At 59.2% G+C, this 57,671-nt stretch carries 51 protein-coding genes, 1 tRNA gene and 1 pseudogene; 29 read left to right on the top strand and 24 right to left on the bottom strand.

Going from position 1 to position 57,671, the window contains the following annotated elements; all coding sequences use genetic code 11:
- Window positions 1-279: 279 nt before the first annotated feature.
- Window positions 280-1,479, bottom strand: coding sequence for a tyrosine--tRNA ligase (gene tyrS, locus F2S13_RS24995; RefSeq protein ID WP_166365931.1), 1,200 nt, complete (start codon window positions 1,477-1,479; stop codon window positions 280-282).
- A 211-nt stretch (window positions 1,480-1,690) separates the two neighbouring features.
- Between tyrS and F2S13_RS25000 the strand changes: the two genes are divergently transcribed.
- Window positions 1,691-3,142 carry a peptidoglycan DD-metalloendopeptidase family protein gene (locus F2S13_RS25000; RefSeq protein ID WP_166365933.1) on the top strand — a complete coding sequence of 484 codons (1,452 nt, stop codon included), beginning with the start codon at window positions 1,691-1,693 and terminating at the stop codon, window positions 3,140-3,142.
- Window positions 3,143-3,145: 3 nt separating this feature from the next.
- On the top strand, window positions 3,146-4,237 hold the full coding sequence (locus F2S13_RS25005) for an anhydro-N-acetylmuramic acid kinase (protein ID WP_166365935.1): 1,092 nt from the start codon (window positions 3,146-3,148) through the stop codon (window positions 4,235-4,237).
- 57 nt (window positions 4,238-4,294) lie between these two features.
- On the opposite strand, the gene erpA is transcribed toward F2S13_RS25005, so the two are convergent.
- Together erpA and argC are read right to left on the bottom strand one after the other, a co-directional pair.
- Window positions 4,295-4,645, bottom strand: a complete 351-nt coding sequence (gene erpA / locus F2S13_RS25010) for an iron-sulfur cluster insertion protein ErpA (protein ID WP_166365937.1) — start codon at window positions 4,643-4,645, stop codon at window positions 4,295-4,297.
- A gap of 150 nt (window positions 4,646-4,795) precedes the next feature.
- Window positions 4,796-5,830, bottom strand: a complete 1,035-nt coding sequence (gene argC, locus F2S13_RS25015) for an N-acetyl-gamma-glutamyl-phosphate reductase (protein WP_166365939.1) — start codon at window positions 5,828-5,830, stop codon at window positions 4,796-4,798.
- Between the two features lie 139 nt (window positions 5,831-5,969).
- Between argC and hemJ the strand changes: the two genes are divergently transcribed.
- From hemJ to coq7, 6 genes are all read left to right on the top strand, one after another.
- Window positions 5,970-6,398 (top strand): protoporphyrinogen oxidase HemJ, encoded by a 429-nt coding sequence (gene hemJ, locus F2S13_RS25020; protein ID WP_166365941.1) that lies wholly within the window; start codon window positions 5,970-5,972, stop codon window positions 6,396-6,398.
- Window positions 6,399-6,432: 34 nt separating this feature from the next.
- Entirely contained in the window at window positions 6,433-7,401 is a 969-nt protein-coding gene (locus F2S13_RS25025; protein WP_166365943.1) for an NAD(P)H-dependent flavin oxidoreductase, read from the top strand.
- Between the two features lie 28 nt (window positions 7,402-7,429).
- The gene (locus F2S13_RS25030; RefSeq protein ID WP_166365945.1) at window positions 7,430-8,248 is read left to right on the top strand and encodes a DUF805 domain-containing protein; all 819 of its coding nucleotides are present in this window, start codon (window positions 7,430-7,432) and stop codon (window positions 8,246-8,248) included.
- Between the two features lie 110 nt (window positions 8,249-8,358).
- Window positions 8,359-9,132, top strand: coding sequence for an SDR family NAD(P)-dependent oxidoreductase (locus tag F2S13_RS25035; protein ID WP_166365947.1), 774 nt, complete (start codon window positions 8,359-8,361; stop codon window positions 9,130-9,132).
- A gap of 64 nt (window positions 9,133-9,196) precedes the next feature.
- On the top strand, window positions 9,197-9,535 hold the full coding sequence (locus F2S13_RS25040; protein WP_166365949.1) for an HIT domain-containing protein: 339 nt from the start codon (window positions 9,197-9,199) through the stop codon (window positions 9,533-9,535).
- 127 nt (window positions 9,536-9,662) lie between these two features.
- The gene (gene coq7, locus F2S13_RS25045; RefSeq protein WP_166365952.1) at window positions 9,663-10,310 is read left to right on the top strand and encodes a 2-polyprenyl-3-methyl-6-methoxy-1,4-benzoquinone monooxygenase; all 648 of its coding nucleotides are present in this window, start codon (window positions 9,663-9,665) and stop codon (window positions 10,308-10,310) included.
- Window positions 10,311-10,361: 51 nt separating this feature from the next.
- Here coq7 and speD read toward each other — a convergent pair whose 3' ends face one another.
- Window positions 10,362-11,156, bottom strand: a complete 795-nt coding sequence (gene speD / locus F2S13_RS25050; protein WP_166365954.1) for an adenosylmethionine decarboxylase — start codon at window positions 11,154-11,156, stop codon at window positions 10,362-10,364.
- A 232-nt stretch (window positions 11,157-11,388) separates the two neighbouring features.
- Entirely contained in the window at window positions 11,389-11,811 is a 423-nt protein-coding gene (locus F2S13_RS25055) for an OsmC family protein (protein ID WP_166365956.1), read from the bottom strand.
- A gap of 214 nt (window positions 11,812-12,025) precedes the next feature.
- Here F2S13_RS25055 and crp point away from each other — a divergent pair, with 214 nt between their 5' ends.
- A complete protein-coding gene (gene crp, locus F2S13_RS25060) occupies window positions 12,026-12,670 on the top strand; it encodes a cAMP-activated global transcriptional regulator CRP (RefSeq protein ID WP_166365958.1) in 645 nt (214 codons plus the stop codon).
- Here the strand turns inward: crp and F2S13_RS25065 are convergent.
- From F2S13_RS25065 to F2S13_RS25125, 13 genes are all read right to left on the bottom strand, one after another.
- Window positions 12,667-13,371 carry a lipoate--protein ligase family protein gene (locus F2S13_RS25065; protein ID WP_166365960.1) on the bottom strand — a complete coding sequence of 235 codons (705 nt, stop codon included), beginning with the start codon at window positions 13,369-13,371 and terminating at the stop codon, window positions 12,667-12,669. The two genes, crp and F2S13_RS25065, sit on opposite strands and share 4 nt — an antisense overlap.
- A 70-nt stretch (window positions 13,372-13,441) precedes the next feature.
- A complete protein-coding gene (gene trpC, locus F2S13_RS25070; RefSeq protein WP_166365962.1) occupies window positions 13,442-14,245 on the bottom strand; it encodes an indole-3-glycerol phosphate synthase TrpC in 804 nt (267 codons plus the stop codon).
- Entirely contained in the window at window positions 14,242-15,291 is a 1,050-nt protein-coding gene (gene trpD / locus F2S13_RS25075) for an anthranilate phosphoribosyltransferase (RefSeq protein WP_166365964.1), read from the bottom strand. The genes trpC and trpD overlap by 4 nt, the downstream gene beginning before the upstream one ends.
- Window positions 15,292-15,300: 9 nt before the next feature.
- Entirely contained in the window at window positions 15,301-15,894 is a 594-nt protein-coding gene (locus F2S13_RS25080) for an aminodeoxychorismate/anthranilate synthase component II (RefSeq protein ID WP_166365966.1), read from the bottom strand.
- An 11-nt stretch (window positions 15,895-15,905) separates the two neighbouring features.
- The gene (gene trpE, locus F2S13_RS25085; RefSeq protein ID WP_166365968.1) at window positions 15,906-17,393 is read right to left on the bottom strand and encodes an anthranilate synthase component I; all 1,488 of its coding nucleotides are present in this window, start codon (window positions 17,391-17,393) and stop codon (window positions 15,906-15,908) included.
- A 71-nt stretch (window positions 17,394-17,464) separates the two neighbouring features.
- Window positions 17,465-18,283, bottom strand: a complete 819-nt coding sequence (locus tag F2S13_RS25090) for a phosphoglycolate phosphatase (protein WP_166365970.1) — start codon at window positions 18,281-18,283, stop codon at window positions 17,465-17,467.
- A complete protein-coding gene (gene rpe, locus F2S13_RS25095) occupies window positions 18,280-18,954 on the bottom strand; it encodes a ribulose-phosphate 3-epimerase (protein ID WP_166365972.1) in 675 nt (224 codons plus the stop codon). Before rpe ends, F2S13_RS25090 begins: the two co-directional genes overlap by 4 nt.
- Before the next feature lie 146 nt (window positions 18,955-19,100).
- Window positions 19,101-19,925, bottom strand: a complete 825-nt coding sequence (locus F2S13_RS25100; RefSeq protein ID WP_166365974.1) for an ABC transporter permease — start codon at window positions 19,923-19,925, stop codon at window positions 19,101-19,103.
- Between the two features lie 11 nt (window positions 19,926-19,936).
- Window positions 19,937-21,184 carry an ABC transporter permease gene (locus F2S13_RS25105; protein ID WP_166365976.1) on the bottom strand — a complete coding sequence of 416 codons (1,248 nt, stop codon included), beginning with the start codon at window positions 21,182-21,184 and terminating at the stop codon, window positions 19,937-19,939.
- 67 nt (window positions 21,185-21,251) lie between these two features.
- Window positions 21,252-22,283: an ABC transporter substrate-binding protein gene (locus F2S13_RS25110; protein WP_166365978.1), complete on the bottom strand. Its 1,032-nt coding sequence runs from the start codon at window positions 22,281-22,283 to the stop codon at window positions 21,252-21,254.
- A 41-nt stretch (window positions 22,284-22,324) separates the two neighbouring features.
- Complete coding sequence (locus F2S13_RS25115) at window positions 22,325-23,446, bottom strand: ABC transporter ATP-binding protein (protein ID WP_166365980.1); 1,122 nt, start codon at window positions 23,444-23,446, stop codon at window positions 22,325-22,327.
- Window positions 23,447-23,725: 279 nt separating this feature from the next.
- Window positions 23,726-24,355, bottom strand: a complete 630-nt coding sequence (locus tag F2S13_RS25120) for a response regulator (RefSeq protein WP_166365982.1) — start codon at window positions 24,353-24,355, stop codon at window positions 23,726-23,728.
- Between the two features lie 10 nt (window positions 24,356-24,365).
- Complete coding sequence (locus F2S13_RS25125) at window positions 24,366-26,756, bottom strand: PAS domain-containing sensor histidine kinase (protein ID WP_166365984.1); 2,391 nt, start codon at window positions 26,754-26,756, stop codon at window positions 24,366-24,368.
- 97 nt (window positions 26,757-26,853) lie between these two features.
- On the opposite strand from F2S13_RS25125, the gene F2S13_RS25130 reads away from it, so the two are divergent.
- Window positions 26,854-27,852: an alpha/beta hydrolase family protein gene (locus tag F2S13_RS25130; protein ID WP_166365986.1), complete on the top strand. Its 999-nt coding sequence runs from the start codon at window positions 26,854-26,856 to the stop codon at window positions 27,850-27,852.
- On the opposite strand, the gene F2S13_RS25135 is transcribed toward F2S13_RS25130, so the two are convergent.
- From F2S13_RS25135 to F2S13_RS25145, 3 genes are read right to left on the bottom strand one after another with little or no spacing between them, the layout of a single operon-like run.
- The gene (locus F2S13_RS25135; protein ID WP_166365988.1) at window positions 27,849-28,613 is read right to left on the bottom strand and encodes a DnaJ domain-containing protein; all 765 of its coding nucleotides are present in this window, start codon (window positions 28,611-28,613) and stop codon (window positions 27,849-27,851) included. The two genes, F2S13_RS25130 and F2S13_RS25135, sit on opposite strands and share 4 nt — an antisense overlap.
- A 1-nt stretch (window position 28,614) precedes the next feature.
- On the bottom strand, window positions 28,615-29,286 hold the full coding sequence (gene murU, locus F2S13_RS25140) for an N-acetylmuramate alpha-1-phosphate uridylyltransferase MurU (protein WP_166365990.1): 672 nt from the start codon (window positions 29,284-29,286) through the stop codon (window positions 28,615-28,617).
- The gene (locus tag F2S13_RS25145) at window positions 29,283-30,308 is read right to left on the bottom strand and encodes an aminoglycoside phosphotransferase family protein (RefSeq protein ID WP_166365992.1); all 1,026 of its coding nucleotides are present in this window, start codon (window positions 30,306-30,308) and stop codon (window positions 29,283-29,285) included. Before F2S13_RS25145 ends, murU begins: the two co-directional genes overlap by 4 nt.
- Window positions 30,309-30,436: 128 nt before the next feature.
- On the opposite strand from F2S13_RS25145, the gene F2S13_RS25150 reads away from it, so the two are divergent.
- From F2S13_RS25150 to F2S13_RS25200, 11 genes are all read left to right on the top strand, one after another.
- On the top strand, window positions 30,437-33,253 hold the full coding sequence (locus F2S13_RS25150) for an LPS-assembly protein LptD (protein ID WP_166365994.1): 2,817 nt from the start codon (window positions 30,437-30,439) through the stop codon (window positions 33,251-33,253).
- Complete coding sequence (gene surA / locus F2S13_RS25155; RefSeq protein ID WP_166365996.1) at window positions 33,234-34,550, top strand: peptidylprolyl isomerase SurA; 1,317 nt, start codon at window positions 33,234-33,236, stop codon at window positions 34,548-34,550. Before F2S13_RS25150 ends, surA begins: the two co-directional genes overlap by 20 nt.
- Entirely contained in the window at window positions 34,547-35,536 is a 990-nt protein-coding gene (gene pdxA, locus F2S13_RS25160) for a 4-hydroxythreonine-4-phosphate dehydrogenase PdxA (RefSeq protein ID WP_166365998.1), read from the top strand. The genes surA and pdxA overlap by 4 nt, the downstream gene beginning before the upstream one ends.
- Window positions 35,533-36,339, top strand: coding sequence for a 16S rRNA (adenine(1518)-N(6)/adenine(1519)-N(6))-dimethyltransferase RsmA (gene rsmA / locus F2S13_RS25165; RefSeq protein ID WP_166366000.1), 807 nt, complete (start codon window positions 35,533-35,535; stop codon window positions 36,337-36,339). The genes pdxA and rsmA overlap by 4 nt, the downstream gene beginning before the upstream one ends.
- Before the next feature lie 113 nt (window positions 36,340-36,452).
- The gene (apaG, locus tag F2S13_RS25170; RefSeq protein WP_166366002.1) at window positions 36,453-36,833 is read left to right on the top strand and encodes a Co2+/Mg2+ efflux protein ApaG; all 381 of its coding nucleotides are present in this window, start codon (window positions 36,453-36,455) and stop codon (window positions 36,831-36,833) included.
- Window positions 36,833-37,702 carry a symmetrical bis(5'-nucleosyl)-tetraphosphatase gene (locus tag F2S13_RS25175; RefSeq protein WP_166366004.1) on the top strand — a complete coding sequence of 290 codons (870 nt, stop codon included), beginning with the start codon at window positions 36,833-36,835 and terminating at the stop codon, window positions 37,700-37,702. The genes apaG and F2S13_RS25175 overlap by 1 nt, the downstream gene beginning before the upstream one ends.
- Before the next feature lie 32 nt (window positions 37,703-37,734).
- A complete protein-coding gene (glpE, locus tag F2S13_RS25180) occupies window positions 37,735-38,064 on the top strand; it encodes a thiosulfate sulfurtransferase GlpE (RefSeq protein WP_166366006.1) in 330 nt (109 codons plus the stop codon).
- A 281-nt stretch (window positions 38,065-38,345) separates the two neighbouring features.
- A complete protein-coding gene (locus F2S13_RS25185; protein ID WP_166366008.1) occupies window positions 38,346-40,268 on the top strand; it encodes a PrkA family serine protein kinase in 1,923 nt (640 codons plus the stop codon).
- 199 nt (window positions 40,269-40,467) lie between these two features.
- Window positions 40,468-41,739, top strand: coding sequence for a YeaH/YhbH family protein (locus F2S13_RS25190; RefSeq protein ID WP_166366010.1), 1,272 nt, complete (start codon window positions 40,468-40,470; stop codon window positions 41,737-41,739).
- Window positions 41,736-43,298: a SpoVR family protein gene (locus F2S13_RS25195; RefSeq protein WP_166366012.1), complete on the top strand. Its 1,563-nt coding sequence runs from the start codon at window positions 41,736-41,738 to the stop codon at window positions 43,296-43,298. The genes F2S13_RS25190 and F2S13_RS25195 overlap by 4 nt, the downstream gene beginning before the upstream one ends.
- 63 nt (window positions 43,299-43,361) lie before the next feature.
- Window positions 43,362-44,522, top strand: coding sequence for a multifunctional CCA addition/repair protein (locus F2S13_RS25200; protein ID WP_166366014.1), 1,161 nt, complete (start codon window positions 43,362-43,364; stop codon window positions 44,520-44,522).
- Between the two features lie 57 nt (window positions 44,523-44,579).
- Here F2S13_RS25200 and folK read toward each other — a convergent pair whose 3' ends face one another.
- Both folK and folB read right to left on the bottom strand, forming a co-directional pair.
- Window positions 44,580-45,095, bottom strand: coding sequence for a 2-amino-4-hydroxy-6-hydroxymethyldihydropteridine diphosphokinase (folK, locus tag F2S13_RS25205; protein ID WP_166366016.1), 516 nt, complete (start codon window positions 45,093-45,095; stop codon window positions 44,580-44,582).
- The gene (gene folB / locus F2S13_RS25210; protein WP_166366018.1) at window positions 45,086-45,439 is read right to left on the bottom strand and encodes a dihydroneopterin aldolase; all 354 of its coding nucleotides are present in this window, start codon (window positions 45,437-45,439) and stop codon (window positions 45,086-45,088) included. The genes folK and folB overlap by 10 nt, the downstream gene beginning before the upstream one ends.
- 75 nt (window positions 45,440-45,514) lie before the next feature.
- On the opposite strand from folB, the gene plsY reads away from it, so the two are divergent.
- Window positions 45,515-46,084, top strand: a complete 570-nt coding sequence (plsY, locus tag F2S13_RS25215) for a glycerol-3-phosphate 1-O-acyltransferase PlsY (protein ID WP_166366020.1) — start codon at window positions 45,515-45,517, stop codon at window positions 46,082-46,084.
- Between the two features lie 25 nt (window positions 46,085-46,109).
- Here plsY and tsaD read toward each other — a convergent pair whose 3' ends face one another.
- Window positions 46,110-47,135 (bottom strand): tRNA (adenosine(37)-N6)-threonylcarbamoyltransferase complex transferase subunit TsaD, encoded by a 1,026-nt coding sequence (gene tsaD / locus F2S13_RS25220; RefSeq protein WP_166366022.1) that lies wholly within the window; start codon window positions 47,133-47,135, stop codon window positions 46,110-46,112.
- A 202-nt stretch (window positions 47,136-47,337) separates the two neighbouring features.
- On the opposite strand from tsaD, the gene rpsU reads away from it, so the two are divergent.
- The 7 genes and pseudogenes from rpsU (at window position 47,338) to F2S13_RS25255 (ending at window position 57,547) form a co-directional block, all read left to right on the top strand.
- On the top strand, window positions 47,338-47,553 hold the full coding sequence (gene rpsU, locus F2S13_RS25225) for a 30S ribosomal protein S21 (RefSeq protein ID WP_002551877.1): 216 nt from the start codon (window positions 47,338-47,340) through the stop codon (window positions 47,551-47,553).
- 397 nt (window positions 47,554-47,950) lie between these two features.
- Window positions 47,951-49,945, top strand: coding sequence for a DNA primase (dnaG, locus tag F2S13_RS25230; protein ID WP_166366024.1), 1,995 nt, complete (start codon window positions 47,951-47,953; stop codon window positions 49,943-49,945).
- Between the two features lie 67 nt (window positions 49,946-50,012).
- On the top strand, window positions 50,013-51,860 hold the full coding sequence (gene rpoD, locus F2S13_RS25235; RefSeq protein WP_166366026.1) for an RNA polymerase sigma factor RpoD: 1,848 nt from the start codon (window positions 50,013-50,015) through the stop codon (window positions 51,858-51,860).
- Between the two features lie 119 nt (window positions 51,861-51,979).
- A complete protein-coding gene (locus tag F2S13_RS25240; protein ID WP_166366028.1) occupies window positions 51,980-55,723 on the top strand; it encodes a bifunctional diguanylate cyclase/phosphodiesterase in 3,744 nt (1,247 codons plus the stop codon).
- A gap of 14 nt (window positions 55,724-55,737) precedes the next feature.
- Window positions 55,738-55,814: transfer RNA gene (locus F2S13_RS25245), tRNA-Ile, on the top strand.
- 106 nt (window positions 55,815-55,920) lie between these two features.
- Window positions 55,921-56,977: pseudogene (locus F2S13_RS25250) on the top strand (site-specific integrase).
- Window positions 56,978-57,340: 363 nt separating this feature from the next.
- Window positions 57,341-57,547: a DNA-binding protein gene (locus F2S13_RS25255; protein ID WP_166366030.1), complete on the top strand. Its 207-nt coding sequence runs from the start codon at window positions 57,341-57,343 to the stop codon at window positions 57,545-57,547.
- Window positions 57,548-57,671 lie beyond the last annotated feature (124 nt).

Below are 57,671 nucleotides of genomic sequence, written 5' to 3' on the forward strand. Positions count from 1 at the left end.
TCTCTGTCAAGCGTTTATTTTGAAGTTTTTCAGAGAATCTCTAACAACTTCAAACACTTGACTCGCTTCGATCACTCGTCAGCGGGAGGCGAATTCTACAGCGTTTGGAACCGCTGTCAACCACCTTTTCCACCGCTTTCGATCAGCAGATCGAAGCTGCTTCTTCGCTACCTACTTCGGTTAACTCTTTGATTCTCAAGGAGTTTTCCGTTTCGTCTGCGCCGGAAGTGGGGCGAATTATAGAGAGATATAATTCGCCGTCAAGCACTGATTACAAGCTTATTCAGATATCAGCGTAATACGTGCAAATGCCTTCTTCCCGGCCTGGACGACATGGGTTGCGCCCATAGCGAAGACAAAGCCGCGATCAACCACTTCACCATCCACACGCACGCCGCCGGCATTGAGCAGATCACGCGCGCCGGCCGAGTTCTTCACCAGGCCCGCCTTATTAAGGACAGCAGCAATCGGCATGTCTTCAGCGACAGCCACCTCAACTTCCGGCAGGTCTTCCGGCAGCTCCCCATCCTTCATGCGGTTACCCGCAGCACGATGAGCGTTCGCCGCAGCCTCTTCACCATGGAAGCGCGCAACGATCTCTTCGGCCAGCTTGATCTTGATGTCACGCGGGTTGGCACCCGCTTCGCAATCAGCCTTGAAGCCGTCGATTTCCTCCATGGAACGGAAGCTCAACAACTCGAAGTAGCGCCACATCAGCTCATCAGGGATCGATACCAGCTTGCTGTACATCACACCCGGCGCTTCCTGGATACCGACGTAGTTACCCAGGGACTTGGACATCTTCTTGACGCCATCCAGACCCTCGAGCAGTGGCATGGTCAGAATGCATTGAGCCTCCTGGCCATAGGCACGCTGAAGCTCGCGCCCCATCAGCAGGTTGAACTTCTGGTCGGTACCACCGAGCTCGACATCGGCACGCAGCGCCACCGAGTCGTAACCCTGAACCAGGGGATAGAGGAACTCATGGATCGCGATCGGCTGATTGCTGGTGTAGCGCTTGTCGAAGTCATCACGCTCAAGCATGCGCGCCACGGTGTACTGCGATGCCAGGCGAATGAAGTCGGCAGGGCTCAGCGCGTCCATCCAGGTGGAGTTGAACGCCACCTCGGTTTTAGCCGGATCGAGGATCTTGAACACCTGAGCCTTGTACGTCTCGGCATTTTCCAGGACCTGCTCGCGGGTCAGCGGCGGGCGCGTCGCGCTCTTGCCGCTCGGATCACCGATCAAACCGGTGAAATCACCAATAAGGAAGATGACGTGATGCCCCAGCTCCTGGAACTGACGCAACTTGTTAATAAGCACCGTGTGACCCAGATGCAGATCAGGGGCCGTAGGGTCGAAGCCGGCCTTAATACGCAGCGGTTGGCCACGCTTCAGCTTCTCGACCAATTCGGATTCGACCAATACCTCTTCCGCACCACGTTTGATCAGCGCTAGCTGCTCTTCAACCGACTTCATAACAGACCCGCAAGGCTCAGATTCAAAGGGCCCCAACCATACAAGATCAGCCACCAATTACAAGTTTTTGCCCTGCATGTGACCTCAATCCCGACTGATGACGTCTGCGGACTTGCTTCGAAGGGGATTTGGTTATATTTTATACAGTTATTTCATCTTCATCATGTCAATTCATCTATTCCATTTCATTTTTTTCAAAGTCAAAGCATCTATGACCAACGAACCGCCTAAAGCGCCCCCGCTTTATCCGAAGAGCCATCTGTTGGCCGCGAGCGGCATTGCCGCCCTCCTGAGCCTTGCATTGCTGGTATTTCCGTCCAGCGAAGTAGAGGCCAAGAAAACTACCCTGAACCTTGAGCTCGAGACACCTGCCGAGCTGCTGAAGCAGGAACAAGAGAGTGCGCCTGCCGTCGCGGCCACCGAGGAAGCCGAGCCCTCCCCCTTCGCGCAAATCGACAATGGCGCCGAGGACACTCAGGACACTGCCAAGGCCGAGCCCCTACCGGCCCCAGTAGCCGCCGAGCCTGCGAAAGTTGCCGCCGAGCCGGCCAAAAAAGAACCAGCCCACCGGGAAGTTACCGTTGCCCGGGGCGATACCCTGTCGACCCTGCTTCAGAAAGCCGGCCTGCCCGCGGCAACCGTCCAGGAAGTATTGTCCAGCAGCAAGCAGGCCAAACAGTTCAGCCAACTCAAGCACGGCCAGGTACTGGAGATCGAAGTTGCTGAAAACGGCCAGCTGGCCAGCCTTCACAGCAAGGTCAGCGACCTGGAAACCATTCGCCTGACCCGCAACGCCAAAGGCTTTGCCTTCAACCGCGAAGTCAGCAAGCCCGTGATGCGCTCGGCCTATGTTCACGGCGTGATCAAAAGCTCGCTGTCGCTCTCGGCCCAGCGCGCCGGCCTGTCGCATGCCCAAACCATGGACATGACCAAAATCTTCGGTTACGACATCGACTTTGCCCAGGACATCCGCCAGGGCGACGAATTCGATGTGATCTACGAACAGAAAGTGCTCAACGGCAAGGTCGTCGGGACAGGCAGTATCCTTTCCGCTCGCTTCACCAACCGCGGCAAGAGCTATACCGCGGTGCGCTACACCAACAAGCAAGGCAACAGCAGCTACTACACCGCCGACGGCAACAGTATGCGCAAGGCGTTCATCCGTACTCCGGTGGACTTCGCCCGCATCAGCTCGCGCTTTTCCATGGGCCGCAAGCACCCGATCCTGAACAAGATCCGCGCGCACAAGGGCGTGGACTACGCCGCGCCACGGGGCACACCGATCAAGGCTGCCGGTGATGGCAAGGTATTGCTCGCCGGGCGTCGCGGTGGTTACGGCAACACCGTGATCATCCAGCACGGCAACACCTACCAGACCCTTTACGGCCACATGCAAGGCTTCGCCAAAGGTGTCAAGACAGGCGGCACCGTCAAGCAGGGTCAGGTCATCGGCTATATCGGCACCACTGGCTTGTCGACCGGCCCGCACCTGCACTATGAATTCCAGGTCAATGGCGTGCACGTCGATCCACTGGGCCAGAAACTGCCCATGGCCGACCCTATCGCCAAGAATGAGCGGCAGCGCTTCCTGCAGCAGAGTCAACCGCTGATGGCCCGCATGGAGCAAGAAAAGGCCACCATGCTCGCATCGAGCAAGCGTTAAGCCATGTCGCTCTATATCGGCGTAATGTCCGGGACCAGCCTCGACGGCCTGGACATTGCCCTGATCGAACAAGGGCAGCCGCTTGAACTGCTCGCCACGCTCTACATCCCGATGCCGGATGACCTGCGCAACGAGTTGCTTGGCCTGTGCGCCAGTGGTCCGGATGAAATTGCCCGGGCCGCCCTGGCCGAGCAGCGTTGGGCCCGATTGGCAGCACACGGCATCAACCAGCTGCTCGAGCAGGAGCAGATCAGCTCATCGGCGATCCGCGCCATTGGCAGCCACGGCCAGACCATCCGCCACGAACCTGCACGCGGCTTTACGGTACAGATCGGCAACCCGGCACTGCTCGCCGAGTTGACCGGCATTACGGTCGTCAGTGACTTCCGCCGCCGCGATGTGGCCGCTGGAGGCCAGGGTGCACCGCTGGTCCCGGCCTTTCACGAGGCACTCTTCGAAACCCAGGGCGAACGCCTGGCGGTGTTGAACGTCGGCGGCTTCAGCAACCTGAGCCTGATCGAGACTGGAAAACCCGTCAGCGGCTTCGACTGCGGCCCCGGCAATGTCCTGCTGGACGCCTGGATCAACGCCAACCAGGGTCAAAGCTTCGACCGTGACGGCGCCTGGGCAGCCAGCGGTACAATTGTCCCTGCACTGTTGCAGGACCTGCTCAGCGATCCATTCTTTGCCGGCACCGGCCCCAAGAGTACGGGACGCGAAGTCTTCAATCTGCCCTGGCTGCAGCAGCATCTGGCGCGTTTACCTGCCTGCGCCGCACAAGACGTTCAGGCAACGCTACTCGAACTGACCGCCCTCACCATCGTCGACTCTTTGCGTGCAGCCCAGCACGAGACGCAAGCGCTATTGGTCTGCGGTGGTGGCGCCCATAACTCGGCGCTGATGCAACGCCTGGCCGGCCTGCTGCCCAATACTCGCGTCAGCAGCACTGCCGCATGCGGCATCGACCCTGACTGGGTCGAAGCCATGGCCTTTGCCTGGCTTGCGCATTGCTGCCTTGAAGGTATCGCAGCCAACCGCCCCAGCGTTACTGGCGCACGCGGCCTGAGAGTTCTGGGCGCGATCTACCCGGCCTGAACCCCAGAATGCAAAACGCCGCGCATGGGCGCGGCGTTGGCATGAAGCAGCGAGTCATCAGATCGAGAATGACGATCCGCAACCGCAAGTCGTGGTGGCATTCGGATTGTTGATCACGAAGCGCGAGCCTTCCAACCCTTCCTGATAGTCCACCTCAGCCCCTGCCAGATACTGGAAGCTCATGGGATCGACCACCAAGGACACGCCCTCGCGCTCGACGATGGTATCGTCATCGGCCACGTCCTCATCGAACGTGAAGCCATACTGAAAACCCGAACATCCGCCGCCTGTCACGAATACTCGCAACTTCAGACGATCATTCCCCTCTTCATCGACCAGGCTCTTCACCTTGTGCGCTGCACCCTGCGTGAATTGCAAAGCCGTGGGGGTGAAGGATTCGACGCTCATGCTGACTATCTCCCGGCGCTATGCCGCCATAATGCGTGATGACGCGCATTATCCGCTTGTCCTAGAAAATTGGTCAACAATTGAAGCCACTGAAGGCTGCAAGTGACGAGCGGCAAGCCTCAAACTCCAGACTTGCCGCTCAAGACAGCTTTAAGGCATCAAGCCCGCATGAGAAAGCCCCATGCGCTCATCCAGCCCGAAGAGGATGTTGAGGTTCTGCACGGCCTGCCCTGAGGCGCCCTTGACCAGGTTGTCGATCACCGACAGGACCACCACCAGATCACCACCCTGAGGGCGGTGAACCGCAATGCGGCAGACGTTGGCACCCCGTACGCTGCGAGTTTCCGGATGGCTACCGGCAGGCATGACATCCACGAACGGCTCATCGGCATAACGCTTCTCGAACAACGCCTGCAGGTCCACCGACTTGTCCACGACCGTCGCGTACAGGGTCGAATGGATACCGCGGATCATCGGCGTCAGGTGTGGCACGAATGTCAGACCGACATCGCCACCGGCAGCGCGACGCAGGCCCTGGGTAATTTCCGGCAGGTGCCGATGCCCATTGACCGCGTAAGCCTTCATGCTTTCGCCGGCCTCACAGAACAGCGAACCTACGCTGGCACCGCGGCCTGCGCCGCTGACGCCCGACTTGCAGTCGGCAATCAGACGGGAATTGTCGGCCAGGCCAGCTTCGAGCAGCGGCAGGAAACCCAGCTGAGTGGCAGTAGGATAGCAACCGGGCACAGCGATCAGGCGAGCCTGGCGGATCTGTTCGCGATTGACTTCCGGCAAGCCGTAGACCGCATCTTTGAGCAGTTCCGGTGCGCCATGAGGCTGGCCGTACCATTTGGCCCACAGATCGGCATCCTGCAGACGGAAGTCCGCCGACAGATCGATGACCTTGGTGCCAGCAGCCAGCAGCTCGCCGGCCAGAGAATGGGCAACACCGTGGGGCGTGGCGAAAAACACCACGTCACAGGCGGCCAGGGTCTTGGTGTCCGGCACACTGAACGCCAGGCCGTCGTAGTGCCCTCGCAGGTTCGGATACATGTCTGCGACCGGCAACCCCGCTTCGGAACGCGAAGTGATTGCCACCACTTGCGCCTGCGGATGTTGTGCCAACAGACGCAGCAGCTCGACTCCGGTGTAACCCGTGCCGCCGACGATACCGACCTTGACCATAACCTGCCCCTTTCAACGAACCGACTGGAAAACCAACGATAATATGGGCCTGAAGCACTCTGAACAACCGTTGAGATGACGTGCGGGCATCGAAGCCTCTACTATCTGGCCACCGTGAACCTTGGGGAATAACCAAAATATGCTTTTTCTGTGGCTCAAAGCCTTCCATATCATCAGCATCGTCTGCTGGTTTGCCGGGCTGTTTTACCTTCCGCGCCTGTTCGTCTACCACGCCATGAGCGAAGACACGATCAGCCGTGAACGCTTCGTGACCATGGAGCGCAAGCTGTACCGCGGGATCATGGGGCCAGCGATGATCGCCACCTTCGTTTTCGGCATCTGGCTGCTCAGCCTCAATCCGAGCGGTTACTTCAGCCAGGGCTGGATGCATGCCAAGCTGACGCTGATTGTCCTGCTGACCGGCTACCATCACATGTGCGGCGCACAGCTCAAACGCTTCGCCCGTGGCGAAAACACCCGCAGTCATGTTTTCTATCGCTGGTTCAACGAAGTGCCGGTAGTGTTTTTGATAGCTATCGTAATTCTGGTCGTAGTGAAGCCGTTCTGATGTAGACCAATCACCCACGAGCGAGACCGAGCCCATGTCCCTGCCCGCCCAGCTTGAAAAGCATTTGCGTTTGCCTATCGTGGCAGCACCGATGTTTTTGATTTCCAACCCGCAACTGGTCCTGGCCTGTTGCCGAAATGGCGTGGTGGGCAGCTTCCCGGCACTCAACCAACGCGAAAGCAGTGGTTTCAAGGCCTGGCTGGAAGAAATAGAAACGGGGCTGGCAAAGCTCGAAAAACCGGCCCCCTATGCGGTGAACCTGATCGTGCACCACAGCAACCCGCGCCTGCAGGCCGATCTGGCGATCTGCATCGAGCACAAGGTGCCGATCGTCATCACCAGCCTCGGAGCAGTCAAGGAACTGGTCGATGCGGTGCATGGCTACGGCGGCCTGGTGTTTCATGATGTCACCACACGTCGACACGCCGAAAAAGCTGCAGAAGCCGGCGTCGATGGGCTGATCGCCGTAGCCGCCGGCGCCGGGGGGCATGCCGGGACCTGGAGCCCCTTTGCCCTGATTGCCGAGATCCGGCAATTCTTCGACAAGACCCTGTTGCTGGCCGGCTGCCTGAACAAGGGCCATGAAATTCTCGCCGCACAATTGCTTGGGGCGGACCTTGCTTATCTGGGCACACGCTTTATCGCCAGTCGCGAGAGCCTGGCTCCAGACGCTTACAAACAAATGTTGCTCGAAGCCAAGGCCGTCGACATCGTGCATACCGCCGCCGTTTCCGGCGTTCCGGCCAGCTTCATGCGCCAGAGCCTGGAAGCTGCCGGCTTCGATCTCGCGGCCTTGCAGGGGAAAGGCGAGATGAACTTCGGCGCCAAGCTCAAGCCCATCAGCGACGAAGCCAAGGCCTGGAAAACTGTCTGGTCCGCGGGCCAGGGCGTTGGCGCCATCGACGACTTGCCGTCGGTTGACGAGCTGATCGCTCGTCTGGATAACGAATATCGCCAGGCACAGAAGGCAAGTTTGGCCCTGACCGGGCAATGGTCACGCTGAAGTCGTTCAAGCGACAAGGATGCTCGACATGACAGAAGCCCGCTTCAACATCGTTTTTGATGGCAGCCTTTTGCCGGGCACCGACCTGATGATGGCCAAGAATAATCTGGCCGCCCTGTTCAACCGCGATCTGGCCAGCATCGAAAAGCTTTTCAGCGGCCGCGAGGTCATCCTCAAGCGCAACTTGCCTGTCGCCGACGCCCAACGCTACCTCAATGCCTTGCACAAGGCCGGCGTCGAGGCCCGTCTCGAGCAGGAACCCGGGACCGAGGAACACATCGCTCAGCCTGCCCCGACTGGGTCGACGAACGCGCCGGATGTATCGCCCCCCTCACCCTACGCACCGCCGCAGGCACCAGTCGATCAGACATCGGCCGAGTACGGCGAGCTCAGCGTGCTTTCGATCGAGGGCCGGATCGGGCGATTGCGCTACCTGGCCTGGACGCTAGTCCTGTTGTTGACAGTCGTCGCAGCCATGGGGGTGTTCAGCCTGCTGTTTTATCAGTCACCGATGTTCTCCGGCCTGATGATGGCGATCGCCGTATTGTGTTTCCTGACCATCAACATTCAAATCAGTGTGCAGCGCCTGCACGATCTGGGCTGGTCCGGTTGGCTCTGGTTGCTGAACCTGGTGCCTCTGGTCAGCGCCGTGTTCACCCTGATGCTGTTGGTGCTGCCGGGAAATCCCGGGCCCAACCAGTACGGCCCACCCCCGCCGCCCAATAGCGTCGCGGTAAGAATCCTGGCCTGGATGTGGGTGGTGGTGTTCGCAGGGGGTATCGCCATGGGCTGGCTGGGCGGGGTGGTGACGCTGTTCACTCAATACACCCACACGATCAGCTTGTAACTGAAGCAGCGAATCCCTGTGCCGGACTGTAGACTAGCAGCATGAATAATCACGCCTTGCCCCCTGCACCACTCATGCTGCAGAGCGCTGGCGTGCGTTTGGAGAATTGCATGACCCGTTACGCCATGATCACCGGCGCCTCCAGTGGCATCGGCCTGGCAATGGCCGAAGCCCTTGCCCGCAAGGGGCGCAGCCTTATCCTGGTGGCCCGGCAACGCGATCTGCTGGAAAGCATCGCCATTGAACTGACTCAGCGTTTCGGCGTGGAGGTGTTGTTTCGTGCCTGCGACCTGGGTGAACCCTTGCGTCTTTCCGGTTTTCTGCTGGAACTCGAAGAAGGCGAACGGCAGATCGACTTGCTGGTCAATTGCGCCGCCATTCGCTCCTACGGCCCTTTTCTCGCCCAGGACTGGGGCCATGAGCAGGACCTGATCGAATTGAACATCCTGGCGCTCACGCGTCTGTGCCATGCCCTCGGCAATGCGATGGCTGTTCAGGGTGGTGGGCAGATACTCAATGTTGCGTCGATCGCCGCGTTCCAACCCGGCCCCTGGATGACCAGTTACGCCGCGAGCAAAGCCTATGTGCTGCATTTTTCCGAAGGCTTGCGTGAAGAGCTGAAAAGAACCGGGGTCAAGGTTTCAGTACTCTGCCCGGGCCCGACCCGTTCAGCGCAACGCGTCATCCCGAGGCTTGCGAACAGCGAACGTTGCTTGAGTCCTGAAGAGGTTGCGCTTTACACCGTCCGCGCCCTGGAGAAAAACCGTGCAGTGATCATCCCCGGTCGCCGCAATCGCTGGCTGGCCTTCAGCCCACGCCTGGGGACGCGCTGGCTGGTGCGAAAAATAGCGGGCGCCATCAATCACGCCTATTGCCCGCGCTAAGGGCTGGGCGAAGAGCGGTCTGCTGAGTAAACTCAGGCCCGACTACCACCATGGAGTAACAGCTGTGGAAACTCTGTTCACCAAGATCATCAACAGAGAAATACCCGCGAAGATCATTTACGAGGATGACCAGATCCTGGCCTTCCACGATATCGCCCCACAGGCACCGGTACATTTTCTGGTCATCCCGAAAAAGCCGATCCGCACCCTCAACGACCTGACCGAGGAAGACAAGGGCCTGGCCGGGCATATGCTGTTCAGCGCTCAACGCCTGGCGAAAGAACTGGGCTGCGAGGACGGTTTTCGCGTCGTGATGAACTGCAACGAAAAGGGTGGCCAGACGGTCTACCACATCCACATGCACGTGCTTGGCCAGCGTCAGATGCACTGGCCGCCGGGCTGATACACCAGCCTACGGTCAATTCACAGCACATCAGTAAGGCTCTATTACGCTGGTGTGCTGATCCACCGCAAGCCCTGCCGGGCCGTTTGAGTTAAACTGGCCAGCGTGAATTCTTGCGGAGGTGCCCATGGCTACCGAACGTCACTACTCGCCGATCGACCGCTTGTTGCTACAGGCCGACTCGGCCATGCGCACCTTGCTGCCTTTCAGCGGCCACCCATCTCGCCCGTCGCCGGCTATCGTCCAACCCGATTCGTCCCTGAACGAAGATGACAGCCGTCATGTCGCCGGCCTGATGCGCATCAACCACACCGGCGAGGTCTGTGCCCAGGCGCTCTACCAGGGACAAGCCCTGACTGCCAAGCTGCCACAGGTTCGCAAGGCCATGGAACACGCCGCCGAAGAAGAGATCGATCACCTGGCCTGGTGCGAACAGCGTATCCGCCAGCTGGGCAGCCACACCAGCCTACTCAACCCACTGTTCTACGGGATGTCATTCGGGATCGGTGCCGTCGCCGGCCTGATCAGCGACAAGGTCAGTCTGGGCTTTGTCGCCGCCACCGAGCATCAGGTCTGCAAGCACCTGGATGAACACCTGGAACAGCTTCCGGCCGAGGACGAAAAGTCCCGGGCGATTCTCCAGCAGATGCGCGTCGACGAAGGCCAACACGCCGAATCCGCGCTGGAAGCCGGCGGCTTTCGCTTCCCCGCACCGATCAAGTTCGGCATGAGCCTGATGGCCAAGGTCATGACCAAGAGCACGTACCGCATTTAAATGCAGACATGAAAAAAGGGGCCGAGGCCCCTTTTTTCATGTGCATGGATCTCACGCAGGCATATTGCGCCCGTAAAAGATCTCGAGCATTTCATGCTTCACACGCTCGCTGACCTGAGCACGCTGTTCAGCGGACAGGTTGCTGGTGGCGTCGCCGAACAGGTAGTTGTCCAGTTCGAAGTCCTTGAGCAGCATCTTGGTGTGGAACAGGTTTTCCTGATACACGTTGACGTCGGTCATCTGATAGCCGTCGCGAGTGTCTTCGGAAAGGTAGTTCTGGATCGAGTTGATCTCGTGGTCGATGAAATGCTTCCTGCCTTCGACATCACGGGTGAAGCCGCGCACACGATAATCGACCGTCACGATATCCGAATCGAACTGGTGGATCAGGTAGTTGAGCGCTTTGAGCGGTGAGATTACCCCACAGGTCGACACATCGATGTCCACGCGGAAAGTCGCAATGCCATCCACCGGATGAATTTCCGGGTAGGTATGGACGGTGATGTGGCTCTTGTCGAGGTGAGCCAGGATTGTATCGGGCAACGGGCCCGGCGATTCTTCGATCTGGCTTTCGGTAGGCGTGACCGGTTGTTCCGAAATCAGAATGGTCACGCTGGCGCCCTGCGGATCGTAATCCTGACGTGCGATGTTCAGGATATTGGCACCAATGATATCGACAACATCCGTGAGGATCTGTGTCAGGCGCGCGGCGTCGTACTCCTGGTTGATGTACTCGACGTAGGCCTGTTGGTCTTGCGGGGTTTCCGCATAGCAGATGTCATAGATGTTGAAGCTCAAGGTCTTTGTCAGGTTATTGAACCCGTGGAGCTTGAGTTTGCTTTTCACCGTTAAAAACTCTCTATATGTGTGCGGCCCGGCCGCGTGATCAAGCATGCCCGTCAGATGCGGACGACGCATCTGCGTAGGACGGTTAACACCTCTTCGCGTTGGCGATTTTGGTTGTCTGGTCGGAGCGAGTCCGGATCAGGGCTCCAGCCCTGAAAAAGGGGCGCATTATGCAGACCAAAGCTTCGGTCTGCCAGAGTCTGCGCCGCTTTTATGATGGTTGAGTGTCGACTCAGCCCAGTTCCACGATTTCATAGTCGTGAGTGATATCGACGCCGGCCCGTCCCAGCATGATCGATGCCGAACAGTACTTCTCGGCAGACAGTTCGACCGCTCGCTTGACCTGCGCTTCCTTCAGGCCACGCCCCTTGACGACGAAGTGTAGATGGATCTTGGTGAACACCTTCGGATCTTCATCGGCGCGTTCGGCTTCCAGGAAAGCCTCGCAGCTTTCTACTGCCTGGCGTGATTTCTTCAGGATGCTGACAACATCGAAGTTGCTGCAGCCACCCAGGCCCAGCAGCAACATTTCCATGGGCCGTACGCCCAGGTTGCGCCCGCCGCTTTCCGGCGGGCCGTCCATTACCACGACATGGCCGCTACCCGACTCGCCGAGAAACATGGCTTCGCCAGCCCACTGGATACGTGCCTTCATCACCAGGACTCCACTGTAAAAAAGGCCGCCAGCTTAGCACAGGGCCTTATGCCATCCGTGCCTACCTGCACATGAGAAATCCGCCGATTGCACGTAAATTTCAAGATACAAAAGAATGTGTCTGATAAGCTGGCGCCAAATCACCGGCGCCACCCCTGAGTGGCCCCATAACAACAGCTGTCGCGCTTCGTTACTTTCTTCCCGGGACTCAACCATGGTTGTTACAGCCCTTACCCCAAAGATCAAGAATATTGAAAAGCTGCTGACCCACTGCCAACGGCGTCGCTACCCAGCCAAAAGCAACATCATCTGTGCTGGCGATCGTGCCGAGACACTGTCGTTCATCATCAAGGGCTCGGTCACTATCCTGATCGAAGACGATGACAACCGGGAAATGATCATTGCCTACCTCAATGCCGGTGATTTTTTCGGGGAACTGGGGTTGTTCGAAACACCGGGCAAGGAACAGGAGCGCAGTGCCTGGGTACGCGCGAAGACCGAATGCGAAGTTGCTGAAATCAGCTATGGAAAATTTCGTGAGCTGGCTGTACAGGATCCCGAGATCCTTTACGCACTGGGCAGCCAGATGGCCCAGCGCCTGCGCAACACCACTCGAAAAGTCGGCGACCTGGCCTTTTTCGACGTGACCGGCCGTGTAGCCCGCTGCCTGCTTGAGTTGTGCAAGCAACCCGATGCCATGACCCACCCGGATGGTATGCAGATCAAGGTGACTCGCCAGGAGATCGGGCGGATCGTCGGTTGCTCACGGGAGATGGTCGGCCGCGTCCTCAAGGATCTGGAAGAGCGCAGCCTGGTTCACGTAAAAGGCAAGACCATGGTGGTTTTCGGCACCCGTTAGGACTTGGCCAGAAGGTCATCGATCACATCTGTGTAGGCTCGCCCCAGGCGCTCGAGCCACGGCGCTTCGGGAACCACTTCGTGCAAGGCGATGTGGCTTTGCGCCAGGCAGCGTTGCTCCAGACCACAGCGCTCATTGAAACGGTTGACCGCCGCCACCATTGATTCGCGCTCGTTGTCCAACAGCAGGGCGCCGTGCACCAGAACCACCGGGCGCTTGCCGACCTGTCCCTGGCGCCAGCGCTGGGCGGTTCCGACCAACTTGCGACCATTGAGGTTGACGTTGTAGCGTCCATCGCAGAAGGCGCCTTCGATTTCACCCAACGAGGCAATGCCACCCCAGCCGGTCAATACTTCGCATAACGGATCGCAAAGGCGCTTGTAGGCGATTTCGATCCGGTCGCGATCACCCTCGCTACGAGGCGCAGCATAAATCAATGCGATATTGATTACCGCCGATGACTGCGGGACGGGCTCACCGCCGGTTTCCCGCAGCAACACCGGCCAACCGCTGTCGGCCAACTCGATACTGGCTGCCTTGAATCCCTCCAATTGGCTCATGCGCCGCGGCATAACCAGGGCCCGATCGGTCGGACGCCAAAAAAGCAGGCCGTAATCTCGTTCGCCCCTGCACACGGCAGCCAATAGATCCTGCTCGGCTTGCAGGCCGGCCTCAACAGTCAAGTCTGTTTGCTCAATCATCATCGCTACCTTCTGCCTGCAAAAAAGCCGGCATCGCCGGCTTTTTTCGTTTGGATCAAATCTGCGACGCTCACTCAGGGAAGAACAGGCGCTGCAATTCTTTCCCTGGATCTTCGGCACGCATGAATGCTTCGCCAACCAGGAAGGAATAGACCTCGCTGACTTCCATCAGCTCGACATCGGCGCGGTTGAGGATTCCGCTCTCGGTAATCACCAGGCGGTCATGCGGAATGCGCGGCAACAGGCCGAGGGTGGTTTCCAGGCTCACATCGAAAGTGTGCAGGTTACGGTTGTTGATGCCGACCAGCGGCGTGTTGAGAGTCTTGAGCGCACGCTCCAGCTCGTCACCGTCGTGAACTTCAACCAGCACATCGAGCCCGACGCTTTTGGCTACTGTCGCCAGCTCAGCCATTTTCACATCATCCAGGGCCGAAACGATCAACAGTACGCAGTCGGCACCGAGGGCGCGTGCTTCGACGATCTGATAGGGATCGATCATGAAGTCCTTGCGAATCACCGGCAGCTGGCACGCCGCACGGGCCTGCTGCAGATAGGCATCAGCGCCCTGGAAGAAATCGATGTCGGTCAGCACCGACAGGCAGGTCGCCCCGCCCTTTTCGTAGCTCCTGGCAATGTCCGCAGGCACGAAGTTTTCGCGGATCACGCCTTTGCTCGGCGAGGCTTTCTTGATTTCGGCGATGACTGCCGGCTGTTTCTTTTTGGCTTTCTCCAGCAGTGCCTTGGCAAAACCACGGGGTGCATCGGCCTCCTTGGCCAGTTTTTCCAACTCAGCCAGGCTTACACGAGCGCTGCGCTCAGCGACTTCCTCGACTTTGCGCGCCAGAATTTTTTCCAGAACCGTCGGCACACTCATCCTTCATTCTCCTGCTTGAATACCGCGGTAAAGGCGCCCAGCTCCTCGAGCTTTTCCCGGGCAAGGCCAGTGTGCAGCGCATCGTGCGCCAAGGCCACGCCTTCTCTGAGGGTCGAGGCGAGATCGGCGGCGTACAGGGCTGCACCCGCATTGAGTACGATCATCTCGGCAGCCTTTTGACCGTGGTCGGTCTTGCGCCGTCCAAGCGCGTCGCGAATCAGCTCCAGTGAAGCGGCCGGGCTTTCGACCACCAGGCCATAAAGGCTCTGGCTCTTCATGCCCAGATCTTCCGGCTGCACCAGATACTCGGTGATCTGACCGTCCTTGAGTTCAGCGACATAGGTCGGCGATGCCAGGCTGAATTCATCCAGGCCGTCCTGCGAATGCACGACCAACACATGTTTACTGCCCAGGCGCTGCAAGACCTCGGCCAAAGGACGGCAAAGGGCCTGATTGAACACGCCCACCACCTGGTGACGTACGCCAGCCGGATTCGTAAGCGGGCCAAGCATGTTGAACAGGGTGCGCAGGCCGAGATCGCGACGGGGACCGGCAGCGTGCTTCATTGCCCCATGATGGGTCTGGGCGAACATGAAACCGATGCCAACGTTGTCGATGCAACGAGCAACTTGTACCGGCGTCAGGTTCAGATAGATACCGGCCGCTTCGAGCAGGTCGGCGCTACCGCTCTTGCCGGATACCGCACGATTGCCATGCTTGGCCACGGTGCAACCGGCTGCTGCGACGACAAAGGCCGAGGCTGTCGAAACGTTGAAAATGTTGGCACCGTCGCCGCCGGTACCCACCACGTCAACGACCCCGTCGAGGGTCTTGAGTTCGACCTTGTCGGCCAGCTCGCGCATGACCGACACCGCACCGACGATCTCGTCGATGCTTTCGCTCTTCATGCGCATGCCCATCATGAACGCGCCGATCTGCGCTTCAGTGCATTTGCCGGTCATGATCTCGCGCATGACATCGCGCATTTCTTCGGTGCTCAGGTCCAGCTGGCTGACGATACGGTTCAGCGCGCTTTTAATATCCATGCTCAATCCTTAACGGCGACCGCCGGTCTGCTTGAGGAAGTTGGCGAACAGCTCGTGGCCCTGCTCGGTCAGGATCGACTCGGGGTGAAACTGCACCCCCTCGATGTTCAGCGTCTTGTGGCGCAGGCCCATGATCTCGTCGACCGAGCCATCTTCCAGCGTAGTCCAGGCGGTCAGTTCCAGGCACTCGGGCAAGGTTTCACGCTTGACCACCAGCGAGTGGTAGCGAGTCACGATCAAGGGGTGGTTGAGACCTTCGAACACACCTTTGTCTTCATGGGTGACCGGGCTGGTCTTGCCATGCATCACCTGGCGGGCACGGACCACATCGCCACCGAAGGCCTGGCCGATCGACTGGTGCCCCAGGCATACGCCCAGGATCGGCAGTTTGCCGGCGAAGTGCTTGATCACCTCAAGGGAAACGCCGGCTTCGGTCGGCGTGCACGGGCCTGGCGAAACCACGATGCGCTCGGGGTTCAAAGCTTCGATCTCGGCGACGGTCATTTCGTCGTTGCGGATCACTTTGACGTCCGCACCCAGTTCACCGAGGTACTGCACGACGTTGTAGGTAAAGGAGTCGTAGTTATCAATCATCAGCAACATGTTCGGTTTCCTCAGGCGTCGGATGCAGGAGTTTGTTCGGCAAGCGCAACAGCACGGAACATGGCCCGGCGCTTGTTCAGAGTTTCTTCCCACTCCAGCGCGGGCACCGAGTCGGCAACAATGCCGCCACCGGCCTGCACGTGCAGTTCACCGTTCTTGATCACTGCCGTGCGAATAGCGATGGCCGTGTCCATGTTGCCGTTCCAGGCCAGGTAGCCCACTGCGCCGCCATAGACGCCACGCTTGACCGGCTCCAGCTCATCGATGATCTCCATCGCGCGAATCTTCGGTGCGCCGGACAGGGTCCCGGCCGGCAGAATCGCCCGCAGGGCATCCATGGCACTCAGGCCTTGCTTCAGTTCGCCTGTAACGTTCGAAACGATGTGCATCACGTTGGAATAACGCTCGATCACCATTTTCTCGGTGACCTTGACCGTACCCGTCTCGGAAACCCGACCGGTGTCATTACGGCCAAGGTCGATCAGCATCAGGTGTTCGGCGATTTCCTTGTCGTCGGACAGCAGGTCCTCTTCCAGGGCCCGGTCCGCCTCTTCGGTGGCGCCACGCGGGCGGGTGCCGGCAATCGGGCGCACGGTCACCAGGTTGTCTTCGACTCGCACCAGTACTTCGGGCGAGCTGCCGACCACATGGAAGTCGCCGAAATTGAAGAAGTACATGTAAGGCGTCGGATTGAAGCAACGCAACGCCCGGTACAAATCGATAGGCGCAGCCTTGAAGTCGATCGACATGCGCTGCGACGGCACGACCTGCATGCAGTCCCCCGCCAGGATGTACTCCTTGATGGTATCGACGGCGCGCTCATAATCACCCTGGGTGAAGCTGGAGCGAAATACCGGATCGGCAGCCTGCTGACGCGAGAAGTCCAGACCGCGGCGCGGGGTGATCGGCTGGCGCAGCTTTTCCATCAAGGCTTCGAGTTGAGCCAGGCCATTATCGTAGGCGTTTTCCTGGGCTGGGTCGGCCAGGACGATCGCGTGCATCTTGCCGGCGAGGTTGTCGAAGACCACGACAGCATCCGACACCATCAACAGGATATCCGGTACACCGAGCGGATCCGGGTTCGGGCATTTGCCCAGACGCTTTTCCACATAGCGCACGCAGTCATAACCGAAGTAACCGACCAGGCCGCCGTTGAAGCGTGGCAAACCGGCAATGGTCGGAACCTTGTAGCGCTCCTTGAAGGCTTCGACGAAGGCCAGTGGATCTTCCACCTGATGGCGCTCGATCTCCTGTCCATCGTGGGTGACCACCACCTGGTAATCATGCACGCGCATGACCGTGCGGCACGGCAGGCCAATGATCGAGTAGCGCCCCCACTTCTCGCCGCCCTGTACCGACTCGAGCAGATAGGAGTTGGGCTCGTCGGCCAGTTTCAGGTAGATCGACAGCGGCGTGTCGAAGTCGGCAAGGGTTTCGCAAGCAAGCGGGATGCGGTTATAGCCGGCAGCGGCCAAACGCAGGAATTCTTCGCGGGTCATGATCAGCCTCGTGGTTTGAGGGTGCAACGGTCAGATAGGCAAACGTGCCGGATAGCCCGGCCGGAGAAAAGTCAGGCGCGCCAACGCCAACGGGCCAGGGCCTTGATGACTTTCATCCAGAGTTTGCGAGTGACCACCACGATGGAATCTCTACGAGGGGGGGATTGAACGTGCGACAACGTTATCCCAGCGGCCGGTTCTAAGCAACCGGGTAATAAAGCGCGCAGGTTGTCGATCACCAGTGAAGGGGACTCCTCACTGATCGGCCGACCATGGTTATAGCCGTAAGTCAGGGCCACACTGGCCACACCAGCGGCCTTGGCCGCCAGGATATCGTTGCGCGAGTCACCAACGAACACGGCCTGGCTCGGCTCCACGCCGGCCATTTTCATGACGAACAACAGCGCAGCAGGGTCCGGTTTCTGTTGTGGCAGGGTATCGCCGCCGATGATCCAGCGGAAATAACGGCCCAGTTTCAGGTCATCCAGCAACGGCGCAACGAAGCGCTCGGGCTTGTTGGTGATCAGGGCCATTTCCACGCCCTGCTTGTGCAGCCATTTCAAGGTATCGCGCACACCGGGATAGACCGCTGTCTGCTTGTGGCTGCCGGCATAGGCTTCCATGAAGATTTCCAGGGCCTGGTCGGTTTCGCTTTCGTCGACCTGCTCGTGATCGATGTCACCTGCCAGGGCACGCCGTACCAACACCCGCGCCCCGTTGCCGATCCAGACCCGTACGGCGTCGACACCAACCGGTGCCCGACCCAGTTTGAGCAGCATTTTCTCCACTGCCGCCGCCAGGTCTGGAACAGAATCGATCAGGGTACCGTCAAGATCGAACATCACCAGCCTTGGCAAACGTCCCGGGAACAGCTGCTCAAAGCCACTCATGAGCGAGCCAGCGCCAGTTCGGCACGCATTTTTTCGATCACCTGGCGGTAGTCCGGGGCATTGAAGATCGCAGAGCCGGCCACAAAGGTGTCGGCACCGGCGGCAGCGATCTCGCGAATGTTGTTCACGTTCACCCCGCCATCGATCTCCAGACGAATGTCGCGACCGCTGGTGTCGATCAAGGCGCGGGCCTCACGCAGCTTGTCCAGTGTGCCGGGAATGAATTTCTGTCCGCCGAAACCTGGGTTGACGCTCATCAGCAAGACCATGTCGACCTTGTCCATCACGTATTTGAGAACGTCCAGCGGAGTCGCCGGGTTGAATACCAGGCCGGCTTTGCAACCGCCATCCCGAATCAACTGTAGCGAACGATCCACGTGAAGCGAGGCTTCCGGATGGAAGGTAATGTAAGTCGCGCCAGCCTCGATGAAGTCGCCGATGATACGGTCGACCGGACTGACCATCAGGTGCACATCGATAGGTGCGGTGATGCCGTATTTGCGCAGCGCAGTGCAAACCATCGGACCAATGGTCAGGTTGGGGACGTAATGGTTGTCCATGACATCGAAGTGCACGATATCGGCGCCGGCGGCGAGAACATTGTCGACTTCTTCGCCCAGGCGAGCGAAATCCGCGGAAAGAATGGACGGAGCAATAGCGAAGGGCTGCATGGCGCACCTGTTGGCAGAATCACGGTGGCGCGCATTGTACCTCAGCAGGCTGCTGGCGGGCGGTGACCTGCGTCAATCCAGACAAAAGCCCTGCTGGGCGAACCATGCAGGGCTTGCAAATCAACCGTTTGAGCCTTGTCGCTGACTCAAACTTGCTGGGTACGCAACTTCTCGCTGCGACCACGCAGCCATTCGAGGGTCAACAGCAGGATGATCGAGAAAACGATCAGCAAGGTCGCCGCAGCGGCGATGGTCGGGCTGAGGTTTTCACGAATACCGCTGAACATCTGGCGTGGCAGGGTGGCCTGCTCCGGGCCGGCCAGGAACAGGGTCACCACGACTTCATCGAACGAAGTGGCGAAAGCGAACAAGGCGCCACTGATCACCCCAGGCGCGATCAGCGGCAGGGTTACCCGGCGGAAGGCGGTCACTGGCGAAGCACCCAGGCTGGCGGCCGCACGCACCAGGTTATAGTTGAAACCCTGCAGGGTAGCTGACACCGTGATGATCACGAATGGCACACCCAGCACAGCGTGCACCAGAATCAACGAGGTGTAGCTATTACCCAGGCCCAGCGGGGCAAAGAACAGGTAGCTGGCTACCGCAATGATGACCACTGGCACGACCATCGGCGAAATCACCAGAGCCATCACCAGCGCCTTGCCGCGGAACTCGCCACGGGTCAGGCCGATGGCGGCCAGAGTACCGAACACCATGGCCAGCACGGTCGCGGCCGGAGCCACGATGATGCTGTTTTTCAGGGCTCGCATCCATTCGGCAGAGCCGAAGAACTCCTGATACCAGTGCAGGGAGAAGCCTTGCAGTGGGTAGACCAGGAAACTGCCGGAGTTGAACGACAGCGGAATGATCACCAGCACCGGCAGGATCAGGAACAACAGCACCAGGCCGCAGAGGATACGCAAACTGTAGAACCAGACCCGCTCGACGGGCGACATGTAAGGGCTCAGCATGAAGTCTCTCCTCAGCTCAGGCGCAGGCGGCTGGCGCCGACCAGCCAGCTATAGATCAGGTACAGGAGGATGGTCGCCAGCAACAGCATGCCACCCAGCGCGGTCGCCATACCCCAGTTGATGCTGGTGTTGGTGTAGAAGGCGACAAAGTAACTGACCATCTGATCGTTAGGGCTGCCCAGCAAGGCCGGGGTGATGTAGTAGCCGATTGCCAGGATGAACACCAGCAGGCAACCCGCGCCGACACCGGCGTAGGTCTGCGGGAAGTAGACCTTCCAGAAGCTGCTGAATGGATGGCAACCCAGGGAAATCGCCGCACGCATGTAGGTTGGAGAAATACCCTTCATGACGCTGTAAATCGGCAGGATCATGAACGGCAGCAGAATGTGCACCATCGAGATGTACACGCCGGTACGGTTGAACACCAGTTCCAGCGGCTTATCGATCACGCCCATGCTTATCAACGCACTGTTGATCAGGCCGCCTGATTGCAGCAAGACAATCCAGGAAGCAACACGCACCAGAATCGAAGTCCAGAACGGCAGCAGTACCAGAATCATCAGCAGGTTGCTCTGCCGGGTGGGCAGGTTCGCCAGCAGGTAGGCCAGCGGATAGGCCAGCAGTACGCAGATACCCGTGATGATCAGCCCCATCCAGAAGGTGCGGGCAAAAATGTCCAGGTAAATGGCTTGATCTGGTGTAGCCGGTGCTACTTCACCCAGGTCATCGATGCGATGGTCGAGCGACGCCAGCAGGTAGAACGGTGTGACGCTACTGGTGTTGCGGCGGATCGCCTGCCAGTAGGCCGGGTCGCCCCAGCGCTCGTCGATCTGTTGTACGGCTTCCTTATAAGAAGCTGGCTCGGTTGCGAACGGCAAGGCACGAGCGGTTTTGGTCAGCAGGCTACGATAGCCGGCCAACTCCATGTTCAGGCGCTTGGACAAATCGCCCAAGGTTTGATTCTTGCGTGAGTCAGCCAGGTCTTCGCTCAGGGCCTTGTACACAGGCTCGCCTGGCAGGCTCTTGCCATCCCAGCTGGCCATTGCGGCGACTGTGCGCGGCATCCCGCCAACCACTTCGGGGTTACCGACACTCTTGTAGAGCAACGCCGCAATCGGCACCAGGAAAATCATCAGCAGGAACAACACCAGCGGCGCAATCAACGCCTGGGCCTTCCAGCGGTTGACCCGCTCGGCATGAGCCAGACGCTGCTTGAGGCTTTTGCCGGCATCCTCTTTCAGGGGCACTGCGATGGCCATAGCGAACTCCGAAATCTTTTACAAAGGGGAGCGTCACCCTAGGGATGACGCTCCGACGGCAGGGTGATTACTTGGCAGCCCAAGAGTTGAATTTCTGTTCAAGCTGCTCGCCGTTGTCGTTCCAGAAATCGATGTCGATCTGTACCTGGTTGGCGATGTTTTCGGGCGTGGTCGGCATGTTCGCCAGGGTTTCCTTGTCCAGCAGCGCGACGGCCTGGGTGTTGGCCGGACCGTAGGCGATGTTCGACGAGTAAGCGGCTTGTTGCTTGGCGTCAACCGAGAAGGCAGCGAATTTCTTCGCCAGGTCTGCATCCTTGGCGCCGGTCGGGATGGCCCACGAGTCGAAGTCGTAGATACCACCATTCCAGACCACCTTCAGATGGCTTTCTTTCTGCACGGCAGCGATCCGGCCGTTGTAGGCCGAGCTCATGACCACGTCGCCGGACTGCAGGTACTGCGGAGGCTGTGCGCCAGCTTCCCACCACTGAATGTTTGGCTTGAGTTCGTCAAGTTTCTTGAACGCGCGTTCCTGGCCATCCTTGCTCGCCAGCACCTTGTAGACGTCTTTTGGTGCAACGCCGTCGGCCATCAGAGCGAATTCCAGGGTGTACTTGGCGCCCTTGCGCAGGCCACGCTTGCCCGGGAATTTCTTGGTGTCCCAGAAATCGGCCCAGCTGGTCGGTGCAGTGGTCACTTTGTCGGCGTTGTAGGCCAATACGGTCGACCACACGAAGAAGCCGATACCGCAAGGCTGGATGGCACCTGGAATGTAGTTCTTGGCATCGCCGTAGATCGACTTGTCGATCTCTTCGAACATACCTTCGTCACAGCCACGCTTGAGCTCAGGCGATTCGACTTCAACCAGGTTCCAGTTCACGCTCTTGGTGTCGACCATGGCCTTGATCTTCGCCATTTCGCCGTTGTATTCGCCGGCCAGGATCTTGCCGTTACCGGCCTTTTCCCAAGGTGCGTAGAAAGCCTTTTCCTGGGCCGCCTTGTTCGCGCCGCCGAAGGAGATCACGGTCAGATCGGCCGCCATGGCCTGGGCCGCAGCCATCATGCCCAGTGTCAGGGCGGTGAATTTCAAGTGTTTAAGCATTTATTATTATCTCCGCAGTACAGGATTGGTGAAGCAAACCTTCAAACAGCCTCTAACGGATCAAGTGCGCGTGCGTGCTCGACTTCCCAGCCAAGCGGAACCACATCACCGACGGCCAGGGCCGGGTCGAGCTCGGCAATCGGCTGCTTAACGAAGAAGTCGGACTTGCCGCACACTTCCATACGCACACGCACGTGGTCGCCCAGGTAGATGAACTCTTCTACGCGGCCCGAGAAGCGGTTGATGCAGCTTTCGCTGTGACCATTGAGGCGTACGCGCTCGGGACGAATCGACAGAGTCACGGCTTCACCTGGCGCACCGACGTTGACCGCCAGCGCTTCGACTTTCTCGCCACGCGGCAGGCCTACGACACAACGCTCGCCGTTCTGGCTGAGCAGGCGGCCACTGATGCGGTTGTTCTCGCCGATGAAGTTGGCGACGAAGGTGTTCTTCGGCTCTTCGTAAAGGGTGCGCGGAGGGGCGATCTGCTGGATTTCGCCTTGATGGAACACAGCGACCCGGTCCGACATGGTCAGGGCTTCACCCTGGTCGTGGGTCACATAGACCACAGTCACGCCGAGGCGCTCGTGCAGGTGCTTGATTTCCATCTGCATGTGTTCACGCAACTGCTTGTCCAGAGCACCCAGCGGTTCGTCCATCAACACCAGTTGCGGCTCGAATACCAGTGCACGGGCCAGAGCCACGCGCTGCTGCTGACCGCCGGACATCTGGCCCGGGTAACGCTGGGCGAACTTGTCGAGCTGAACCATGCCCAGGACACGTTTGACCTTCTCGCTGACGTCGGTCTTGCTCATGCCGCGCACGGTCAGCGGGAACGCCAGGTTCTCTGCCACCGTCATGTGCGGGAACAAGGCATAGTTCTGGAAGACCATGCCGATGTTGCGCTTGTGCGGTGGTACGTTGTTGATCGATTTACCGGCCAACAGAATCTCGCCGGCAGTGGGGGTTTCGAAACCCGCCAACATCATCAGACTGGTGGTCTTGCCCGAACCCGAAGGCCCCAGCAAGGTGAGAAACTCGCCTTTGCGAATATCCAGGTTGAGGTCTTTGACGATCAGATTTTCACCGTCGTAGCTCTTTTGCACGCCACGAAAGCTGACCAGTACCTCGCCTGCCCCAGCGCTCGATTTCACCTCGCTCATACCCACACCTTTTTGTTAGATGACTGCCGTGGATTAAGCCTAGTGAAGGCTGGGCGTCACGCAAATCGGGGGGTATGAGAGATTGATATCAGTAATTTGGAAGGGGGCGTGTAGGGATTGCCCTACAGAGGTGGCGTTTTTGGGTATTTTGCAGGGCTCGACGGCCTCATCGCGGGCGAGCCCACTCCCACAGGTGGAGCATCAAACCCTGTGGGAGCGGGCTTGCCCGCGATAAGTCCGCAACTGCCAGACCCTGTCGCTTTCAGACAAGCCATCCCGTCAAACCAGCTTGTGCTCCATCGCATACTTGACCAGTTCAGCCAGCGAACTGACGTTGAGCTTCTGCATCAAGCGCGCCTTGTGGGTACTGATGGTCTTGTTGCTCAGGGCCAGCTGCTGGGCAATGTCATTGACATTCGCCCCTTGCGCCAGGCGTTCGAACACCGAGAATTCACGCTCTGACAGCAGCGAATGCAGGGGGCGCGACTCGGTCAGGCCTACTTCGAAAACCATCCGGTCGGCAAGTTCCGGGTCAATATAGCGCCCGCCGCCTGCAACCCGACGAATGGCCGTCAGCAACAGCGCCGGGTCACTGTCCTTGGTCGCGTAACCGGCAGCGCCCACCTTCAAGGCACGAGCGGCCATTTGCGCCTCGTCGTGCATCGACAGCACCAGAATCGCCGGCGGGTTGTTCAGGGCCCGTATCCGCGGAATCGCCTCCAGGCCATTGACCCCAGGCATCGAAATATCCAGCAGGACGACTTCACACTCGGTATGGCGCAAGGTATCGAGCAACTGCTCGCCATTGCAGGCCTCCCCTGCCACAACCAGGTCCTTGGCCAGGCCGATCAGCTGTTTGATGCCTTCTCGAACGATGGTGTGGTCTTCAGCCACCAGTACACGAATCAATGCCACTCTCCTAATTCAAGGGGATACGCACGCAAAGGCTGGTGCCTTCACCCGGTTCGCTGTCGAGCTCCAGGATACCGCCAAGCATCAGGATTCGCTCACGCATGCCAACCAGACCGAAGGATGCAACCCGATCGGCGTGCATATCAAAACCGCAACCGTCATCGATGACCGTCATGCACAGGGTCTGTTCGCTGAGCGCCAGACCTATCTGCACAGTATGCGCCTGGGCGTGGCGCATGACATTGGTCAATGCCTCCTGCAGCACGCGGAACAGGCCGACGGCCTTGGCATCGCTCAATGGCGGCAGGTTGTCCGGTACATCGATCAGGCACGGAATCTGGGTACGTGCCTCGAAACGCCGGGCCTGCCATTCGATGGCCGAACCGATGCCGGCGTCCAGGATGGGCGGGCGCAAGGCCGTGGCCACGTCGCGCACCAGTTGAAACAGCTGCGCGATCAGGCGCTTCATGCTGTTGAGGCGTTCGTTGAGGCCCGGGTCGAGGTCGGCATAGGCCAGCTCGCACATCGAGGTTTCCAGCTTGAGCACGGTCAACATCTGCCCCAGCTCATCATGAACCTCGCGGGCGATGCGGGCCTTTTCTTCCTCGCGCACGCTTTCCAGGTGCGCCGACAGTTCCCGCAGTTGCTCCTGGGAGCTGGCAAGTGCCAATTCGATGCGCTTGCTCTCGGTAATATCCCAGACGATGCCGTCCCACACCACCCGACCATCGCCCAGGCCGCGGGTAATCGCCTTGATTTCCGCCCAGCGCTCCTGTCCCTGCCGGGTCAGGATCCGCCCCTGCCACGACCAGTCGCGATCGGTGTCGAGCGCCTGATCCTGCGTGCGGTGATAACTGGCCCGATCCTCCGGGTGCACCAGGTTGCGCAGGCCCATATCCGGATGGCGCAGGGTCGCCGGCGAATAGCCGACCAGACTCTCGCTGCCTTCACTGATATAGGCAAACTCCAACGGGCCACCGGCCTGGGCCCGCTCCAGGCGAAACACCAGGCCAGGCACGTTGGCGGCGATACCCTGCAGTCGGGCCTCGCTTTCCTGCAGCGCGGCCAGAGCCCGGCGGCGCTCGGTGACATCGGTCAGGAACACGACCAGATACTCGGCATCGCGGAAACGCAGAAAACTGAGGGAAACATCGGTCGGCAGGATGCTGCCGTCGGCACGCACACATTGAGTTTCGAAACTCTGTGGCGCCTCATCGCTGGAACGCGCGCGCTTCCACAAGTTGAGCCAGCGATCCATGTGCAGATTGGGTTCGAAGTCGATCAGCGGCCTGTCGACTACGGCCCCCGGTGCATAACCGAGCATCGTTTCGGCAGCCCGGTTGGCATAACGTACATGGCTGTCCCAGTTGACCCAGAGAATACCGACCGTGCTGTGATCAATGGAAAACTGGGTGAGACGCAGCGCCTCCTCGCGGGCCAGGCGCGCGGCCAGGTCTTCGCGCGCCGCGAGCAACGAGCGCTCCAGTACCCGCTGCTGTCGACGCTGCCAGATCACCACTGCCATGCACGCCAGCGACAGCACCGTGAGCAACAGGCAGAGGTTTTGCCAGAACCCTGGTGAGTCGGCCAGTCGCGGGTATTTGGGCTGTAGCCAGCGCCCGTGCAACTGCTCCAGGTCCTTGGCCGGGATCACATGCAGGGCCTTCTCCAGGATCTGCGCCAGTTCCGGCCAATCGGCTCGCGAAGCCACCCGCAACAGCTGTGGAAAACCGATATCGCCCACGACCACCAGGTTGGCGAACTCCGCCTCGCTGGCTAACCGGCTGAACTGCGCCTCGTCCACGACCGCATAACTGGCCTGTTCGCTCAGCAGCAACTGCAAGGCTTCACGCTCCAGCGGGACACCTTGCACATTGAGGCTCGGGTAAGTGCTGCGCAGGTAATCCGCCACGGCACTGGGCATGCGTACCACCACCCGCTCTTCGCTGCTGAGCTTTTCCAGGTCGATCGTCACTGCCCCGCTTCGCTCACCGACGACCAGTTGTGGAATCCGCATATAAGGATCCGAGAATAACCACATCCGCAGCCCGGAAGGTGTTTGGGTCAAGCCGGGAGCGAGATCGATCTCGCCCGCCCGCAGGGCGCGCTCAAGGGCTGCCTGGTCAGGAAAGCTGCGCCAGGACAGGTCCAGCTGCAACAGGCGGGCCAGCCAATTCACCAGTTCCACGTTGACCCCCGACAGCTGCTGCAGGCGTCGATCGAACTGAGCAAAAGGCGCCTGCAACACCAGCCCCACCCGCAAGCTGCGGTGCTGGTCGAGCCACTGACGCTGGCTGGCGTCGAGCTGCACCGTCGGCACGGAGGACACTGGCGCTGCCAGTGCGATCAAGGGAAGACACAGACAGCCGATAACCATCAGGCAGCGCAATCGCATCATGCACAATCTCATCGATGAAGAAACCGCCATTGCAGGCAATGGCTGTCCCTGACAAATACTATTAGGCTGCCGGTAAATTTCTGGCCTGGATTATCCGATGTTTCGAATCTACCGCACGACGCTTTCAGCGTTCTGCCTGACGTTGATACTACCTTGCTACCAGTCAGCGGTGGCCGAAGACACCGCACAAAAAACCACCGGTGAGCCCGCTGCCGCAGTGCGTCAGCCATTGCTCGAGCGCAGCCAGGAAGATGCCCTGGCCCTGGAACGGCAACTGCCACTGCAAGAACAGCAAACCCTGAGCGCTGGAAGCGACAGCTTTCTAGCCCTGTGGAAACCGGCCAACAGCAGCGACCCGGAAGGGGCCGTGGTGATCGTTCCCGGTGCAGGTGAAACAGCGGATTGGCCGCAAGCCGTCAGCCCACTGCGGCGCAAACTGCCGGATGCGCGATGGCACAGCCTGAGCTTGACCCTCCCGGATCTGCTCGCTGATACACCGCTGCCGCGAGCTACCGAGCCAGTACCCACAGCGACGCCTCCCGCGACGGCATCGAGCAGCCAGGCGACGCCGCTTGATGCCAATGCCAGCGTTGAACAAGCCACCGCTCGCGAAAATGAAAACGCCGACAAGACCCTTTCGGCCGAGCAGGAGCAAAACAGAGTCGACGCCGAGCGAATCTTCGCTCGAATCGAAGCAGGCATTACCTACGCCCAGCAGCAAAAAGCACGGACCATCGTGCTGCTTGGGCACGGTAGTGGAGCCTATTGGGCTGCGCGCTACCTGAGCGAACGCCAACCCCATCTGGTGCAGAAATTCGTGATGGTTGCAGCGCAGTCACCCGTCAATGCCAACCCGGGCCTGGACGCACTGGCCCCCGGTTTGAAGCTGCCGACAGCGGACTTTTACTACAGCGATCGCCCTCAGGCGCGCAAGGCCGCAGAGCAGCGCCTGCAAGCCAGCAAACGCCTGAAAGACAGCGGCTACAGCCAGGTTTCCCTCAAGGCACTGCCCGGCAACGGTGCTGCCGAGCAGGAACAATTGTTTCGCCGGGTCCGGGGCTGGCTCAGCCCTGAAGCCAAGCCGTCATCTTTCTAAAAGTTCCTGCGCTGGCGAATGACCGCATAGGCCTGATGCAACTCCCGGGTACGCTCGGTTGCGTCGCGAACCTGGGAAGGGCTTGCGCCGCTGCCGACCAGCTTGTCCGGATGATGACGACTGATCAGGCGTCGATAGGCCCGCTTGATCTGCGCAGGTTCTGTATCGGCCGCCACCCCGAGAAGCTCCAGGGCCTCCTGATAAGCGCCACCGCTACCGGTCAGAGGTTTTCGCCTGGGGTCATAGTCGGTCGCCAGCGCCTTCACTTTTGCCGGCGTCCAACCCAGCCACTTCCCCCACAGCAAAATCAGTTCCCGCTCCTGGAAAGTGGCCTTGCCGTCGGCCCAGATCATCCGCCAGCACGCCCGCAACAAGCCCTCGGCCGCATGGGGTTGGCGTTTCAAGTGCCGCAAATAGCCCTTCAGGTGATCACCACCTGTCTTGCCACGGTTGAACGCTGCAATCGCCCGCTGTCGCGCGTGGTCACTCAGGTCCAGTCGGTGCATTTCCTGCTTCGCCTGCAGGATATGCCCATCGACTACCCTGCCATCGCTCTTGGCCAGACGCCCGAGCATCACGAACAGCAGTTCGTCGTCGCGCAAGGCAGGTTTGCCGCCAAGGCGCGCTCGCACATGAGCCCAGCTGTGCAACTGCAGTCGCCGGTCCATGGCGTGCCCCATCAGAGCGCCAAGCAAGGCTCCTGGAATGCTTGCAATCGCAAAGCCTGCGCCGGCACCGATCAGGGTACTAGGCCAAAGCATTTCAATGGCGTCCGGCGAGCAGTTGCTCGACTTCGGCCAGGCGCTCGTGGGTTCCGACATCCACCCAATGACCGGCAAAATGCTCTCCGCTGACTTGCCCCTTACCCATGGCCTGACGCAAAAGTGGCGCCAGCTTGAAGGCGCCGGCCTGGCACTTTGCGAACAGCCTTGGATGTAGCACGGCGATTCCGCTATAGGTCATAGACGGTACTGCTGGCCGGGCATCTTGAACCTGACCGTCGACCAGCGAAAAATCGCCGACGGCATGGTGCTGCGGATTGTTCACCAGCACCAGATGGGCCAGACCGGCGAGAGGTTTACGCAAGGCGCCCAGATCGTAATCGGTCCAGATGTCGCCGTTGACCAGTACAAAGGGCTCCTCGCCCAGCAGCGGCAACGCCTTGAAGATACCGCCACCGGTTTCCAGCGGCTCGCCTTCGGCGGAATAGCGGATCTGCAGCCCGTAACGAGAACCGTCGCCCAGGTAATCTTCGATCTGCTGGCCGAGCCAGGCGTGATTGATCACGATTTCCTTGAAACCTGCTGCGTGCAAGGCTCGCAGGTGGTACTCGATCAAGGGTACACCCCCGACACGGACCAACGGCTTGGGTGTGTGCAGGGTCAAGGGGCGCATCCGTTCGCCTTTGCCTGCCGCCAGGATCATCGCTTTCATGCCGATGCTCCGGCCGGTACTTGCAATGAAGTGATCAATTCGCCCAATTCCGCCAGTTCCGGCCGGCGAGCGACAACAGTTTCTATATACGTAAAGAACCGCGGCACATCGGTGAGGTAGCGGGGCTTGCCGTCACGGTGACAAATACGTGCAAATATCCCGATGACCTTGAGGTGGCGTTGCACGCCCATCAAGTCGCTGGCCTGCAAGAATGCATCGAATTGCTCATGCACCGCGATATTCAATGCCCGTGCCCGCTCCCAATAAGCCTTCAGCCAGCCCTGCACACGCTCCTGAGGCCAGCTCAGGAAAGCATCCTTGAACAGGCAGGTAATGTCATAGGTGATCGGACCGTAGACCGCATCCTGAAAGTCCAGCACGCCGGGGTTGGGTTCGCCGATCATCAGGTTGCGTGGCATATAGTCGCGATGCACCAGCACTTTCGGCTGAGCCAACGCGCTATCGATCAGCAATGCGCTGACCTTGTCCCAGGCTGATTGCTGCTGCTCATTGAACTCGATGCCCAGGTGACGACGCACATACCACTCGGGAAACAATTCCAGCTCGCGCCGCAGCAGTGCCACATCATAGCTGGGCAGCGACGCCTCCATCGGCAATTGCTGAAAAGCCAGCAAGGCTGCAATGGCATCCTCGAACAACGCGTCGGCATTCTCGGCGTCGATCACATCCAGATAAGTTTTATTACCCAGATCATTGAGCAGCAGGAAACCGCGCTCAAGGTCTTCGGCATATATAATAGGTACATTTATCCCCGAAGTTGCGAGTAAACGGGCGATATCCACGAAAGGCTTACAGTTTTCCTGCGGGGGTGGCGCGTCCATGACGATAAAACTACGGCCCTGGCCTTCCCAGCGAAAGTACCGGCGAAAGCTGGCATCGCTGCTGGCGGCGGTCAATGTAGCCGCCGGAACGGCCCCCCATCCATTGGCCTGGAAGAGTTTTGCCAACTGTTCGTCGAGCCAGACTTCAAGTTGTTGCAGACGTACATCGTGTTCAGGCATTACAAGGTCTCCGACGGCGCTAGCCGCCAAGCGGGTCATGCTTTATTATCCAGCATCTTTTTCAGACCATCGAGAGGCGTGCGGCTCCCCCGCGGGCAGATGGCACGCAGGAAGCCCGGACTAATAAGATGGCATTGAATTCCCCCGCGTTTCGCAAAAAATTTCCGTTGCTGGTTACCGGCGGTTTGCTGGCGATGCAACCATGGGCTACCCAATACGTGGTTGCCGCAGAACAATTCGACTGCCAAGTCTCCGCTGCCGGAGGCTGGGACTGCAACCCCAAAACCAATGCGGCCGAACTGCCACCACGCCCCGTGCATGAAACGCCGGCGGCAAGCACCAGCGGTGAAAGCGCCGCCGAGGCTCCTGCCGGCGAAGAAAAGGCAGCCGGTACCGTACTGGTAACCGAGAGCAAAGGCCGTGGCCTGACAACGCGCAGCGCCGACTATAGCCACCTCGACTGGGTCCCGCGGGCAAATCTTACCCCTGCCCAGCTTGCCGAGACCGGCCCCTATTGCTCCGGCGCCTATGTCGAGCCAATTCGCCCAGGCATGGACGACAAGACGCCGAAGAACGAAGCGCCTACATTTCTCGGTGCCAAGGCTTCGCGCTATCAGGCAGAAGAACAGATCGCGACCCTGGCCGGTGACGTCGTCATGCGCCAGGGCAGCATGCAGATCGAGGCCGACGAGGCCAGCCTGTATCAGGCCGAGAACCGTGGCGAACTCAACGGCAACGTCAAGCTGCGCGATAATGGCGCCCTGGTGGTCGGGGACCATGCTCAGGTCCAGCTCGACACCGGCGAAGCCCAGGTCGACAACGCCGAATACGTGATGCACAAGTCCAATGTCCGCGGCAGCGCCCTGTATGCCAAGCGTGCCGAAAACGCGATCATTCGCCTCAAGGACGGGACCTACACCACTTGTGAGCCAAACAGTAACGCCTGGCAGATCAAGGGCAACAATATCACCCTGAACCCGGCGACCGGCTTCGGTACGGCAACCAACGCAACGCTGCGGGTCAAGGATGTGCCGGTGTTCTACACCCCGTACATCTACTTCCCGATCGACGACCGTCGCCAGTCCGGCTTCCTGCCACCCAGCTTCGGCAACAGCGGCGACTCCGGCACGTTTTTTGTCACGCCTTACTACTTCAACCTGGCACCGAATTACGACGCCACGTTGTACCCGCGCTACATGACCAAGCGCGGCCTGTTGATGGAAGGCGAATTCCGCTACCTGACCGAATCCAGCGAAGGGCAGTTCGGCGGCGCCTACCTGGACGACAAGGACGACCAACGCAAGCTGATGTCCGATTACGAGAAGCAGCGCTGGATGATCAACTGGCAACACAAGGGCGGCCTGGATTCGCGCTTGTTCAGCGAAGTCGATTACACCGATATCAGTGACCCTTACTACTTCCAGGATCTGGCAACCGACCAGATTGGCGTGAAAACCCCGACTACTTACGTCAACCAGCAAGGTGCGCTTACCTATCGTGGCGATACCTATAACGCACGCCTGAACCTGCAGGCATACAAGCTGGCATCGATTTCCTACATCACGCCGTATGACCGCCTGCCGCAACTCACGTTCAATGGTTTCTTGCCCTACGATCCGGGCGGCTTGAAATTCAACTATGAAACCGAGTTCGTGCGCTTCGATCGAGACCTGCGTACCGGTGACTTCGTAGACGAAGATGGCACCGCGACGCCCTGGTACGACACCAATGTCACCGGCCTTGCCCGTGCCAACGGCGATCGCATGAACCTGGCGCCGGTCATGAGCCTGCCGATGGAAGCCACATACGGCTTCGTGAAGCCTTCGATCAAGTACGTCTATACCCGCTATGACCTGAGCCTGGATTCGACCGGCAAACAGCAAATCCTTGCAGGCCAGCAAGCGGCTGCCGCCAACGGAACAGACTTCATCCTCGGCGACTTCGACAGCTCGCAGGATCGTGCAGTACCTATTTTCAGTATTGATAGTGGCCTGTATTTCGACCGCAACACTAATTGGTTCGGCAAAGATTATCGCCAGACTCTGGAACCGCGCTTGTACTACCTGTATGTACCGGAGAAAAACCAGGAAAACATTCCGATCTTCGATACCAGCGAGTACACATTCAGCTATGCCTCGCTGTTCCGCGATAACCGCTTCAGTGGTTCGGACCGTATCGGCGACGAGAACAAGCTGTCGCTGGGCGTGACCAACCGTTGGATCGAAGACAACGGCTTCGAGCGTCAGCGCTTCGCCATCGGCCAGGCCCTGTACTTCAAGGACCGCGAGGTTCAGTTGCCGGGCATTGACCCGAAAACGCTCGATAGCGCACAGTCCAATGTCTCGCCGTATGCACTTGAATACGAATATCGCTATAACCGCGACTGGCGCTTCACCTCCGACTTCAACTGGGATCCGGACAGCCGCAGCACCCGCTCGGGTAGCGCAATGTTCCACTACCAGCCTGAAGACGACGTGAACAAGATCGTCAACTTCGGCTACCGCTATCGTAACGACATGGTCATCTACGACCAGGCTACCGGTAAATGGCAAGTGGGCGGCGGCGACTATGGCACGCCTGGCCAGCCTGGCTTCGTCAAGGATTACTACAAGATCAACCAGCACGATTTCTCGGTCATGTGGCCGATCGTGCCGCAATGGACCGCCATCACCCGCTGGCAGTTCGACTACAACCGCAATCGCACCCTGGAAGCCCTCGGTGGTTTCGAATATGACAACTGCTGCTGGAAACTGCGTCTGATCAACCGTTACTGGATCGATTACGACGAATTCACTCAGCCTACGCCGCAGAACGAAAAAGGCGACCACGGGATCTTCCTGCAAATCGTGCTGAAAGGCCTCGGTGGCGTGGTAGGCAATAAGGTCGAGAGCTTCCTGGACCAAGGCATTCAAGGTTATCGTCAACGTGAAGATCAAGCTTACTGATTGTCTGCGCCCGCTGTTGCTGGGCGCAGTGTTACTGGGTACCGTGGCTCAGGCCCAGGTGCAGTCCCTTGACAAGGTCGTGGCCATTGTCGACAACGACGTGGTGATGCAGAGCCAACTGGATCAGCGGATCCATGAAGTTCAACAAACCATTGCCAAGCGTGGCGCACAGGTGCCGCCCGCCAGCGCGCTGCAACAGCAGGTCCTGGACCGTCTGATCGTCGAAAACCTGCAGTTGCAGATCGGCGAGCGCTCCGGCATCCGCATTACCGACGAAGAACTGAACCAGGCCATCGGCACCATTGCCCAGCGCAATAACATGAGCGTCGAGCAGTTCCGCGCCGCCCTTGCCCACGACGGTCTGTCCTACAACGACGCCCGCGAGCAAGTGCGTCGCGAGATGATCATCAGCCGCGTGCGTCAGCGCCGGGTGGCTGAGCGCATCCAGGTCACGGAACAGGAAGTGAAGAACTTCCTCGCCTCCGACCTGGGTAAAATGCAGCTGTCCGAAGAGCTCCACCTGGCCAGCATCCTGATCCCGACACCGGAAAGTGCCAATTCGGATGCAATCCAGAGTGCCGGTCGTCAGGCCCAGGATATCTACCAGCAACTCAAGCAAGGCGCTGATTTTTCCCAGATGGCAATCGCCAAGTCCGCCAGCGAAACGGCACTGGAAGGCGGTGACATGGGCTGGCGCAAAGCGGCGCAACTGCCACCACCCTTCGATCGCCAGCTCAGCTCGATGGCGGTCGGTGATATCACCCCTCCGGCGCGCACTCCGGGTGGGTTCATCATCGTCAAATTGCTCGGAAAACGCGGCGGCGGCACCCAGATCCGTGACGAAGTCCATGTTCGCCACATCCTGATCAAGCCCAGCGAAATTCGCAGCGAAGCAGAAACCGAGCGCCTGGCACAGAAACTCTACGACCGTATCGAAGCGGGCGAAGACTTCTCCGAACTGGCAAAAAGCTTCTCCGAAGACCCGGGTTCCGCCCTTAACGGTGGCGACCTGAACTGGGTCGACCCGAACGGACTGGTCCCCGAGTTCCGCGAAGTGATGGCTAAAACCCCGCAGGGCCAACTGTCCAGGCCATTCAAGACCCAATACGGCTGGCACGTTCTGGAAGTCCTTGGCCGCCGCGCCACCGACAGCACCAGCCAGGCCCGCGAACAACAGGCCATGACCGTCCTGCGTAACCGCAAGTACGACGAAGAGCTGCAAACCTGGCTGCGTCAGATCCGTGACGAAGCCTACGTTGAAATCAAGCTCCCTGGCGTCGACCAGGCGGCCCAGTGAAGCTCAAGCGTTTTGCCCTGACACCCGGCGAGCCGGCCGGCATAGGTCCAGACCTGTGCCTGCTGCTGGCCTCGCAACCCCAGCCGCACCCCCTGATCGCCATCACCAGCCGTGACCTGCTCGTCGAGCGCGCCACGCAGCTGGGCGTGGCTGTCAAACTGCTTTCCGTGACGCCAGATGCCTTGCCGACAGTAGCGGCCGAAGCCGGCAGCCTGTATGTCTGGGACACGCCCCTGGGGGCACCGGTGACTGCCGGGCAACTGGACAAAGCCAATGCCGCGTTCGTCCTGGAAACCCTGACGCGTGCAGGCCAGGGCTGTCTGGACGGCCACTTCGACGCAATGATCACTGCACCTGTTCACAAAGGGGTGATCAACGAAAGCGGCATCGCGTTCTCCGGACACACCGAATTTCTTGCCGACCTGACGCATACCGAGCAAGTCGTGATGATGCTTGCCACCCGTGGCTTGCGTGTGGCCCTGGTCACCACGCATCTGCCCTTGCGCGAGGTCGCCGATGCAATCACTGTCGAGCGCCTGGAGCGGGTCACCCGCATCCTCCACGCCGACCTCAAGCAAAAATTCGGCATTGCCCAACCGCGGATCCTGGTTTGCGGGCTCAATCCGCATGCCGGGGAAGGTGGCCATCTGGGCCATGAAGAAATCGACATCATCGAACCTACATTAGAGCGCCTGCGCAGCGAAGGCATGGATCTTCGTGGCCCGCTGCCTGCCGACACTCTGTTTACCCCCAAATATCTGGAGCACTGCGACGCAGTGCTGGCGATGTACCATGACCAGGGTCTGCCCGTACTGAAGTACAAAGGCTTCGGCGCCGCCGTCAACGTGACACTCGGTCTTCCGATCATCCGCACCTCGGTCGACCATGGCACAGCCCTGGATCTGGCCGGCAGTGGCAAGATCGACACCGGCAGCCTGCAGGTCGCCCTGGAAACCGCCTACCAGATGGCCGAGACCCGACTATGAGCGAGCATTACCAACACCGGGCGCGCAAGCGCTTCGGTCAGAACTTCCTGCATGACGCTGGCGTGATCGACCGCATCCTGCGGGCCATCCACGCTCGTCAGGGCGAGCGCATGCTGGAAATCGGCCCGGGCCAGGGCGCCCTCACCGAAGGCCTGCTCAGCAGCGGTGCACAACTGGACGTGGTCGAACTGGACAAGGACCTGGTGCCGATTCTCAACCGGCAATTCGCTGGCAACGAGAATTTCCGCCTGCACCAGGGCGACGCCCTCAAATTCGACTTCAACAGCCTCGGCGCAGCCCCCAACAGCCTGCGAGTGGTCGGCAATCTACCCTACAACATCTCCACCCCGCTGATTTTCCACCTCCTGCACAATGCCGCACTGATCCGCGACATGCATTTCATGCTGCAGAAGGAAGTCGTTGAACGCCTGGCCGCAGGCCCTGGTGGCGGTGACTGGGGTCGATTGTCGATCATGGTTCAGTACCATTGCCGGGTAGAACACCTGTTCAATGTCGGACCCGGTGCATTCAACCCGCCTCCGAAAGTCGATTCGGCCATCGTGCGCCTGGTCCCTCACGACGTCCTGCCTCACCCGGCCAAGGACCACCGCCTGCTTGAGCGCGTCGTGCGCGAAGCCTTCAATCAGCGTCGTAAAACATTGCGCAACACGCTCAAGGCCCTGCTCAGCAGCGATGCCATTGCCGCCGCCGGCGTCGATGGCAGCTTGCGTCCGGAACAGTTGGACCTGGCTGCATTCGTGCGCCTGGCCGACAAGCTCGCGGAACAAAACGACGCAGGTTAATCCCCGCTCACCCGCAAGGCCGGCGAACGCTGGCCTCACGGGCACCAGATGGCCTAGACTGAACCAACCGGCAACCACCGGTTTTATTCGCGTCCGCTTTTAAGGCCTCTTGCATGTCCGATCCTCGATATAAGATCGACGTCAGCGTCGTCACCCGTTTTCTCGCAGATCAGTCGCAACCCGAGCAAAACCGCTACGCCTTCGCCTATACCATCACCGTGCAGAACAATGGCCTGCTCCCTGCGAAATTGCTGTCGCGGCATTGGGTGATCACCGACGGCGACGGCCACGTCGAAGAGGTTCGCGGCGAGGGCGTGGTCGGGCAGCAGCCATTGATCCAGGTCGGCAAGAGCCACACCTATAGCAGCGGCACAGTGATGACTACCAAGGTGGGCAACATGCAGGGCAGCTACAAGATGATTGCGGAAGACGGCAAAGTTTTCGACGCAGTCATCGCCCCGTTTCGCCTGGCCGTTCCCGGGGCCCTGCACTGATGGCAGTGTATGCAGTCGGCGACCTGCAGGGCTGCCTGCAACCGCTCATATGCCTCCTCGAGCGTGTCGCCTTCGACCCGGCAAAAGACCAGTTGTGGCTGGTTGGCGACCTGGTAAATCGCGGCCCGGAATCCCTGGCGACTCTGCGTTTTCTGTACGCAATGCGCCATTCGCTGGTATGCGTGCTGGGCAACCATGACCTGCATCTGCTGGCGGCAGGGCATAACATCGAGCGCTTGAAAAAAGCCGACACCCTGCGCGAGATCATCGAAGCGCCCGACGCCAAAGAACTGCTGGACTGGCTACGCCAGCAGAAATTGCTGCATTTCGATGAGCAGCGTGAAGTCGCCCTGGTCCATGCCGGCATTCCGCCGCAATGGAGCATGAGCAAGGCGTTGCGCTATGCCGCCGAAGTCGAAGAGGTTTTGCGCGACGACAATCGGTTCAAGCCCTACCTCGATGGCATGTATGGCAATGAGCCTAACAAGTGGGACAGAAATCTCAGGGGCATCGATCGCCTGCGCCTGATCACCAACTATTTCACCCGCATGCGTTTCTGTACTAAAGAAGGCAAGCTCGACCTCAAGAGCAAGGAAGGGGCCGATAGCGCGCCGGCCGGTTATCTGCCCTGGTATGCGCACAAGTCACGCCGGACTCGCCTCCTGAAAATCATCTTCGGCCATTGGGCAGCGCTGGAAGGCCGAGTCGACGAGCCCGGTATTATCGCCCTGGACACCGGCTGCGTGTGGGGTGGTGCCTTGACCCTGCTCAACGTCGACACCGGCGAACGCCATCGCTGCGAATGCGATGACAACGCCAAGCCTCGCCATCTGGCGCCGCCCGACGCCACGGCCACCACAAAGCGCTAGAATGCACGATCAGTCATGAAGGATCCTTACCCATGAGCGAATTCAAACGCATCCCTCCAGAGCAGGCACAGGCCCTGCGTGAGCAGGGTGCGGTCGTAGTCGACATCCGCGACCCGCAGACCTATGCCCTGAACCACATCAGCGGCTCTAAGCACCTGGACAACCATTCCCTGCACGACTTCATCACCAAGGCCGACCTCGACGCCCCGCTGGTAGTGGTCTGCTATCATGGCAATTCCAGCCAGAGCGCCGCTGCGTATCTGGTCAGCCAGGGCTTCTCGGATGTCTACAGCCTCGATGGCGGCTTCGAGCTCTGGCGCGCGACCTATCCGGCGGAAACAGCCGCAAGTTCGCCCGAATAATTTTTTTCAAGACCTGTAACCCGCGTGATACACGGCCTAGAGCCCTGGCTGACGAACGGTCAGCCAGAACTTATTGCGCATTGCGCCTTGACCTCTCCGATTCCGAACTATCCTTAAGCCCAGGCCATCCAAAAAGGGGAGAGCCGGTACACCGGCGTGCGGGTCATCGGTAGCGACTTTACAGGTGTTCTGGGGGGTATACAGCATCCGGTTTTCCGGTTGCATGCCAGCATCAACTGACTGATCCGACGTCGGCTCCACGTATCGAGCGAGGTGACGTCATGAGTATTTTTAGCCACTTCCAACAACGTTTCGAATCAACACGCCAGGAAGAACTCTCGCTTCAGGAGTACCTTGAGCTCTGCAAAAAGGATCGCAGTGCTTACGCCTCCTCCGCCGAACGCCTTCTGTTGGCCATTGGGGAACCCGAACTGCTCGACACCTCGAGCAATTCCCGACTGTCGCGGATTTTCTCGAACAAAGTAATCCGTCGCTATCCGGCCTTCGAAGACTTCCATGGCATGGAGGAATGCATCGATCAGATCGTCTCCTACTTCCGCCATGCAGCCCAGGGTCTTGAAGAGAAGAAACAAATCCTCTATCTGCTGGGTCCGGTGGGTGGCGGTAAGTCGTCCCTGGCTGAAAAACTCAAGCAACTGATCGAGAAGGTGCCCTTCTACGCCATCAAGGGTTCGCCGGTCTTCGAATCACCGCTGGGGCTATTCAACGCCACGGAAGATGGCGCCATCCTGGAGGAAGACTTCGGCATTCCGCGCCGCTACCTCAATACCATCATGTCACCCTGGGCCACCAAGCGCCTGGCCGAGTTCGGCGGCGACATCAGCCAGTTCCGCGTGGTCAAGCTCTACCCTTCGATCCTCAACCAGATCGCCGTAGCCAAGACCGAACCGGGCGACGAAAACAACCAGGATATTTCCGCGCTGGTCGGCAAGGTCGATATCCGCAAGCTCGAAGAGTTTCCACAGAACGACGCCGACGCCTACAGCTACTCGGGCGCCCTCTGCCGGGCCAACCAGGGCCTGATGGAATTCGTGGAAATGTTCAAGGCACCGATCAAGGTGCTGCACCCATTGCTGACCGCGACCCAGGAAGGCAACTACAACAGTACCGAAGGCCTCGGCGCCATTCCCTTCACCGGGATCCTGCTGGCCCACTCCAACGAATCGGAATGGCACAGCTTCCGCAACAACAAGAACAACGAGGCTTTCATCGACCGGATCTATATCGTCAAGGTCCCTTACTGCCTGCGCGTCACCGATGAAGTCAAAATCTACGACAAGCTGCTGTTCAACAGCTCTCTGGCCAAGGCGCATTGCGCACCTGACACCCTGAAGATGCTCGCCCAGTTCACCGTGCTGTCACGCCTCAAGGAGCCGGAAAACTCGAACATCTACTCGAAGATGCGTGTTTATGATGGCGAAAACCTCAAGGACACCGATCCGAAGGCCAAATCGATCCAGGAATACCGCGATTCGGCAGGGGTCGACGAGGGCATGAACGGCCTCTCCACCCGGTTCGCCTTCAAGATCCTGTCGAAAGTCTTCAACTTCGACCCGCATGAAATCGCAGCCAACCCGGTACACCTGCTGTACGTGCTGGAGCAACAGATCGAGCAGGAACAGTTCCAGGCTGAAGTGCGCGAACGCTACCTGCGCTACCTGAAAGAGTACCTGGCACCGCGCTACATCGAGTTCATCGGCAAGGAAATCCAGACTGCCTACCTGGAGTCCTACAGCGAATACGGGCAAAACATCTTCGACCGCTACGTGCTGTATGCGGACTTCTGGATTCAGGATCAGGAATATCGCGACCCTGAAACCGGCGAGATCCTCAATCGGGTGGCACTTAACGAAGAACTGGAAAAAATCGAAAAACCGGCAGGCATCAGCAATCCGAAGGATTTCCGCAACGAAATCGTCAACTTCGTCTTGCGTGCCCGGGCCAACAATAACGGCAAGAATCCGACCTGGCTCAGCTACGAGAAACTGCGCGTAGTGATCGAGAAGAAAATGTTCTCCAATACCGAGGATCTGCTGCCTGTTATCAGCTTCAACGCCAAGGCCAGTAAAGAAGACCAGCAAAAACACAACGACTTCGTCACACGGATGGTGGAACGCGGTTACACAGACAAGCAAGTCCGGCTGCTCTCGGAATGGTACCTGCGGGTTAGAAAATCTCAATAATCCGCAACCGGGCGCACCGGTTGTCGTTAGCCCAGAGCCTGTGTCCGTTTTTTCTGATACACAGGCTCTAGGAAGGTGTTGTAGAAACCGGCGGCGAGCTGACAATGCAAACCTGATTCAGGGCATCTTTCCTGGATGCCCCGTAACCGACCTTGCTCAGCCGCTCGACCTGTTTCAAGACAGCTTCTAAGGAGCAGTCATGAGCTATGTGATCGACCGACGTCTCAATGGCAAGAACAAGAGCACGGTGAACCGCCAACGGTTCCTGCGGCGTTACCGTGACCACATCAAAAAAGCTGTTGAAGAAGCAGTAAGCCGCCGTTCCATTACGGATATGGAGCACGGTGAGCAGATCAGCATCCCTGGTCGCGATATCGATGAACCTGTGCTGCACCATGGTCGCGGTGGCAAACAAACCGTGGTCCACCCCGGGAACAAGGAGTTCACCGCCGGGGAACACATTGCGCGACCACCGGGAGGCGGTGGCGGCAGGGGCCCCGGCAAGGCTGGCAACTCCGGCGAAGGCATGGACGAATTCGTCTTCCAGATTACCCAGGAAGAATTTCTCGAGTTCATGTTCGAGGACCTGGAGCTGCCCAACCTGGTCAAGCGCCACCTGAGCGGCAGTGATACTTTCAAGACCGTCCGTGCCGGTATCAGCAACGAAGGCAACCCCGCCCGGATCAATATCATCCGCACCCTGCGCTCGGCCCACGCGCGACGTATCGCCCTGTCCGGCAGCAGCCGCGGCAAGCTGCGCCTGGCCATGGCGGAACTGGACCGTTTGAAACGCGAAGAACCGGATAACTTCGGCGATATTCAGGAAATCGAGGCAGAAATCGAGCGTCTGCGGGCGCGAATCTATCGGGTGCCTTGGCTCGATACCTTCGACCTGAAATACAACTTGCTGGTGAAACAGCCCAACCCCAGCTCCAAGGCCGTGATGTTTTGCCTGATGGACGTGTCGGGCTCCATGACCCAAGCCACCAAGGACATCGCCAAGCGCTTTTTCATCTTGCTGTACCTGTTCCTCAAGCGTAATTACGACAAGATCGAGGTGGTATTCATCCGCCACCACACCAGCGCCCGGGAAGTCGACGAGGAAGAGTTCTTCTATTCGCGCGAGACCGGCGGCACCATCGTTTCCAGCGCATTGAAGCTGATGCAGGAAATCATGGCCGAACGCTACCCGACCAACGAATGGAATATCTACGCCGCACAGGCCTCCGACGGAGATAACTGGAACGACGACTCCCCCATTTGCCGCGAGATCCTGAGCAAGCAAATCATGCCGTTCGTGCAGTACTACACTTACGTGGAGATTACGCCCCGCGAACATCAGGCCCTGTGGTTCGAGTACGAGCGCATCGGTGAAGCCTTTGCCGACACGTTTGCCCAGCAGCAGCTGGTATCGGCCGGCGATATCTACCCGGTCTTCCGTGAACTCTTTCAGCGCAGGTTAGTGACATGACCGCTAGAGAGCAGAAACGCATCCCCATTTCGACGGGTTCAGAATGGACCTTTGAACTTATCCAGGCCTACGACCGGGAAATCAGTCGTATTGCCGAACGCTATGCGCTGGATACCTACCCCAACCAGATCGAGGTCATTACCGCCGAACAGATGATGGACGCCTATGCCTCGGTCGGCATGCCCCTGGGGTACCACCACTGGTCCTACGGCAAACACTTTCTCAGCACAGAGAAGTCCTACAGCCGCGGCCAAATGGGGTTGGCCTACGAGATCGTGATCAACTCCGACCCTTGCATCGCCTACCTGATGGAAGAAAACACCATGTGCATGCAGGCACTGGTGGTTGCCCATGCCTGCTATGGCCACAACAGCTTTTTCAAAGGCAACTACCTGTTCCGCACCTGGACCGATGCCAGTTCGATCATCGATTACCTGGTATTTGCCAAGCAGTACATCATGCAATGCGAGGAACGACACGGCATCGATGCAGTGGAGGATCTGCTCGACTCCTGCCATGCCCTGATGAACTACGGCGTCGATCGCTACAAACGGCCCTACCCTATTTCCGCTGAGGAAGAACGGCGGCGTCAGAAAGACCGCGAAGAACATCTGCAGAAACAGATCAATGACCTGTGGCGAACCATACCCAAGAGCGCGGACAAGAACAGCGAACGCGATAATGCGCGCTTCCCCGCCGAACCGCAGGAAAATATCCTCTATTTCATCGAAAAACACGCGCCGCTGCTCGAACCCTGGCAACGGGAAGTGGTGCGGATCGTGCGCAAGATCGCACAATATTTTTACCCGCAACGCCAGACTCAGGTGATGAACGAAGGCTGGGCAACATTCTGGCACTACACCTTGATGAACGATCTGTACGACGAAGGCCTGGTCACCGACGGCTTCATGATGGAGTTTCTCCAGTCTCACACCAGCGTCGTCTTCCAGCCAGGTTTCGACAGTCCTTATTACAACGGCATCAACCCCTACACGCTGGGCTTCTCGATGTACCGCGACATCCGCCGCATCTGCGAAGCCCCCACTGAGGAGGACCGTCGCTGGTTCCCGGACATCGCGGGCAGCGACTGGCTGTCGACCATCAAGTTCGCCATGAGCAGCTTCAAGGACGAGAGTTTCATCCTGCAGTACCTGTCACCCAAGGTCATCCGCGATCTGAAGCTGTTCAGCATCCTCGACGACGATCAGCGCGAAGACCTGCTGGTGCCGGCCATCCATGACGAAGAAGGTTATCGGATCATTCGCGAAATCCTCGCCTCGCAATACAACCTGGGCAATCGCGAACCCAACGTGCAGATCTGGAGCATTGACCGACGCGGCGACCGTTCGCTGACCCTGCGACACCAGCAACATGACCGCAAACCCCTGGGCGAATCGACAGAAGAGGTACTCAAACATCTGCACCGGCTGTGGGGCTTCGACATTCATCTGGAAACCCTGCAGGGCGACCAGGTGATGAAAACCCATCACGTGCCGCCCAGAAGCGAACATGGCGATGGCGACTACGGTCGCCTGGACCTGGCAGTGGTTCACCTGTAACCCACGGCGCACCTCCCTTGACCCTGCACAACAGGTATCCTGTCGGGTCAACGGAGGTTTTTTATGCAGATTTATAAAGTCGGCGGCGCTGTGCGCGATCGACTCCTGGGCAGGCCGGTCACCGATATCGATTGGGTCGTGGTCGGCGCCACCGCCGAACAGATGCAATCGCTGGGCTATCGGCCCGTAGGTGCCGACTTCCCTGTGTTTCTCCACCCCAAAAGTGGTGAGGAATACGCGCTGGCGCGCACCGAGCGCAAAAGCGGCCGAGGCTACGGCGGCTTTGTCTTTCACGCCAGCCCAGACGTCACCCTCGAACAGGACCTGATTCGACGGGACCTGACCATCAACGCCATGGCCGAAGATGAACAGGGACGACTGACCGACCCTTACCATGGACAGGATGACCTTTGCGCGCGAATCTTGCGCCACGTTTCACCCGCATTCGCCGAAGATCCCCTGCGAGTCCTGCGCGTTGCCCGCTTTGCGGCACGTTACGCCGGATTGGGTTTTACCGTCGCCACCGAAACCCTGGACTTGATGCGTCAACTCAGCGAATCGGGTGAGTTGCAGGCCCTGACGCCGGAACGCAGCTGGAAGGAAATCGCCCGCGCCCTGATGGAGGATCAACCCCAGGTATTTGTGCAGGTCCTGCGCGACTGCGGCGCGCTCAAGGAATTGCTTCCGGAAGTCGATGCACTGTTTGACGTACCGCAGCCAGACGCCGGCACGCACACCCTCAGCGTGCTCGAGCAGGCAGCCAGGCATCAACAACCACTCAGCGTGCGCTGGGCCTGCCTGCTGCACGGTCTTGGCAAGGGACAAACCCCGCCACAACAGCTGATCAAGACAGTGAACGAGCGCTTCAAGGTGCCTCGGGACTGCCAGGAACTGGCGCTATTGGTCGGCCAATACCTTACCCACGCCCAGCGGGCGCTGGAGCTCGAGGCTTCGACCTTGCTCGAATTGCTGCAGAGTTTTGATGTGTATCGCCGCCCGCAACGCTTTGAGGAGTTCATTGCTGCCTGCGAGATGGATGCGCGTGCACGCCAGGGCCAGGAAGAGTGCAGTTATCCACAAGGCGACTACTTGCGTGGCGCGGCAGAGACTGCGCGTGCGGTGGCTGTGCAGCCGCTAATCGAACAGGGGATCAAGGGCAAGGAGTTGGGTGAAGCACTCAAGGCCGAGCGGCTCAAGGCGTTGCAGACCTACAAGGGGAGTTGATCCGAGATCCTGCGAGTGCTTTGCGCTCGACCGGGAACCGGTCGCAAAATGCTCCGATCAAACGATATCGCGCGTCAACTGCCGCCCATTCCACTCGAACGGAACCGGCGCCAGCACCTGATCGATACTGGATTCAGCCCACAACGCCTGGAAACTTTTGCCCGCCACAGGATGCACAAGATCCGGCGCGATCAATGACAATGGCCACAGAACGAACGCATTCTTGAGAATCTCGGCACGCGGCAGAATCAGACCATCGAAGTTGCCAACCAGATCGCCATACAGCAACACGTCGATATCCAGCGGCAAGCCCTTGCGGTCTGGCGCATAGCGGCCGTTGTCGGCCTCGATGAACTTCAAGCGGCGGTCCAGCTCCATCAACGGCAGGTCGGTCCAGGCCGACACCACCATGTTGAAGAACGGACCACTCTTGATGCCCACCGGCTGGCTTTCGAACACTGCAGAGCAGCGCACGTCCTGAAGAAATCCGGCCAAGGCGTCGAGCCCGGCGCACAAATGGGCTTCGCGCTCGATATTGCTACCAAGCCCAAGATAAACGGGGGTCAGAGACATCCGCGCTCGATCTCCACACCCACCCCTTTGGCAGCGGGGACAGCACCGGGTTTGGTCAAGCGCAGGTGCAACCAGGGAATCTGGAACTCGCTCATCAGGACTTCGGCCAGACGCTCGGCGAACGTCTCGACCAACTGAAACTGAGCGTGCTCGGCAAAGCCCTGGATTCGCGTGCACACACTGGCGTAATCGAGGGCCAGGGTCAGGTCGTCGCCTGCAGCGGCCGGACGGTTGTCCCAGGCCAGGCTCAGGTCCAGGCGCAAGCACTGACGAATGCCGCGCTCCCAGTCATAAGCACCGATAACGGTGTCGACTTCCAGACCTTCGATAAACACTCTGTCCAAGCACTTCTCTCCGCTGCACGACAAGGGCGCAATGCGCCGTTAGAATCAGGGGCGTCCTCGCCCGGAATAGTTAGCATGTTTTGGTTACTGGCGTTTCTCGCCTACCTGCTTGGCTCGCTGTCCTTTGCCATCGTACTCAGTCGCCTTACCGGCAGTCCGGACCCGCGCCTGGGCGGCTCCGGCAATGCTGGCGCCACCAACATGCTGCGCCTGGCCGGCAAAAAGCTCGCCGTCATCACGTTGCTTGGCGACCTGTGCAAAGGGTTGCTCCCCATACTGATCGCCAACCTGGCCGGCCTGCCCCTGCAACAACAAGCCTGGATCGGACTCTGCGCAGTGCTCGGCCACCTGTTTCCGGTGTACTTTCGCTTTCGCGGCGGCAAAGGCGTTGCCACTGCCGCCGGCATGCTGCTGGGGCTGTACCCCCCCGCCGCGCTCCTGGCCATTTCTGCCTGGATGCTCACCTTCTACCTGACCCGCACCAGCTCACTGGCCGCCCTGATCGCCACCCCGCTGACCCTGCCACTACTGGCCTGGCGCGAACCCGAGGCACTGCTGCCAATCAGCATGCTGACACTGCTCATCGTCTGGCGCCACCGGGGCAATCTACGCGACCTGTTTGCCGGACGCGAACGGCATTTCTGAATACTCGGCATGAGCGGCGCTCAGGTTACAACGCCGACAACTGCTCCATCGGCCAACGTGCCTGCACGCTGATTGCCAGGCTTTCCTTCTGGCCGGCCTGCAATCGCTGGCAACCGGCGAACGCGATCATTGCACCATTATCGGTGCAGAATTCAGGACGAGCGTAGTAGACATTGCCCTTGAGCTCACCGAGCATTGTTTCCAGCGATGCACGCAAAGCCTTGTTGGCGCTGACGCCACCGGCAATGACCAGCCGTTTCATGCCCGTCTGTTTCAAGGCCCGACGGCATTTGATCGTCAGAGTCTCCACTACCGCCTGCTGGAAGGCCAGCGAGATGTCGCAACGGGTTTGCTCGCCGTCGTCCCCAGTGCTCTGGCACTGCTGCCAGGTATTGAGGGCAAAGGTTTTCAGGCCGCTGAAGCTGAAATCCAGCCCCGGGCGATCGGTCATCGGCCGCGGGAAGACGAAACGACCGGCAACCCCCTGGGCAGCCAGGCGAGCGATCTCCGGGCCGCCGGGATAATTCAGACCGATCATCTTGGCGGTCTTGTCGAACGCTTCACCCGCGGCATCGTCCAGGGTCTCGCCCAACAGCTCGTAACGACCGATGCCATCGACCCGAACCAACTGGGTATGACCACCGGACACCAACAAAGCGACGAACGGGAATTCCGGTGGCTGCTCTTCCAGCATCGGCGCCAGCAAATGGCCTTCCATGTGGTGCACGCCCAGGGCTGGAATGCCCCAGGCAAACGCCAGCGCCTGCGCGCAGGACGCGCCGACCAACAGCGCACCAACCAGGCCGGGACCCGCGGTATAGGCGATTGCGTCGATCTCGGTGGGCACGCAGTCGGCCTCGGCCAGCACCTGGCGAATCAACGGCAGCATGCGCTTGACGTGATCACGCGAGGCCAGCTCCGGTACCACGCCGCCATAGGCGCGGTGCAGGTCGATCTGACTGAACAGTGCGTCGGCCAGCAGGCCACGCTCACTGTCGTATAATGCGACGCCGGTTTCGTCGCAGGATGTTTCCAATCCCAGTACTAGCATGGGTCTGCGCCTTGTTGAGGCTGAATTCGAAGGCGCGCATGATAGTCGCCACTTCCGATGCCGACCAGCGGTTTTCGATCAGAGGCTTTGCATTCCGAGCGCCTTAGGGTTAACATCCGCAACCCTTAAAAACCGACGTTCTTCAGCGCGAGTTTCTTGCCACGAGTACGTTGACCCCGGTAATGAATGAAGGTAGCTCTGGATGCCAGCCGTCAAAGTTAAAGAGAACGAACCCTTCGACGTAGCTCTGCGTCGTTTCAAGCGCTCCTGCGAAAAAGCCGGTGTTCTGGCTGAAGTTCGTAGCCGCGAATTTTACGAGAAGCCGACTTCTGAGCGTAAGCGCAAGGCAGCAGCCGCTGTCAAACGTCACGCCAAGAAAGTACAGCGCGAACAGCGCCGCGCCGTTCGCCTGTATTAATTTACAGACGCCCGTCGCAAGCTTCTGCCTCGCCCGGCCTTAAAGCCGGGCTGCCGGCAGTTGCAGCTGCACCCTCAAGCTTTAGAGCAAGAGGCCGCCCCGCCCGCTCACGCGGACGAAGGCGAACCTGCCCAAAACGTCAGAGCTGGCCTCAACGCCAGATGTGCACGTCGACACTGACGAGCCTTTACCGGCTGCAGACGAGCACGCCCTTTCCAGACCTTCCCGCAAGGTACTGGCAAGGCACCAATTCCAGTATTGAATCACGCCATTCGACTTCGGCCCAGGCTGTTCTCGGATGCGTTGCCGTTTGCGCCGTATTAGCGATTACACTTGAGTCCAACGAGCAGCCGGTCGCGTCAGCGCCGCCGCTTTGTCGCCTGATGATGAGAACGCCATGGCCGGGCTGATCCCCCAAAGCTTTATCGACGACCTTCTTAACCGCACCGATATCGTCGATGTCGTGAGCTCGCGCCTGCAAATGAAAAAAGCAGGCAAGAACTACACCGCATGCTGCCCGTTCCACAAGGAAAAGACCCCCTCATTCAGTGTCAGCCCCGACAAGCAGTTCTACTACTGTTTCGGTTGCGGCGCTGGCGGCAATGCACTGGGCTTCATCATGGACCACGACAACCTGGACTTCCCCCAGGCTGTCGAGGACCTGGCCAAGGCCGCCGGCATGGAAGTCCCCCGAGAAGAAAGCGGGCGCGGACACAAGCCCCGGCAACCGACCGACTCGCCGCTCTACCCGCTGCTCACGGCCGCCGCCGACTATTACCGCCAGGCCCTCAAGAGCCATCCCACGCGCAAGGCCGCCGTCGATTACCTCAAGGGTCGCGGCCTCTCCGGCGAAATCGCCCGGGACTTTGGCCTGGGCTTCGCCCCGCCGGGTTGGGACAATCTGTTCAAACACCTGAGCAGCGACACCTTGCAGCAAAAGGCCATGATCGATGCCGGCCTGCTTATCGAGAACGCCGAAACCGGCAAACGCTACGACCGCTTCCGCGATCGCGTGATGTTCCCGATCCGCGACAGCCGTGGCCGGGTGATCGCCTTCGGCGGGCGCGTGCTGGGCGACGACAAGCCCAAATACCTGAACTCCCCGGAAACCCCGGTATTCCACAAGGGCCAGGAACTCTACGGGCTGTTCGAGGCACGCAAGTTCAACCGTAACCTCGACGAAATCATTGTCGTCGAAGGCTACATGGACGTGATCGCTCTGGCCCAGCAAGGCCTGCGCAACGCCGTGGCCACCCTCGGCACCGCCACCAGCGAAGAACACCTCAAGCGCCTGTTCCGCGTCGTGCCCAGCGTGCTGTTCTGCTTCGACGGCGACCAGGCCGGCCGCAACGCCGCCTGGCGCGCCCTGGAGGCAACCCTGTCGAGCCTTCAGGACGGGCGCAAGGCGCGTTTCCTGTTCCTGCCCGAAGGCGAAGACCCCGACACCCTGGTCCGCTCCGAAGGCACCGACGCCTTCCGCGCCCGGATCAACCAGCACGCCCAGCCGCTGGCCGATTACTTCTTCCAGCAATTGACCGAAGAAGCCGACCCGCGGTCGCTCGAAGGCAAGGCGCACATGGCGACCCTGGCCGCACCGCTCATCGAAAAAGTACCCGGCGCCAACTTGCGCACATTGATGCGCAATCGCCTGCGGGAAATCACCGGGCTCAACATCGCCGAAGTGGAACAGCTGGCACACAACCCGCCCGCCGAGGCACCACCCAGCTACGATCCGTCGATCGATTACGACGCGATTCCCGATTACAGCCCGGACTACAGCGACTTCCACCACCCGGACGCGTTTGCCCCCCAGCCCCAGCAGCAGGAATGGACGCCCAGGAACGACGGCGGCCAGAAAAAGAAGTGGGAAGGCAAACCCTGGGATAAAAAGGGCAAGCCCTGGGACAAGAACGGCAAACGCCAGGATTTCGAAGCACGTGCCCCGCGCGTGCCGACGAGCGTCGAACCTCCAACACTCAGTGCTTTGCGTACGCTTCTGCACCATCCGCAACTGGCGGAAAAAGTCGAGGATGCCAGTCACTTCGCGGCCGAAGACCATGTCTACGCCCAGCTGTTGGTGGCCCTGCTCGAAGCCCTGCAGAAGAATCCTAAGCTACGCTCATTACAACTGATTGCGCGCTGGCATGGCACCGAACAAGGACGCCTGCTGCGCGCACTGGCCGAAAAGGAATGGTTGATCGATGCCGACAACCTTGAACAACAGTTTTTCGACACTATAACTAGCTTGTCCGCTCGCCAACGCGAGCGCAGCCTGGAACATCTGCTCAGGAAAGCACGTCAAAGTGAACTGAGTGCAGAGGAAAAAAATCAGCTGCGCGACCTTCTCAACAGGAATGTTCCCGCACAAACCCCGACCTCAACTGGCGCGTGAGGTCCATGCTCGGGTATAATCCTCGGCTTGTTTTTTGCCCGCCAAGACCTTCAGTGGATAGGGTGTTATGTCCGGAAAAGCGCAACAGCAGTCTCGCATCAAAGAGTTGATCACCCGCGGTCGTGAGCAGGGCTACCTGACTTACGCGGAGGTCAACGACCACCTGCCGGAGGATATTTCAGATCCGGAACAGGTGGAAGACATCATCCGCATGATCAACGACATGGGGATCAACGTATTCGAGAGTGCTCCGGATGCGGATGCTCTTCTGTTGGCCGAAGCCGACACCGACGAAGCAGCCGCCGAAGAAGCGGCCGCAGCGTTGGCGGCAGTGGAAACCGACATCGGCCGCACGACGGACCCGGTGCGCATGTACATGCGCGAAATGGGTACCGTCGAGCTTCTGACCCGTGAAGGCGAAATCGAAATCGCCAAGCGTATCGAAGAAGGCATTCGTGAAGTGATGGGCGCAATCGCGCACTTCCCTGGCACGGTCGAGCACATCCTCAGCGAATACGATCGTGTGACCACCGAAGGTGGCCGCCTGTCCGACGTCCTGAGCGGGTACATCGATCCGGACGACGGCATTGCGCCGCCGGCCGAAGAGGTGCCTCCGCCTGTTGGAAAGTCTGAAAAGGCCGACGACAAGGACGATGAGGAAGACGAAAGCGAAACGAGCGACGACGAGGAAGAGGCCGAAAGCGGTCCTGACCCCGTCATTGCGCAACAGCGCTTCGGTGCCGTCTCCGAACAGCTGGACATCACCCTCAAGGCGTTGAAAAAGCACGGTCGCGAGAGCAAGCAAGGCATTGCCGAGATGCTCGCCCTGGCCGAGCTGTTCATGCCGATCAAACTGGTGCCCAAGCAGTTCGAAGGCCTGGTCGAGCGCGTTCGTAGCGCCCTGGATCGCCTGCGCCAGCAAGAGCGTGCCATCATGCAGCTATGCGTGCGTGATGCCCGCATGCCGCGTGCCGATTTCCTGCGTCTGTTCCCGAGCAACGAAGTCGACATGACCTGGAGCGGTGACCTCTCCAAGCGCAGCACCAAGTGGGCTGAAGCCCTGGGCCGCCTGGACGCCGACATCGTGCGTTGCCAGCAGAAGCTGGTCGACCTGCAGACCGAAACCGGTCTGACCATCGCTGAAATCAAGGACATCAACCGTCGCATGTCGATCGGTGAGGCCAAGGCCCGCCGCGCGAAGAAAGAGATGGTTGAAGCGAACTTGCGTCTGGTGATCTCCATCGCCAAGAAGTACACCAACCGTGGCCTGCAATTCCTCGATCTGATCCAGGAAGGCAACATCGGCTTGATGAAAGCGGTGGACAAGTTCGAATACCGTCGCGGCTACAAGTTCTCGACTTACGCCACCTGGTGGATCCGTCAGGCCATCACCCGCTCGATCGCCGACCAGGCGCGCACCATCCGTATTCCGGTGCACATGATCGAGACGATCAACAAGCTCAACCGCATTTCCCGCCAGATGTTGCAGGAAATGGGTCGCGAACCGACCCCGGAAGAGCTGGGTGAGCGCATGGAGATGCCTGAGGACAAGATCCGCAAGGTATTGAAGATCGCCAAAGAGCCGATCTCCATGGAAACCCCGATCGGCGATGACGAAGATTCGCATCTGGGTGACTTCATCGAAGACTCGACCATGCAGTCGCCAATCGATGTCGCTACCGTCGAAAGCCTCAAGGAAGCCACGCGCGAAGTCCTCTCCGGGCTGACCGCGCGCGAAGCCAAAGTGCTGCGCATGCGCTTCGGTATCGATATGAATACCGATCACACCCTCGAAGAGGTCGGTAAACAGTTCGACGTGACCCGTGAGCGGATCCGTCAGATCGAAGCCAAGGCGCTGCGTAAGCTGCGTCATCCGACGAGAAGCGAGCATCTGCGCTCATTCCTCGACGAGTGATACCAAAACCCCCGGCATGCCGGGGGTTTTGCTTTCTGCAATTTGCGACCAGCGTAACTTTCCCCTCGGCGAAATGCCCGTCTACACTCGATTCATTCCACCGAGGGAACGAGGCCGCTATGCCGAAACTGCCGGCCATTCTGTTGCTATCTATGTTTGCATGGACCGCGACGGCCGACGCCCTGACCCTGACAACCGAAGAACAAGCCTGGCTCAGCGACCATCCACTGCTGCGCCTTGGCGTCGATGCCTCCTGGCCGCCCTTTGAATACCGGGACCAGGAAGGTCATTACCAGGGATTGGCCGCCGATTACATTGCCTTGATAAAGGAGCGACTGGGTGTCGCCGTCCAGCCGATCGAGCCGGTCAGCTGGACAGTCGTGCTCGAGCAGGCCAGACAGGGCTCGCTGGACTTGCTGCCCGGCATCATGTCGACACCGGAGCGGCAGACCTACCTGGCATTCACTCGCCCCTACCTGGACTTTCCGATTGTCATCCTGGCCCACAAAGGAGGCCCGCAACCGCGCAACCTCGAAGAGCTCTATGGGTTGAAGATCGCCGTGGTGGAAAACTACGCGCCCCATGAACTGCTGCGCAGCCACCATCCCGACCTCAACCTGGTGGCCCTGCCCAATGTCAGCACGGCTCTACAGGCCCTGGCAACCGACCAGGTCGACGCTGTTGTCGGCGACCTTGCTTCGAGCGTCTGGAGTCTGCGCCAGCTCAAGCTCGATGGCTTGTACGTCACAGGCGAGACCCCCTATCGCTATCAACTGGCGATGGCCGTCCCACGCGATCAAAAGATCCTCATCGGCATCCTCGACAAGGTTCTTGCCGAGATGACACCTGCTGAAATCAGCGATATCCAGGAGCGTTGGGTCGGCAAAGTGCTCGATCACCGCACGATCTGGCATGACACGCTCAGCTATGGCCTGCCTAGCCTGTTGTTGCTATGCATCGGGTTGGCAGTCGCGATTCGCATCAATCGCAGGCTCAGCTCGGAAATTGCCAGGCGCGTTGCCCTGGAACAGGAATTGCGCAGCAGTGAATACCATTATCGCGGCCTGATCGAGAGCCTTTCGGCCATCGCTTGGGAGGCCAAGGCCGACGATTTCACCTACACCTACGTCTCGCCCCATGCCGAAGACCTGCTGGGCTATCCATTGAGCCAATGGCTCAAGCCAGGTTTCTGGAGCAGCATTCTGCACCCCGATGACGCCCTCTGGGCCCAGGCCTTCTGCGAGGCCGAGACGCTGGCCGGACGCGATCACAGCCTCGATTACCGGGTCTACAACGTCGAAGGACGTTGCCTCTGGGTGCGCGACATCGTCAGCCTGATCGAGCCTGGCTATACCCCGGTCATGCGCGGCCTGATGATCGACATCAGCGAAACCAAGAGAACCGAAGAAGCGCTGCGCCTTTCAGAACAAAAGTTTGCCTCGGTCTTCAAACAGTGCCCGGACATCCTCGTGATTGCACAGCTCAGCAACGGCTACCTCCTGGAGGTCAACACAGCCTTCGAGGAACAAATTGGACTGAGTTCATCCGACGTCATCGGGCAAAACCTCACCGACCTGAATATCTGGGGCATCGAAGGCATTGGCCCCGGCCTGTTGCAGCGCTTGCAAGCCGGCAGTATCCGCAACCTGGAGATGCCCTTTCGCCGTCACAGTGGCCAATTGTTCACAGGCCTCATCTCCGCCGAACCCTTCATGCTCGACACCACCCAGGCGCTGGTCGTGGTGGTGCGGGACATCAGCCAGCTCAAGGAGACTCAACAACAACTGCAGATCTCCGAAGAGAAGTTCGCCAAGGCCTTCCACGCCTCGCCGGACGGCCTGCTGCTGTCGCGCCAGAGCGATGGCATGCTGCTCGAGGTGAACGAGGGGTTCAGTCGCCTTACCGGTTACCACAGCATCGTCTCGATCGATCATTCGACACTCGATCTCGGCATCTGGGTTGATCTCAACGAACGAAAGCGGCTGCTCGATACCCTTGCACGAGACGGCTATGCGCGTGACTTCAGATGCCACATCCGCCGCAGCGACGGCGAGATCCGCCTTTGCGAGCTCTCGGCGCGGCCACTGCCGATCGGCGGCGTCGATTGCATGCTGACCATCGCCCGCGACATCACCGATCGCCACTTGATGCAAGAGAAGCTGCAACTGGCTGCCACGGTGTTCGAAAGCACGGCCGAAGGCGTGCTCATTACCGATACGGAACAGCGCATCACGGCAGTCAATCGCGCCTTCAGCGAAATCACCGGCTACAGCGAAGCCGAAGCCCTGGGCCAGACGCCACGCTTGCTCGCCTCGGGCCAGCACGACAGCGCCTTCTACGTCGCCCTGTGGCATCAATTGACTGCAGAAGGCCACTGGCAGGGAGAAATCTACAACCGACGCAAGAACGGCGAGCTCTACCCCAGCTGGCTCACCATTAGCGCAGTCCGCAACAGCGCGCGGGCCATCACCCATTTCGTGGCGGTGTTCGCCGACATTTCCAGCCTCAAGCATGCACAGGCCAAACTCGACTACCAGGCGCACCACGACCCACTTACCGGCCTGCCCAACCGCACCTTGTTCGAAAGCCGCCTGCAAGCCGCCCTTACTTGCCCACTGGATTCCAGCTGCCAGGGCGCCGTGCTGTTTCTGGATCTCGACCGCTTCAAACACATCAACGACAGCCTCGGGCACCCGGTGGGCGACCTGCTGCTCAAAGGCATTGCCCATCGCCTCAAGGAACAGGTGCGCGACATCGACACCGTGGCGCGCCTGGGTGGCGACGAATTCATCATTCTGTTGCCCGGTCTGCACCAGCCCAGCGATGCCGAGAACATTGCCAACAAACTACTGGCCTGCTTCAGCGCGCCCTTCCAGGCCGGTGACCACGAGTTTTTCACCAGCGCCAGCATCGGCACCAGCCTGTATCCCAGAGACGGCACCGACGTCGCCAGCCTGATCAAGAATGCCGACGCGGCCATGTATCGCTCCAAGGCCAAGGGTCGTAACCGCGTCGAATCCTACACCTGCGACCTCACTGTACAGGCCAGCGAGCGCGTCGCCCTTGAGCATGAACTGCGCCGGGCCATCGAGCGCGACGAACTGAGCTTGTGCTTCCAACCCAAGTTCAGCCTCAAGAACCAGAGCCTGGTGGGCGCCGAAGCCCTGATCCGCTGGAACCACCCCAACTTCGGCAACGTACCTCGCGAGCACTTCATTCCGCTTGCCGAAGAAAACGGCATGATCCTGCAACTCGGCGACTGGGTACTGGAACACGCCTGCCAGCAAATGCGCGATTGGAATCGAACCTACAAAAACTTCGGCCCGCTCTCCGTCAATCTGGCAGGTGCACAGTTGCGCCAGCCGAACCTGGTCAAGCGCATCGATCACCTGCTCAAGATCAACCACCTCAAGCCCGGTTGCCTGCAACTGGAAATCACCGAAAACTTCATCATGAGCCAGGCCGAGGAAGCCCTCGCCGTGCTGCACCAGCTCAAGCGCCTGGGCGTGCAACTGGCCATCGACGACTTCGGCACCGGCTATTCCTCGCTCAGCTATCTCAAGCGCCTGCCCCTGGACATCCTCAAGATCGACCAGTCCTTTGTCCGTGGCCTGCCCGACGACCCCCACGATGCGGCCATCGTACGTGCCATCATCGCCCTGGGCCGCAGCATGCAACTGACGGTCATCGCCGAGGGTGTCGAGAACCAGGCCCAGCAAAAATTCCTCGCCGCCGAAGGCTGCGAACATATCCAGGGCTACCTCGTCAGCCTGCCCCTGCCCCCCGAAGAATTCGCTGCGACCTTTCTTCTTGCGAGTCTTTCCGACTTTTCGGATAGCACTGTCGAGAAACCGTCGTTATAATCCGCGACCACTGGGGGCCTATAGCTCAGTTGGTTAGAGCAGGGGACTCATAATCCCTTGGTCGCAGGTTCGAGTCCTGCTGGGCCCACCATATAAATCAAGGCCTGCAGCCCTGCTGCAGTTTTTGACGCCATTATCAGATGTTCCCGAGGTACAGTTTCGGTACAGTCCGTACCGATCTTTCCCCGGAGAAACTTATGGCAACTCTCGTAAAAACCCCCTCTGGCACCTGGAAAGCGGTCATTCGGAAGGTTGGCTGGCCAACTGCATCTAAGACCTTTCGTACGAAGCGTGATGCAGAAGACTGGTCACGGCGTACCGAAGACGAAATGGTCAAGGGCGTCTACATCCAACGTAGTGGATCTGAGCGCATGACGCTTGAGGCCGCCCTAAAACGTTATTTGGCCGACATCACCCCTACCAAAAAGTCCAGTACACAGCGCGGCGAAACCACTAAGGCGAAAAAGCTCGTTGAGCATCTTGGGAAATACTCTCTCGCAGCTCTTTCCTCTGAAATCATTGCAGATTTCCGAGATAAACGCCTGAACGAACCCGGACGCAATGGACGTATTAGCAACAACACTGTTCGGCTCGAGCTGGCACTGTTGAGTCACCTCTACACTGTGGCCATTCAGGAGTGGGGGCTGGGGCTGACATTTAATCCGGTTCTCAATATTCGCAAGCCAAGCCCAGGTGATGGTCGTGATCGTCGGCTTTCTGCAGATGAAGAGCGTCGCTTGCTCGCAGCCGTAAATGGCCACAGCAACCCCATGCTGGGATGGATAGTGCGCATCGCGCTGGAAACTGGGATGCGTTCCTCTGAGATATCAACCCTAAAGCGATCTCAGGTAGATCTAGAGAAACGCGTTGTACGGCTCTCAGACACCAAAAATGACTCTGCGCGGACAGTTCCTCTCAGCAAACAAGCAACCGAAGCACTGCGATCAGCCATCAACAATCCAGTGCGACCTATCGATTGCAACTTGGTATTTTTGGGAGCCTGGAAAGGATGGAAAGCGCAGGCCCTACGAGTTTACGAAGACCTGGGGTCAACTGAAGCGGAAATTAGGCATGTCCGACCTACGCTTTCATGATCTCCGACATGAAGCTGTCAGCCGTCTCGTAGAAGGTGGGCTATCAGACCAAGAAGCTGCTGCAATTAGTGGTCATAAATCCATGCAGATGCTTCGACGGTACACCCATCTTCGGGCAGAGGATCTAGTATCCCGGCTAGATGCGATTCGCCGTAAATAGGGTAGTTCAGCCCCAAAAAGATTCTGCATGCGGAAACTTTTCTTGGCTGTTCCAAACTGGACACACATTGCCCCTTTCGTGGCTGTCGGCACCAGCATTGCGTACAAAGAGTTCGCCCGTGCCCCCGGCCTTCGCAGGACGGATACTCCACTTTTCGTAGCAGGACGATTAAGGTTCTAATTCGGTGCGCCTGCCACTTCAGCCATCAGCTCTACAGAATTCCCCTTGCGTATACGCAAATAGCTACTGGCTGAAAGGGCTCCCCTTGAAAAAACTCGAAGGTTATCGAAACCCACCGCCCTCAAAACAACAGAAATAGGTCACTCCCTTCCCACTATTAGGGCATCACATCGGAGATGCCCAATGACACTCGAACAACAGATCCTAGAACGCTTCGGCCCCCTACTGACACTCGCTCAACTCGCCGAGCTGCTTCATCGGAGCCCACAAGGTCTTTCTTTCACACTCAGTCGCCCCGGCAGCTTCGCAGAGAAAATTAATATTGCGCGTATCAAGCTGGGCCGTCGCGTTTATTTTCGGGCTAGCGATATCGCGGCGGCTCTTTCCTGAACACGATGAAGGACTTACAGCGTCAACCGTCCAAAACAAAAGCAAGGCTCGAAACGATCGGTCGAGAAATTTTGCGGCATCCCCCGTCGGATGATGAACTGGTATTTTTTCATTCTGGGCTTTG

Origin of the sequence: Pseudomonas akapageensis (genome assembly GCF_011355085.1) — a bacterium.
GTDB classification, from domain to species: domain Bacteria; phylum Pseudomonadota; class Gammaproteobacteria; order Pseudomonadales; family Pseudomonadaceae; genus Aquipseudomonas; species Aquipseudomonas akapageensis.

Bases quoted from the DNA above. Each gene is read 5' to 3' on its own strand.
- F2S13_RS25185 (WP_166366008.1), top strand. From the start codon at position 38,346: ATGAGTATTTTTAGCCACTTCCAACAACGTTTCGAATCAACACGCCAG.
- F2S13_RS25255 (WP_166366030.1), top strand. From the start codon at position 57,341: ATGACACTCGAACAACAGATCCTAGAACGCTTCGGCCCCCTACTGACA.
- erpA (WP_166365937.1), bottom strand. From the start codon at position 4,645: ATGAGCGTCGAATCCTTCACCCCCACGGCTTTGCAATTCACGCAGGGT.
- F2S13_RS25115 (WP_166365980.1), bottom strand. From the start codon at position 23,446: ATGAGCGAGGTGAAATCGAGCGCTGGGGCAGGCGAGGTACTGGTCAGC.
- F2S13_RS25175 (WP_166366004.1), top strand. From the start codon at position 36,833: ATGGCAGTGTATGCAGTCGGCGACCTGCAGGGCTGCCTGCAACCGCTC.
- tyrS (WP_166365931.1), bottom strand. From the start codon at position 1,479: ATGAAGTCGGTTGAAGAGCAGCTAGCGCTGATCAAACGTGGTGCGGAA.
- F2S13_RS25100 (WP_166365974.1), bottom strand. From the start codon at position 19,925: ATGCTGAGCCCTTACATGTCGCCCGTCGAGCGGGTCTGGTTCTACAGT.
- rsmA (WP_166366000.1), top strand. From the start codon at position 35,533: ATGAGCGAGCATTACCAACACCGGGCGCGCAAGCGCTTCGGTCAGAAC.
- F2S13_RS25030 (WP_166365945.1), top strand. From the start codon at position 7,430: ATGACAGAAGCCCGCTTCAACATCGTTTTTGATGGCAGCCTTTTGCCG.
- F2S13_RS25130 (WP_166365986.1), top strand. From the start codon at position 26,854: ATGTTTCGAATCTACCGCACGACGCTTTCAGCGTTCTGCCTGACGTTG.
- F2S13_RS25035 (WP_166365947.1), top strand. From the start codon at position 8,359: ATGACCCGTTACGCCATGATCACCGGCGCCTCCAGTGGCATCGGCCTG.
- trpE (WP_166365968.1), bottom strand. From the start codon at position 17,393: ATGACCCGCGAAGAATTCCTGCGTTTGGCCGCTGCCGGCTATAACCGC.
- dnaG (WP_166366024.1), top strand. From the start codon at position 47,951: ATGGCCGGGCTGATCCCCCAAAGCTTTATCGACGACCTTCTTAACCGC.
- F2S13_RS25090 (WP_166365970.1), bottom strand. From the start codon at position 18,283: ATGAGTGGCTTTGAGCAGCTGTTCCCGGGACGTTTGCCAAGGCTGGTG.
- F2S13_RS25195 (WP_166366012.1), top strand. From the start codon at position 41,736: ATGACCGCTAGAGAGCAGAAACGCATCCCCATTTCGACGGGTTCAGAA.
- F2S13_RS25105 (WP_166365976.1), bottom strand. From the start codon at position 21,184: ATGGCCATCGCAGTGCCCCTGAAAGAGGATGCCGGCAAAAGCCTCAAG.
- apaG (WP_166366002.1), top strand. From the start codon at position 36,453: ATGTCCGATCCTCGATATAAGATCGACGTCAGCGTCGTCACCCGTTTT.
- crp (WP_166365958.1), top strand. From the start codon at position 12,026: ATGGTTGTTACAGCCCTTACCCCAAAGATCAAGAATATTGAAAAGCTG.
- F2S13_RS25135 (WP_166365988.1), bottom strand. From the start codon at position 28,613: ATGCTTTGGCCTAGTACCCTGATCGGTGCCGGCGCAGGCTTTGCGATT.
- F2S13_RS25025 (WP_166365943.1), top strand. From the start codon at position 6,433: ATGTCCCTGCCCGCCCAGCTTGAAAAGCATTTGCGTTTGCCTATCGTG.
- F2S13_RS25190 (WP_166366010.1), top strand. From the start codon at position 40,468: ATGAGCTATGTGATCGACCGACGTCTCAATGGCAAGAACAAGAGCACG.
- murU (WP_166365990.1), bottom strand. From the start codon at position 29,286: ATGAAAGCGATGATCCTGGCGGCAGGCAAAGGCGAACGGATGCGCCCC.
- trpC (WP_166365962.1), bottom strand. From the start codon at position 14,245: ATGAGTGTGCCGACGGTTCTGGAAAAAATTCTGGCGCGCAAAGTCGAG.
- coq7 (WP_166365952.1), top strand. From the start codon at position 9,663: ATGGCTACCGAACGTCACTACTCGCCGATCGACCGCTTGTTGCTACAG.
- tsaD (WP_166366022.1), bottom strand. From the start codon at position 47,135: ATGCTAGTACTGGGATTGGAAACATCCTGCGACGAAACCGGCGTCGCA.
- rpoD (WP_166366026.1), top strand. From the start codon at position 50,013: ATGTCCGGAAAAGCGCAACAGCAGTCTCGCATCAAAGAGTTGATCACC.
- F2S13_RS25240 (WP_166366028.1), top strand. From the start codon at position 51,980: ATGCCGAAACTGCCGGCCATTCTGTTGCTATCTATGTTTGCATGGACC.
- folK (WP_166366016.1), bottom strand. From the start codon at position 45,095: ATGTCTCTGACCCCCGTTTATCTTGGGCTTGGTAGCAATATCGAGCGC.
- F2S13_RS25055 (WP_166365956.1), bottom strand. From the start codon at position 11,811: ATGAAGGCACGTATCCAGTGGGCTGGCGAAGCCATGTTTCTCGGCGAG.
- F2S13_RS25000 (WP_166365933.1), top strand. From the start codon at position 1,691: ATGACCAACGAACCGCCTAAAGCGCCCCCGCTTTATCCGAAGAGCCAT.
- F2S13_RS25080 (WP_166365966.1), bottom strand. From the start codon at position 15,894: ATGTTGCTGATGATTGATAACTACGACTCCTTTACCTACAACGTCGTG.
- F2S13_RS25125 (WP_166365984.1), bottom strand. From the start codon at position 26,756: ATGATGCGATTGCGCTGCCTGATGGTTATCGGCTGTCTGTGTCTTCCC.
- rpe (WP_166365972.1), bottom strand. From the start codon at position 18,954: ATGCAGCCCTTCGCTATTGCTCCGTCCATTCTTTCCGCGGATTTCGCT.
- argC (WP_166365939.1), bottom strand. From the start codon at position 5,830: ATGGTCAAGGTCGGTATCGTCGGCGGCACGGGTTACACCGGAGTCGAG.
- plsY (WP_166366020.1), top strand. From the start codon at position 45,515: ATGTTTTGGTTACTGGCGTTTCTCGCCTACCTGCTTGGCTCGCTGTCC.
- F2S13_RS25200 (WP_166366014.1), top strand. From the start codon at position 43,362: ATGCAGATTTATAAAGTCGGCGGCGCTGTGCGCGATCGACTCCTGGGC.
- hemJ (WP_166365941.1), top strand. From the start codon at position 5,970: ATGCTTTTTCTGTGGCTCAAAGCCTTCCATATCATCAGCATCGTCTGC.
- F2S13_RS25005 (WP_166365935.1), top strand. From the start codon at position 3,146: ATGTCGCTCTATATCGGCGTAATGTCCGGGACCAGCCTCGACGGCCTG.
- F2S13_RS25145 (WP_166365992.1), bottom strand. From the start codon at position 30,308: ATGCCTGAACACGATGTACGTCTGCAACAACTTGAAGTCTGGCTCGAC.
- glpE (WP_166366006.1), top strand. From the start codon at position 37,735: ATGAGCGAATTCAAACGCATCCCTCCAGAGCAGGCACAGGCCCTGCGT.
- rpsU (WP_002551877.1), top strand. From the start codon at position 47,338: ATGCCAGCCGTCAAAGTTAAAGAGAACGAACCCTTCGACGTAGCTCTG.
- F2S13_RS25150 (WP_166365994.1), top strand. From the start codon at position 30,437: ATGGCATTGAATTCCCCCGCGTTTCGCAAAAAATTTCCGTTGCTGGTT.
- F2S13_RS25065 (WP_166365960.1), bottom strand. From the start codon at position 13,371: ATGATTGAGCAAACAGACTTGACTGTTGAGGCCGGCCTGCAAGCCGAG.
- trpD (WP_166365964.1), bottom strand. From the start codon at position 15,291: ATGGATATTAAAAGCGCGCTGAACCGTATCGTCAGCCAGCTGGACCTG.
- F2S13_RS25110 (WP_166365978.1), bottom strand. From the start codon at position 22,283: ATGCTTAAACACTTGAAATTCACCGCCCTGACACTGGGCATGATGGCT.